Here is a 57,671-nt window from a genome sequence, read left to right as displayed (position 1 = left end):
GACCGGCATACTTAGGTGCAGTACCGTGGGTCGCTTCGAACAGGGCCACACCATCGCCGATGTTGGCACCCGGCGCGATACCGATACCGCCTACCTGAGCGGCCAGCGCGTCGGAGATGTAGTCGCCGTTGAGGTTCATACAGGCGATGACGTCATACTCGGCCGGACGCAGCAGGATCTGCTGCAAGAAGGCATCGGCGATAACATCCTTGATGACGATGGTCTTGCCGGTTTTCGGGTTCTTGAAGGAGCACCAGGGGCCGCCGTCGATCAGCTGGGCGCCGTACTCGTTCTGAGCCAGAGCATAACCCCAATCCTTGAAGGCACCTTCGGTGAACTTCATGATGTTGCCCTTGTGCACCAGGGTCACGGAGTCGCGATCGTTGTCGATGGCATACTCGATAGCGGCACGCACCAGACGCTCGGTACCGGCTTTGGACATCGGCTTGATGCCGATACCACAGGACTCGGGGAAGCGAATTTTCTTCACGCCCATCTCGTTTTGCAGGAAGGCGATCACCTTGTTCGCTTCGGCACTGTCGGCCTTCCACTCGATGCCGGCGTAGATGTCTTCGGCGTTTTCGCGGAAGATCACCATGTCGGTCAGATCAGGACGTTTCACCGGGCTCGGGGTGCCGTCGTAGTAACGCACCGGGCGCAGGCAGATGTAGAGATCCAGCTCCTGACGCAGGGCCACGTTGAGGGAGCGGATACCGCCACCGACCGGAGTAGTCAGCGGGCCCTTGATGGCCACGCAGTATTCGCGAATGAAATCCAAGGTTTCGGCCGGCAGCCAGGCACCTTCGCCATAGACATGAGTCGATTTCTCGCCGGTATAGATCTCCATCCAGGCGATCTTGCGCTCGCCCTTGTAGGCTTTCTCGACCGCAGCATTCACCACATTCAACATGGCAGGGGTTACGTCAACACCGATGCCATCCCCTTCAATAAACGGAATGATCGGATGGTTGGGAACCTGCAGCTTGCCGTTGGCATCGACTGTGATTTTCTGACCCTGGGTCGGGATTACTACTTTGCTTTCCATCGGCATCTCCTAACTTCCGTTTGTTATCAACTTGTTTGTTGCGCGCGGCCATCTTAGCCCATTCATTTTCATAATAAAACGACAAGAAAGCATGTCAGACCAAAGAGGTAGCCACCCGCCAGTGCGCCGTCACCACGCCTTCCCGACACAGCCCCGTTATCCCTCCAGCTCGCTGGCCGCCGCCTGCGGCTGACTCAGGGAACGGTACTGGGAAGGGGTCAAGCCGGTCTTCTGTTTGAACACCCGGCAGAAGTAGTTCACGTCGGTAAACCCGCAGCGATTGGCGACCTCTTCGAGACGGAAGCGATACTTTTTCAGCATGAACTTGGCCCGCTCCAGCCGCACCCAGCTGATGTAGTCCGCTAGCCGCATGTGCCCCTGCTGGCGGAACAGGCGTGAGAGATGGCTGGGGGAGAGATTGAAGCGGGCGGCGATGCATTCGCGACTGATGGGGCGGTGGAAATTTTCCTGAATGTAGATGCAGATGCCGTGAAAAAGATCGGAGCCACGAGGACGACCGCTCTCCGACTCCACCAGCAACTGCCGTGAGTAACTGAGCAGCGCCTGCAGCAGGTGATTGTCCATCGGTGCCCTTATCGGCTCCTGCGCAAGGGTGTTGAGGGAGAGCAGGATATGATCGAGCGCCCGTCCGGCACCGGCCTGAATACTGTGCTTCTGCACATCGAAGAAGCCGGTGTCTCCCTTGTGCTTGCTCACCAGACTGAACCCTATCTGACGCTTGCCGAACAACAGGCTGAGCACGGAACAGTCATTGTCCCAATCCGGCTTGTTCCAGCCGTTGGGGGGAATGTACATCGCCTCCCGCGGCCCCATCTGTACCGACTGCACATCCCCTTCCGGGGACCAGATCTGGTTGAGATAGTGACCACTGAATACCAGCTCGAGACGCGGAAAATTGACCTGATAACTGAAGCAGGGAGGCACCCCTTTGTCAGAGGCAAACAACACCTTCTCAAAGCCTCCCCCCTCACTTAGAAAGCCGTCCAACAGCTGGGTAAAGATGATACTCATGAATGATCCTGATCAAGATGCAGAGAGCAACCGATTGCGGTGCGCTGCCCCTGCCATGCTATAGTCCGCGCCAGACTGAAATTCCCAAAAAATCGTTCTGATACAAGGAGCCATCCATGAGCTACCCGCCGTTTTTTCTAATGTGCAACCCGATCCAGGATTATGTCTGGGGCAGTCGTGACTCCCTGACCACGCTGTTTGGCATCAAAAATCCCGAAGGCAAACCACAAGCTGAACTGTGGATGGGCGCTCACCCCAATGGCTGCTCCGAAGTGACCCTGGCAGGCGAGACCGTGAAGCTTTCCAGCCTGATTGACGCCAACCCCGTCGCCATGCTGGGCGAAGCTACCCAGGCTCGTTTCGGCTCACTCCCCTTCCTGTTCAAGGTGCTCTGCGCCGAGCAAGCCCTCTCCATTCAGGTACATCCGAGCAAGGCACAGGCCGAAGCCGGTTTTGCCAAAGAAGAAGCCGCAGGCATCGATATCAAGGCGAGCAACCGCAACTACAAGGATCCGAACCACAAGCCGGAGCTGGTCTTTGCCCTCACCCGCTATCAGGCGATGAACGGCTTTCGCGCCATCCCGGCCATCCTGGCCCTGTTCGATCGCATGGCGCTGCCCGCACTGGTCGACCTGACCGCGGCGCTTCGCCAGTCACAGGATGAAGCTGGCCTGCAGCACTTCTTCCACCAGTTGCTGATCCTCAGCGGTGATCGCAAGGACGAGGCGCTGGCTGGCCTGCTGGCCTATGCCGCCGCCCATCAGGATGAAGAGACTTTCGCCACCATCAGCAAGCTGGCCAACCAGTACCCGGGGGATGTGGGGCTCTTCTCGCCGTTGCTGCTCAACGTGGTAACACTTGAGCCGGGTCAGGCGATGTTCCTCGACGCCCAGACCCCCCACGCCTACATCCACGGCACTGGCCTCGAGATCATGGCCAACTCCGACAACGTGCTGCGTGCCGGTCTGACCCCCAAATACATGGATGTGCCGGAGCTGCTGGCCTGCACCCGCTGTGTCGCCAAACCGGACGACCAGATCCTGCTCACCCCTCGCATGGAAGGCACAGTACAGCACTTCGACGTGCCGGTACCGGATTTCACCTTCAGCGTATATGGCGCAGGCGAACATGCCCTCACCACCGGCAATGCCGAGATCCTGTTCGCCATCGATGGGCCCATCACCCTCATTGGCCAGGATGGCGAGCGTCTGACACTGACCATAGGGCAATCTGCATTTGTACCCGCCAGCACCAGCGATTATCGCGTGACGGCTGAAGGGCGTTTTGCCCGCGCCAGCAACCGCTGATCCTGGTGGGCCATCGGCTCATCACCCTCTGTTCAAAGGGCCCAGCAGGGCCCTTTTTTTCAGCTCATCTGACCATGTGGAGCCCGGTACGACTCACAAAATCGGTCATTTAACTCAACATCGAAGAATAACACGCTGACTTATAATGATTAATATCATTTAGCCTCCCTGGTCACGCCACCCTGCAGTTATGCGAGCCAGCTCACACCCTTCCCCACACGTCATAAAAATCCAGTTAATGCCATTTTTTTCCTCTGTCCCAGGATATTAATCAACGAAATAATAGAAACCGTTAATTTACAGGCAGCAGGAAAAACTTTTAAGAGCATTTATATATTCCAGATGTAACACAGCTCAGCCACTTATTTCATAAGTGTAAGGGGCGATTTTTTAAATCAGGCTCTGGGTGCCTGTTATTTTTCTGCGCATTTATTTTTCCGCCTGTATGGCCAGATCGTTTTCAAGATCCATTTTATCTGGCTGATATTCCCCCCGTCACCCTCTATATCCAGTGACAGTCGGGGTAATACATGCAGATGGCTCTCTCATCCGGCAGATATTCATTGGCTGGCCCGGCGTTCTGCATTATCTGTTTTTATACGTTCGATACCCTACTTTCATTAACCTGTGGCGACAAATATGAAACTGAAACGTTCCCTGCTCGCGTGTGCCGTACTGGCTGGCCTGGTTGGTATATCCGGTTGTCAAAATGACTCGGATACCGCTGTCGATAACAATAAAGAGACTAACGTCTCCCGTTACGTCAATCCGTTCATCGGCACAGGTAATTTAGGCAACACCTATCCTGGTGCCACTACCCCGCATGGCATGGTGCAGCTGTCGCCCAATAATGGGGCCAATGGCTGGGAATATATCTCCGGCTATTACTACCACGACAACCGCCTCGCCGGGTTTTCCCACACTCACCTCTCGGGCGCCGGAGCTGGAGATCTCAACGATATTCTGGTGATGCCGATCAACTCACGCTCCAATTTCATGCTGAACGAGGGGTCGGCCTCACTGAATCTGGAGGCCTCCCGCTACAGCCACAAGGATGAAGAGGCAACGGCGGGCTACTACAAGGTCAATCTGAAGGATTACGGGATCAAGGCCGAGCTGACCGCCTCGGATCGGGTGGGGGTTCATCGCTACACCTTCCCGCAAGATAAAAAATCGGAAATCGTGGTCAACCTCGGCTTCAAGGTCAACTGGGACTACACCTCCGACTCCTATCTGAAATGGGACAAAACCCACAACCGGATCGAGGGCCATCGCTTCTCTGACGGCTGGGCCCCCAGCCAGAAAGAGTTCTTCGTGATGGAGTTCGACCAGCCCATCAAAAACATCCGCTTCGCCTACTTTGACAAAGACCAGAACCGCTATCTGGACCTGCCGGAAGGCACCACCGAGATCGGCAACGAGACCCGTGGCAAATATCAGTACGCGCGTGCCTATGTGGAATTTGATACCGCGGCGGCGGGCTTGGTCGTCGAGGCCAAGGTAGCCCTCTCCAACGTCGAGATCGGCCGGGATGGCAACGCTGGCGCCTCACTCAACATGACCGAAGTGGCCAATATGTCGTTTGACGATGTCCGTCAGGCTGCGACCCAAAAATGGGAAAAGGAGCTGGGCAAGATCCGGGTCAGTGGGGATGAGGAGTACAAACAGACCTTCTATACCGCGCTCTACCACACCTATCTGGGCCAGACCATTCACTCTGATCTGGACGGGCGCTACCGCCAGGTGCATCAGGGGCGCAACGCCTATCCGGATGGCAACACACCGTGGGGCGAGCGGATCGATACCCTCAAGGAGTCGGTTCGCACCGCCGATGCCAACCGGGATGGCAAAGCGGACTTTACCCGTTACGACACCTTCTCCCTGTGGGACACCTACCGCGCAGTACAACCCCTCTCGTCACTGCTGGAGCCGGATCGCCTCGCCGATGTGGTGCTCTCCATGCTCTCCTACGCCGAGGAGGAGTGGATGGACGATCTGGGCAACCTGCGCAAGGGCAGATTGCCGGAGTGGACCTTCAAGGGTAACGAGACCGGCATGATGATGGGGATGCACTCCACGCCGGTGATCCACGACGTACTCTCCAAAGGCTCGCTGGACAGACGGATGATCGCGCTGGGCTTCAGCGATGCGGAACGTCAGGAGATCAAGGAGCGACTGGTGACCGCCATGATCACCGACGCCCGCGCAGCCACCAGCCAGGGGGTCGCCTGGATCAAGGAGTACGAGCAGCAAGGCTATGTACCTGCCCAGTTGCATGACACACCGCCGGGCAATGACTGGGAATCTCACTCCCCCTTCAAGGATGCCTGGACCTCATCCTACTCGCTGGAGTACTCCATGAATGACTGGGCGATCGCCCAATCGATCAAGGCAGTATTTGGCGAAAGTGACCCCCGCTATCAGGAGTTTGCCGATCGATCCAAGAACTGGCAGGCGCAGTTTGACTTTGGCGGCAAGCAGTACAAGGGGTGGTTCAAGGCCCGCGACTACGCTGGCAACTTCATTGATGCCGGTTGGGTAGACCCGAAAACCGGCCGGGCAGTGGGCAAGGATTGGCGCCCCGACATGTTCAACTGGTCATTCGCCGAGTCCAACGGCTGGCAATACGCCTTCAGCGTTCAACATGACATTCATGGCCTGGTCGATCTGATGACCCGCTTCGACCAGACCCAGAATCCTCAGGCCAAACGGGGCGAACTGTTTGCCAAACGGCTGGACGAGTATTGGAGTACCTATCCGGATCGCAACGCTGGCGACAACCAGTTCCCGGTATTCAACACCGGCAACGTGGGACAGCATGTGCAGGGCAACGAGCCCGATATCCATGTGCCCTACCTCTACAACTACGTAGGACAGCCCTGGAAGGGACAGGCCGCCATCGTGGCAGCCACCAACGTCTGCTACAAGAACACCCCTGACGGCATCTGTGGCAACGATGACTTTGGCACCCTCTCTGCCTGGTTCGTGTTCCGGGCGCTGGGCTTCTTCCCGGTCAATGCCTCCTCCGGCATCTACGAGATTGGCACCCCCATGTTCGAAACCGCCTCGCTCGATGTGGGTGCGGGCAAGCAGTTCACCGTCACGGCCCAGAATGTCAGCCGCGACAACATCTACATCCAGTCTGCTCGCCTCAATGGCAGCGAGTTCAATCGCAGCTACCTCACCCATGAGGAAATCCTCAGTGGCGGCACGCTTGAATTCGTGATGGGCGATAGCCCCAACCAGAATTGGGGCAGCCAGCCGGAAGATCTGCCGCCCGCGCAAGGTATCGGCACCTTCCTGCACGAAGGCAACCTGCCTGCAGGTTCCCGTTAATCACCCGTTCGGGGGAGGGTTCCCTCCCCCATCACCACTCAAAAATGGAATGACCATGTTCAAGTGCAATCTTCTTTCTCTTGCGGTGATTGCCGCGCTGACCGGTGGCATCGCCGGTTGCAACAGTGAGAGCGAGTCTACCGCTATCGAGAAACCGGTAACTCCGGTTGTCGATCTGTCGGTACTGAAATACGTTGACCCCATGATAGGCACCGCCGCATCAGGCCACACTTTCCCCGGTGCCACCCGCCCTGCCGGCATGGTGCAGCTCTCGCCGGATACCTTTATTGGATCCAACACCGATCACGAGAGCGGACTCAACCCCTGGCACTCAGCCTCCGGCTACTGGGACTCTTCCAATTACCTCACGGGCGAGATCGTCGCAACCGATGTTCCGCTCTACGGCTTCTCCCATACCCATCTCTCCGGCACCGGCGCCACCGATCTGGGCGACATTCTGGTACTGCCCTACGCCGAGATGGCCGACGCCCAGATAAACGCCTTTGACAAAACCAATGAGCACGCCAGCGCCGGTTATTACAAAACCAGACTGAGCAAGGGGGAGATTGAGGTTGAGCTGACCACCACCAAACGGGTCGGTTTGCACCGTTACACCTTCGCCAAAGGATCGGATCGGAATGTGAAATTCGATCTGGGCCACACTCTGCTCAACAACAACGGCCAATCGCTGAAAAACAAAGTCGAAGTGGTGGATGAGTACACCCTGCGTGGCCGCAAAACCTCCACTGGCTGGTTCCAGGGACAGAACCATCAGGGCCAGAACATCTTCTTCTACGCCAAATTCAACCAACCTGTGGCCAGGGCCATGCTGGGCGAGCAGGACAAGATACCGACCCGGGAGATGCGCCCCAACAGCGTCTATCAAGGGGATGACCTGACCGCCTACCTCAATTTTGGCCAGGGTGACCAACCGCTCGAGATCCGGGTCGGTATCTCGGCGGTGAGCTGGCAAGGGGCCCAGAAGAATCTGGAGGCGGAAGCCCCCACCTTTGATTTTGCCAAGGTGAAGTCAGATGCCGAATACGCGTGGGCCGAAAAGCTGGCAACACTCAAAACCGAAGGGGGGACGGAGACCGAGAAGACCAATTTCTACACCGCCCTCTACCACATGATGATCGCCCCTATCGAGTTCTACGATGTGGATGGCAAGTATCTTGATATGCAGGGCACCCTGCGCACCCTGCAACCAGGTGATACTCCCAACTACTCCATCTACTCGACCTGGGATACCTTCCGCGCCGTTCACCCCATGTGGACCATCATGGACCCGCCACAGGCGACTCTCTACGCCAAGGATCTGATCCGCAAATCCAACGTGGAGTTCGGCCTGCTGCCCAAGTGGGAAGGCCACGGCTCGGAAACCGGCACCATGATTGGCTACCCCTCGGCGGCCATCCTTGCCGATGCGGTGACCAAGGGGCTGATCGATGCGCAAGAGGCACTGGAAGCCTCGGTCAAATCGGCCCACTACCGGCCTGCCGATTACCCGCAGATCCATGACGACATCCTGAGCTCGCTGATGGCCGGTCAGCTCAGCTATCACGAGAAAGAGCAGTGCGTCCGTTATCCCAACTGGAACTCGGTCTCCTACTCGCTGGAGTTCTCTTTCTACGACTGGACCATCGCCGAGATGGCGAAAGCCGCGGGCGACATGACAACCTATCAAGAGTTCAAGGCACGCTCCTACAACTCGCTCAAACATTGGGATCCCCAGGCTGGCAATGCCGATGGCAAAGGCTTCTTCGTACCGACCGAGCTGAAAAACGGTGACCCGTGCGCCCTGAAATACGCGCCAGCCGATTTCGATCCCTACAAGTCGGATGCCTTCTACTACACCGAGGGCAATGCCTGGCAGTGGCAGTGGTCCTTCATGCAGGATCTCGACAAGCTGACCGAGATCATGGGCGGCCAGCAGGGACTGAACGACAAGCTCGACAACCTGTTCAACGCCGACCCCAACGGGGGCGAAGCACATCAGGACATGACCGGTTACATCGGGCAGTACATTCATGGCAACGAGCCCTCACACCACGTCATCTATCTCTACAATCGCACCGCCCAGCCCTGGAAAGCGCAGGAGTACCTCGACCGGGTCTATAAGGAGTTCTACAAAACCACCCCGGATGGCCTGATCGGCAATGAAGACGTCGGCCAGATGTCGGCCTGGTACATCATGAGTGCCATGGGCTTCTATCAAATCTCCCCGGGCGACCCGACCTACACCATCGGTCGTCCCATCTTTGACAAGGTCACCATCAACCTGCCCGACGGTCAGTTCAACGTGGTAGCGCAGAACAACAGCCCGGACAACCTCTATGTCAAAGAGGTCACCATCAATGGCAAGCCACTCAACCAGTACAACACCTTCGCCCACAGCGAGATCCGTCCCGGTGGTGAGCTGCGTTTTGTGATGACCAACCAGCAACCGACCCCGTAACTCTACAAGCGGCAAGCCACCCGGCTTGCCGCTTTTTCATCTCCGGAATTTGAGGAACAACAATGTTCAAACCCCACAAGCTGGCCATCATGGTGACAGCCCTGCTTGGCCTCTATGGCTGCAACACAAATGATGAGACTACTGACAATGGCCGTCCCGATAATGCCCTGCAGGTGCTGCAATATGTCGATCCGCTGATCGGCACCGATGGGCTGGGCAATGTCAATCCGGCCCCGGTCATGCCGGAAGGGATGATCCAGCCGGGCCCGGACAACTGGAATCCGGCCAACTGGAATGGCAAGGGATCCCCTTCCGACTATCACCACCATCTGGCCAAGCTTTCCGGCTTCAGCAGCACCCATATCTCGGGGGCAGGCAAGGGGGATCTCAATGATTTCGCCTTCTTGCCCTTCATCGGCAGCAATACCGACCCGGTCACCATCAACAAGACGAGCGAACAGTCGGAAGTAGGCTATTACAAAGCGGATCTGGTGGAGACCGGCATCAAGGCCGAACTCACTGCCACCCAGCGGGTCGCCTTCCACCGTTACAGCTATCCGGCGGGTGAAGATCGCAAAGTCCAGCTTGATCTGCAGCACGAGCTGCTGGAGCAGTACGGTAACCACTCCCGCAATATTTACTTCAAGCGGGTGAGCGACAACGCCATTGCCGGAGCCAGAACCAGCAACGAGTGGGGGCAGTGGCAGACGGTCTTTTTCTACGCCGAGTTTTCCGAGCCGTTTGTGGATCAGATCCTCTATGTCGATGGCAAATTGAGCAACGACACCGAGGTGGGGTTGGCCGATTACATCGGGTATGGCGAAACCAGACCCCGGGTACGGGATGTGGTGACCCAGCTCAACTTTGCCAAAGGGGAACGGCCCATCACCATGAAGATGGCCATCTCGGGCACCGGCATTGAGGGGGCCATGGCCAACCTGCGCGCCGATGAACATGACTACCGCTTCGATCAGGTGGTGCAGGAGAACAAGCAGGCATGGGCGAAAGTGCTCAATAAGTTCACCCTGGAGGGTGGCAGCGATGCCGACAAGACGATGTTTTATACCTCGCTCTATCGCACCTACATCGCCCCCTTCGTCTATCAGGATGTGGATGGTCAATATCGCGGAATGGATGGCAAGGTGCATCAGGCCAAGCCGGGCTTTACCAACTATTCGGTCTACTCCATGTGGGACACCTTCCGCGCCGCCCACCCATTGAAGACCATCATCGAAAAAGAGCGATCCATCGACTATGTGCACGATCTGCTCAACAAATATAAAACCGGCGGCATCATGCCCAAATGGGAGCTGCACTCCGACTATACCGGCGAGATGGTCGGCTACCCGGCGGTCTCCATCATCGCCGACGTCATCGTCAAATACCCGGATGCATTCACACAGGAAGAGATAAAGCTGGCGCTGCAGGCGGCCAATGTCTCCGCCAACTTTGACCTCGCGCTGACCAAAAGCTGGGTGCCCTATCAGGATCCCTGGAACGGCGACAAGCGCTTCACCGTGATGACCCGTCACGGCCAGTATGCCGAGCAGCACGGCTATGTCCCCGCCAACGTCAAACTCAAGCCGGAAGAGGGCGGCATGGCGCAGGACAAGTACGATGAACTGGTCAACGAGTCCGTCTCGTACGGTGTCGAGAATGCCTACTATGACTGGTGTATCGCCCAGCTGGCCCGACTGGCTGGCGACAAATCTGCCGAGAACCGCTATCTGGCCCGGGCGACTACCTGGCGCGCCTATTTTGACTACAACCCGGCGCAATATGGCAAATATGGCGCGACCGGCTTTATGCGCCCCAAAAATTACGATGGCAGCTGGGTCAACAATTACCCCTCCTGCGCCATCGATGAAAACGGCAATCCCGTTACACCACCACAAAACTGTGACACCAACGACAGCAGCCGTTATGACATCTTCTGGCCCTATCGGGCCGAGCACAGGGGGCAGGACTTTACCGAAGGCAACACCTGGCAGTGGAGCTGGTTTGTTCCCCACGATATCGAGGGGCTCAAAGAGGTGATGGGGGGCGAGGAGGGATTCCGGAAGAATCTGGATGCCCTCTTCACCGCCAACTCCAACGCCGATACCTCGCAAGGGGATATGACCGGCTATATCGGCCAGTTCGTGATGGGTAACGAGCCGGATCACCATGTCCCCTACCTCTATAACTGGACCAGAGAGCCGTGGAAAACCCAGGAGTATGTGGATCAGGCGGTACGCAGCTTCTTCCACCCGACCACCACAGGGCTGATTGGCAATGAGGATGTGGGGCAAATGTCCGCTTGGTACATCATGAGTGCGCTGGGCTTCTATCAGGTCACGCCGGGGCTCCCGGTCTACACCATAGGTCGGCCACTGTTTGACAAGGTGACCATGGATATCGATGGCGGAAAATTCACCGTGATCGCCGAAAACAATGGTCCCCAAAATATCTATGTGGAATCGGTCACCATCAATGGCAAACCGTTAGGGGAAAATCTGACGTTCAGCCACAGCGATATTCGGGCTGGTGGTGAACTGAAATTTATCATGACGGCGCAAAAACCGATCCGCTCAGATAATAAATAACCATCATGCATTATCAATATATGTTCAGGCCCACAGCTTCCTTTGGGCCTCTTTTTTTTGTCGACTCACCAAGCACCTCAAAAAATATGAGATGTTGCATCAGATGATGCGCAGATCACAAACAGACTGCCTTGCCACAAAAATCTAGTGAATGACACTTTTTTACTCTGTCGATGAAACAGATGGCATGGGAATAATAGTGCTCGCCGGGATCAATGCCATCGAGCACCAATATTGCTCAGGGATCGCTCCGGTCTCATAAAAATAGATCATGACTGCTCACCCTCTACCCGATGGAGCCGCTCAATATGTTCAAGAAAAATATTCTGGCCATTGCCCTGACCAGCACAGTAGCCATGTTATCCGGCTGCGATTCAGATAACAGCAGCGACAATAACGACGATCAAAAGCCAACGCCAACCAATGTGTTGCAATATGTGAACCCATTCGTTGGCACTGGCTTTAACGGTCACACCTTTCCCGGCCCTGTGGTACCGGAGGGCATGGTGCAACTCTCGCCGGATACCGAGTTGATAGGCTGGCACTCCTCCTCCGGCTATCACTTTGACAAAGATACCCTGTTCGGATTTTCCCACACCCACCTCTCAGGCACCGGCATGGGGGGGCTGGGGGATATTCTGTTCCTGCCCTTTACCGAAGATAAATCCAAATACATCGAGCAAAGCGATGATTACCGCAAAGCCATCTCGGTCAAAATGGACAAAAAATCCGAGCAGGCCGAGCCTGGCTACTATGCGGTGCGCATCGCCGAGAATGGCATCAAGGCCGAGCTGACCGCCTCCGAGCGGGTGGGCTTTCACCGCTACACCTATCCGCAGGGGCAACCCCAACGGCTGAAGATCGATTTGAACTCGATCCTCAACAGCGACTGGGGATCGAGTTCGCTGCGCAACAAACTCACCGTCAGCGAAGATGGCTACACCATCACCGGCGAGCGAGATGCGACTCACTTCTCCGGCTGGGCGAAAAACCAGAAGATCTTCTTCCATGCGACCTTCGACAAGAAGATCAAAGGGGTCTACATCCTCGCTGGTGGTGTGCCGGTAGAGGGCTTGAGCGCCGAGCATAAGGCCAAATCCAAAGCGGATGTCACCGCTTACGTCGAATTTGAAGAGGGCGGCTCAGCCCAACTGAACGCCAAAGTTGCCCTATCGGCGGTCGATGCCACCGGCGCATGGAACAACTACCAGGCCGAAGGGGATGTTTCGTTTGACGAGGCCCGCGCCAACGCCCGCGAGAAGTGGGCCAACGCCCTCAATTTCACCATCGAGGGGGGCAGCAAGGAGCAAAACGAGATCTTCTACACCGCCCTCTACCACACCAAGATCGCCCCCATCGTCCATCAGGATGTGGATGGCAACTACCGCGGCATGGGCAAAGGGGCGCAGGCCAAGGGGGAAGGCAGCTACTCCATCCACTATGGCCAGGCAAGCGAAGATCAGCCCAACTTCTCGGTCTACTCACTGTGGGACACCCAGCGAGCGCTGCACCCGCTTAAAACCATCACCGAACCCACCCGCGCCGTGCAGTATGCCAAGAACCTGCTCCAGAAGTATCTGGAGAGCGGCCTGCTGCCCAAGTGGGAGCATCTGGGGGATGAGACAGGCACCATGGTGGGCTATCCGGCGGTGGTGGTGATTGCCGACGCCATCACCAAATACCCCGATGCCTTCACTGCGCAGGAGAAAAATCTGGCGCTCACGGCCGCCATCGACTCCTCCACCTATACCAACTACCCCATGCTGGCGACCGAGTGGGACAAGGCAGTGCTGGACAAGACCCTGACCAACCACATCGATTACATCGAAAAGAACGGCTTTGCCCCGGCAGTGCAGCGGATCGACGGTCAGCCCGTCTTCGCTGACTACACCCTCGAGTCGGTCTCCTACGGTCTGGAGAACGCCTTCTATGACTGGGCCATCGCCCGGATCGCCAAGGCGGCCGGCAACCCGGCGGCCGAAGCGCGCTATCTGGCCCGTTCTAACGGCTATCAGCGCTACTTCGACCACAATGCGGCCGAATACGCCCAGTACGGGGTGACCGGTTTCATGCGTCCGGTGATGATCGATGGCGCCTTCATGACGCCGTTTGATCCCTATGGCACCGAACATGAGACCGGCAACTATACCGAGGGCAACGCCTGGCAGTGGACCTGGTTTGTGCCCCATGACATCAAGGGTCTGAAAACCGCGATGGGCGGAGAAGAGGCCTTCAAGCAGAATCTGGACGCCACCTTTGCTGCCGAGAGTCAGGGGTCGGAGACCGCTGACATGACCGGGATGATGGGTCAGGTGGCCTTCGGCAATGAACCCTCCCACCATATTCCCTACCTCTACAACTGGACATCGGAGCCCTGGAAAACTCAGGAGACGGTCGACTACATCCTCGACACCATGTACTCGAACACCCCGGCAGGCATCATAGGCAACGAGGATGTGGGCTCCATGTCTGCCTGGTATGTGATGTCAGCACTTGGCTTCTATCAGGTGAATGCGGCAGACCCCGTTTACACTATTGGCCGCCCGCTATTTGCCAAAGCGACCATCCCGGTCAAGGGGGGAACCTTCACCATCATCGCCGATAACAACAGCGCCAAGAACCGCTATGTCCAGTCGGTCACCATCAATGGCAAACCGCTCAAGGATGGTCTCTTCTTCGAGCACAAGGAGTTTGTACCGGGGGGCAACCTCCACTTCGTGATGGGCGATACCCCGCCACAAAAGTAACGATCGATAGCATTGAAGTGACATTCAGCACGCAATCCGAAAATGTCACTTTGTGATACCCGACGGCCCACGCCAGATGGATTGATAAAATCCAATCAGCGCTGGGCCATTTTATTTTCCAGTGGGAAACCCAGGTTCAGCCATTAACCCGTTTTTCTCAAATATGCCTTAAATCGGGCAATAAACCGCAAAAAATGGCTGTAAATCCCATTACAAGGGTTTTTCTGTCATACCTTGACCGCTGTCACATCCTGCCATTAATTAAACAAAAACCACTATTGAGTTAAAGATCAACACTTTGCGAGCTGGATCACACCAGCAAAACCATGCAACAAAAATCCAGTTATTGCTACATTCATCGCCTGTCCAACCCTACCCGTGAGGGCAATAATGAGCCCAATTCGCAACGCATGACTTAGCCCTTACAGGGAAGGAGAGTGAGATGTTACCCACCATGACCAACGGCAGACTCATCTGCCTGGAGTTGAAGGCCACCAGCAAGGAGGCTCTGTTCGACGAGATGGCACAGATGCTGGCGCGCGATGGCGCCGTGTCTGATCAACAGCAATTCGTCAAGGATATCTGGGCCCGCGAGCAGCTGGACTGCACCGGCTTCGAGCAGGGTGTCGCCCTGCCCCACGCCAAGAGCAAGGCGGTCAGCCGTCCGGCCATAGCCATCGGTGTCAGCCGTCAGGGTATCGAGTACGGCGCCGAAGATGGCAAACCGACCCAGCTTATCTTCATGATCGCCTCCCCGGATGGCGGCGCCAACCACCACATCGAAGTGCTGGCCGAGCTCTCCACCCGTCTGCTGGAACCGGGCTTTATCGAGCAGATGAAAGCCGCCACCACCGTCGAGCAAGCGCTGACCCTGCTCAAGCAAGGCCCGAAAGTGCAAAAACCGGCCCCAGCCGCCAAACCGGCTGCCACTGCACCGGCTGAACCCGAAGAGCGCACCTTCAAGGATCGCCTCAATACCATGAAGCAGCACCTGCTGTTTGGTACTTCCCACATGATCCCCTTCATCGTGGCGGGCGGTGTGCTGCTGTCACTGTCGGTGATGATGAGCGGCAAGGGCGCCGTGCCGGAAGCGGGCTTCCTCAAAGACATGGCAACCATGGGGATCGCCGGTCTGACCCTGTTTACCGCCGTGCTGGGTGGCTATATCGCCTACTCGCTGGCTGACAAGCCGGGCCTGGCCCCGGGCATGATCGGCTCCTGGATTGCCGTTCAGCACTATCAAACCGGTTTCCTCGGCGCCATTCTGGTGGGCTTTATCGCCGGTTTCGTGGTCAATCAGCTCAAACGGATCAAGCTGCCTGACTCCATGACCTCCCTCGGTTCCATCTTCATCTATCCGCTGATCGGTACCTTTCTGGTGTGCGGCATCGTGATGTGGGGGATCGGTGCCCCGATCGCCGCCATGATGGAAGGGATGAACCACTGGCTCTCCAGCATGGCGGGCTCAGGTAAAGTGATGCTGGGTGCCATTCTGGGTGGTATGACCGCCTTCGATATGGGCGGCCCGGTCAACAAGGTTGCTACCCTGTTTGCCCAGACTCAGGTCAACACCCAGCCCTGGCTGATGGGCGGCGTCGGCATCGCCATCTGTGTGCCGCCGCTGGGTATGGCGCTGGCGACCTTCATGTCTCCGAAGCGTTACAAGAAAGAGGAGCGTGAATCCGGCAAAGCGGCCGCCATCATGGGCATGATCGGTATCAGCGAAGGTGCAATCCCGTTTGCCGCCGCGGACCCCATGCGTGTCATCCCAGCCATCGTCGCAGGCGGTATCGTCGGCAACATCACCGGCTTTATGATGCACAGTATCAACCACGCCCCTTGGGGTGGCTGGATTGTCCTGCCGGTTGTTGAAGGCAAGATGGGCTACATCTTGGGTACCATCCTCGGCGCCCTGACCACCGCCATCATCGTCAACCTGCTGAAGAAGCCGGTGAGCGAAGAAGATGACGTCACTACCACCCAAACCAGCTTCGAAGTCATTGAAGCGGAAGGAGAAGCAGACGTACTGGCCATCACTGCCTGCCCGTCTGGCGTGGCCCACACCTTCCTCGCCGCCAAGAGCCTGCAGAAGGCCGCCGCCAAGCAGGGGATCAAGCTCAAGGTCGAGACCCAGGGCGCCAACGGCATCATCAACCGCATCACCGCCAAGGATGTCGCCAGCGCCCGCTGCGTCATCTTCGCCCACGATGTGGCCATCAAGAACCGCGAGCGCTTCACCAATATCGAGGTCATCGATGTGAAAACCAAAGAGGCGATCCACAATCCGGAAGCACTGCTGGCCCGCACGCTGGGCAACAAGGCAAACGCCGCCTGATAGCCGTCAGACTCCACCTATCACAAGGGGCCCTTCACGGGCCCCTTTTCGTTGCCTGCCGAGCAATCGCATATCATCCCACCGACCAAGCCACTGATTTAAAACATATTAACCAGTCACATCACGGATCTTGGCGAGCCGTCACAGAACGGTGACGTGTAAAAAAACAGCAATTGAAGCGCTGGTCAGATCTCATGTCAAATGGCTCCGCCTACTAAACTGGAGCATCACAAAAATGATAAAAATCAATAAATTGGTTCTGGCTGTTACCCTCACCCTCACTGCCACCCCCTTGCTGGCCGCCCACTGGGAATGCGGCCAGCACGTGCGCTTTGGCCTCCCCTCCGAATCGGATCAGAAGCTCTGCCGTGAAGGGTATGCGGTCGGCTACAACTACGACTACAAGGTGGCGGACTGGGTCTCCTACCGGATGACCGCCCAGAGCGCACAGGGCACAGTGCCGCGCAAGGATGCCTTCGCCGAGGACAGGGAGATCCCGGTTGCCTACCGCGCCACCCTCTCCGACTACAAGGGCTCGGGCTACGACCGTGGCCATCAGGCCCCGGCGGGGGACATGAAATCGAACAAGAACACCATGAAAGAGAGCTTCCTGCTGAGCAACATGACACCGCAGATCGGGGTGCTCAACCAGAAGGCGTGGCGCGTGCTGGAGGACAAGGTGAACAAGTGGGCGGTCTCCCGCAAGGATGTGCAGGTGATCACCGGCCCCATCTTTACCGGCTCTGAAGAGTCCATCGGTCAGGGTGTGGCGATCCCGAGCGCCTACTACAAGATCGTGATGGACCCGGCCAGACTGCAGGCCATCGCCTTTATCATGCCGCAGCAAGAGGTGCCCATCAGCCAGATCGCCGACTACCGGGTCTCGGTACGTGAGGTGGAGGAGCAGACCCAGCTCAACTTCTTCAGCGATATGCCCGAAGAGCAGCAAGAGACGCTGGAAGCCCGCATCTCCCCGATGTGGAACTGACTGCGAACACTCGCCAACAGATGGATTGACACCCCATCTCTCTTGCATCGCGATAGAGGGAGGGGCCAACGCCCCTCCCAGCAGGGGGAGTCACGCTCCCCCTGTCCCTTTTCAGATGGCAGCTGACCCGTTGCGGCCACTTTTGCGGCCACAGGAGTGGCATCACCCGACGACCCGCCCCGACTCACAGTTTGCCGCACCGTTAACTGGTATATTGCCCTCTCTTTGGCACTAACAGACTGAATTGACGCACATTTGCCTTATCCCATCGGCCCACACGCTGGCGCACCACGGTGCAATTCAGCCCGACAGAGGACCTTTTGATGAAACAGACCCTTCTTGCCCTCACCCTCGGCGGCCTGCTGGCGCTCTCGCCCCTCGCCCTGCAAGCGGCCGAGAGCTCGATGCAGATGGAGCATGACCTCAATACCCTGGTCAGCAAGCGCCAGGCGGTGGACATGCTGCTCGGCGAAGCACTGCAGATCTACAAGTCGCCAGCCAAGATCTCCCACGCCGGTTTTACCGCCAAGATGCCGAGCAATATGGAGCTGGTGACCGAGCGGCTGCTGGCCGCCTACCAGCTTGAACCCTACCGCACCGACCTGCTCATCTCGGCAGCCAACGTCCAGATCTACAACGGCAACCTGAGCCGCGCCATCACCTTGCTGGAGCAGGCGCAGGCCGTCGCCCCCGATGATCTCGACATCAACAGCTATCTCGCCATCTGGCAGCTGGTGAAGGGTAACAAGGAGGCCTCCCGCAGCTATCTGGCGAAAGTGGCTGATCGCAACAGTGGCCGCGCCGCCGATCTGGAGGAGATCATCGCCCGGGTGCAGCGGATCACCGCCGCCCCGCTGCAGACCGAACTGACCGGGGATCAGGTCAAGGCCAGCAGGGAGGGCAAACGCGCCATCGTCACCCTGGGCTACGCCCTCAATCCCGACGGCAGCATGGACAAGATCCTGCTGGGCCGTCTGCAAACCACTCTGGCGCTGGCCAAGGCCGACCCGGAAGCGCTGATCATCCTGACTGGCGGCATGCCCCAGAACCGCCAGACCGAGGGCAAGCTGATGGCCGACTGGCTGGCCAACCACGGCATCGCTCGCAGCCGCCTGATTGAAGAGAACTACGCCACCAGCACGGTGGATAACGCCCTCTACAGCGCCTATGCCCTCGCCCGCCACCAGATTGACTATGCGGTGCTGGTGAGCTCCGCCAGCCATGTACGCCGCGGTCAGACGGTGCTGGAAATCGCCTGCGACCAGATTGGCCCGGCCAACATCAAGGTGGCGAGCGTCAGCTACCCCGACAAACCCCTCGAGGAGCTGGCCACCCCGAGCGAGAGCGAGCTGCTCGGCATCTACCGCGACGCCCTGCGCACCTACGGCATGTGGAGCTACCGCTCCGCCCCGCTGATCGAGCGTTGATCGGCCATCAACACGAAAAAGAGAGGGAGGCGCGATGCCTCCCTCTCTTTTTATTGACCGATGGTTGGCCAAGCCGCGCCCGTTAGCTGACGATAAAGCCCTGCGAGGGGGCCGCTTTGGGATCATCACCGAAGCGGTTTGGCCCCTGCTGGCCGTTGCAAACCATAAAGTAGATAAGCACCAGGGTGCCGATAATTGGGATAAGCCCGAGCAGCAGCCACCAAGCGCTGCGGTCGGTATCGTGCAGACGACGGGCCGCCACCGCCAGCGATGGCAGCAGCACCGCCAGCGAATAGATGGAGCTGATCAACTCATTGTCGCCGCCAATCAGCTTGTCCACCATGCCGAGCAACAGCATGACGATGACGTTGCACAGCACGAACATCCAGTATTCGGTGCGACGGGCCCGCCCGCTGAATACCGCATATTGCTTGAGGACCGAGATATACCAGTTCATTGCGCCTCCAGACTGTTTTCAAAAACAAGTAGTTGCAGATCCGAACCGAGCTTAGCGCGATCAGTGTCCGGCGTCGATCACCAGCAGCTCCAGATCCTGGCGACTGACCCGCTTGCTGTCCACCTTCACATAGAGCGAACGTTCCTTCCGTGCCAGCAGTACATCGTTCACCCCGTCGCAGGCTCGGAGTTTCTGCTCCAGTGCAGGGCTCGCCTCCACCCCTTCCGGTAACAGGATGCGCAGACTGCTCACATAGGGGGGCTCCTGCATGGTGAGGCTGACCCCGAGCCAGACAAGGGCCAGCGCAGAGCAGCCGCCAAACACCAGGGCGCCACCACCCAGACTGTAGAGCAGGCCCCCCAGGCTGCCACCGATAGCCACTCCGATAAACTGGCTGGTGGAGTAGATCCCCATGGCCGTACCCTTGTAACCCGGTGGCGACTCCTTGCTGATCAGGGATGGCAGCAACGCCTCCATCACGTTGAAGCCGATGAAGAAGAGCTGCAGGCCGGCGAGCAGGCCCCACAGCTGCAGGCCAGCCTGCCACAGCACCACTTCGGCGCTGAGCATCACCAGCACGCAGATCTGGAACACCAACTTCATCTTTCTGCGCGTCTCGGCATAGATGATGAAGGGTACAACGCTGACGAAGGCAATCAGCATGGTGACCAGATAAGCCTGCCACTGGCTGTCCCGAGGCAGACCCGCTTGCTCCAGCAGCGGCGGCAACGCCACGAAGCTCGACATCAACAGGGTATGCACGCACAAAATGCCGAGATTGAGTTTGAGCAGGCGCGGATTGGTCAGCACAGTGCGCATCCCGCCCCTGACCATGCCGGACTCGCGATTGAGCAGATGAGTTGTCGGTGTCGGCACCAGCCAGAGGGTGACGGCAATGCCCCCCAGCGCCAGCAGGGCGATGAGCCAGAACAGGCCGGAGAGTCCCAGCGCATGAGTGATGAGGGGGCCGGTCACCATGGCGATGGCGAAGGTGATGCCAAAGCTCACCCCGATGAAGGCCATCGCCTTGGTGCGGTTCTGCTCGCGGGTGAGATCCGACAAGAGCGCCATCACGGCGGCCGAGATGGCGCCGCTGCCCTGCAGGGCGCGGCCGGCGATGACGCCCCAGATGGAGTGGGTCAGCGCCGCGATCACGCTGCCGAGGGCAAACATCAGCAGGCCGCCGACGATGAGGGGCTTGCGGCCCACCTTGTCGGAGAGCAGACCGAACGGGATCTGGAACAGCGCCTGGGTCATGCCGTAGATGCCGATGGCCAGGCCGATGAGCGCCTCGGAGGCCCCCGCCAGCGACATGCCGTAGGTGGTCAGCACCGGCAGCACCATAAACATGCCGAGCATGCGCAACGAGAAGACGGAGCCGAGCGCCCAGGTGGCACGGCGCTCGCCCCTCGTCATGGTGAAATCATTCATGATGGCCTCGATAGGTCAGGGAAAAGGAAGACTCAAGGGGTGGCCGACACGCGCCATGCCACACCCGACAGAGGGGAAAAGTACCCGATGGGCGGCCCCATAATAACAGAGCCGGGGAGGTTCCCGGCTCTGGATCTCATGCAATCGGAAGCAACGCACACTATCGGAGCAACATGCTCACCAGCGCCACAGGCTCGGCCTCTGGCTGGAAGTCTACCGACATCATGACACTCAGACAGGTAATGGTGACGATGGAAAACATAAACAGCTTGCGCGCCCAGAGAACATCATCAACCAGCTGTTTGTAACCCGACAGCGCCATCCCCAGCCACCAGACACTCACCGCAGTGGCCACCACCAGATACTTGTAGCCGGCGTAACCGCCGAGGAACAGCATCAGGGTCGGCACCATAAAGGCCAGGATGTAGAGGGTAATGTGGTGCTTGGCCACCGAAATTCCCTTCACCACCGGCAACACCGGAATGTTGGCCGCCTGATAATCCTTGAAGCGGAAAATGGCGATCGCATAGGAGTGCGGCATCTGCCACAGGCTGAAGATCGCCAGCAGGATCAAGGCCCCCGAGTCGAACTGGCCGCTCACCGCACAGTAGCCGATGACCGGCGGCGCGGCGCCGGAGAGGCTGCCCACCAGGGTGCCGTAGACCGAGTGACGCTTCATGTAGAGGCTGTAGACCCCCACATAGACAATGAAGCCCAGCACCGCCAGCAGAGCAGCCAACGGATTGGCCGCCCAATAGAGCAGTGCAATGCCCGCCATGCCAAGCGCGGTGGCGTACCAGAGCGATACGCCGGGGGCGATCAGCCCCTTCACCAGAGCACGGTTCTTAGTGCGCTCCATGATGCAGTCGATATCCCGGTCGATGTAGTTGTTGAACACGCAACCGGAGGCCACCACCAGCGAAACACCCACCATGGTCAGCATGAACAGGGGCAGGTCCAGGCTTCCTTTTGAAGCCAGCAGAAATCCCCCGATCACCGAGATGAGGTTGCCGAAGATGATGCCCGGCTTGGTCACTTGCAGGTATTGCTTCATCATTGCCAGCCTGCTCAGTGGACCATCATGTTGATGTTGAGGTTGTACATGATCCACAGGGAACCCACGACCACGATGGCAATGATGAGCACGGTAAAGACCAGTGCCACCAGGTTCCAGCGCTCCTCGGACGAGGTGTTCATGTGCAGGAAGTAGACCAGATGGACAAAGATCTGCACCACCGCCATGCCAACCACGGTGGCCAGCACGGTGGTGTGGGAGGCGGAGCCGTCTATCACCATCCAGAACGGTACGGCAGTCAGGATCAGTGACAGCACGAAACCGATCAGGTAGCTCTTGGCGCTGCCGTGGCTGGCGCCGTGATTATCAACGGAATGACTCATTTACATTGCCCCCATCAGATAGACCACGGTAAAGACGCAGATCCACACCACGTCGAGGAAGTGCCAGAACAGGCTCAGGCACATCAGGCGGGAGCGGTTGCGATCGGTCAGCCCCTTCTTGGCCACCAGCACCATCATCACGATGATCCAGATAAGGCCGCTGGTGACGTGGATACCGTGGGTACCGACCAGGGTGAAGAAGGCGGAGAGGAAGGCGCTGCGATCCGGGCCGTAACCTTCTGCGATCAGGTGATGGAACTCGTAGATCTCCATCGCGATAAAACCGGCACCCAGCACAAAGGTCACCAGCAACCAGCCATTGACGGTAGACATCCGGTTCTTGTTCATCGCCAACATGGCAAAACCGAAGGTGATGGAGCTCAACAGCAGCAGCATGGTTTCGGCAAATACGAACGGCAGTTCGAAGATATCCTTGCCGCTCGGACCGCCGGCAGTGCCGTTGACCAGGACCGCATAGGTTGCAAACAGACATGCAAACAGAATGCAGTCACTCATCAGGTAGATCCAGAAACCAAACACCTTGTTGGCACCGGCATCATGGTGCTCATGGTCATGGGCACTCTCGTGAGTGTGATGTAGAACGTCGGTCGCCATAGCGTCACGCCCCCTTGTTAATGTTGGCAAAATGCTGACCTTCGGGTGCCCATACCCTCCGGGCACCGTAAACGTGGATGTGATATGAAACGCCAGTGGTCATAGCACTAAGCCCCCTTGTTGATGTTGGCAAAATGCTGATCTTCGATGCGCGTGATCTCGTCAACCTGGACGTAGTAGTCCACGTCATCGTTGAAGCTGTGGATGATCCAACTGCCAATCATGGCGGCAAAGGCAAGGATGGCCATCCACCAGATATGCCAGATCATGGCAAAGCCAAAGATGGCGCTGAAGCCCGCGATGATCACCCCTGCCCCGGTGTTCTTGGGCATGTGGATCGGCGCATACTGCTTGGGCTGCTGATAGGCTGAACCGTTTTGCTTGGCATCCCAGAAGGCATCCAGACCGGTGATCTTCGGCTCGATGGCGAAGTTGTAGAAGGGCGGCGGTGAAGAAGTCGCCCACTCCAGCGTCCGGCCACCCCAGGGGTCACCACTCACATCACGGTTCTGCTCGCGGTCACGGATGCTGACCACCAGCTGGATCACCTGGCACAAGACACCAAGGGCAATCAGGCCGGCACCACATGCTGCTACCACCAGCCAGGGGTGGAAGGCCGGATCCAGCTGTTGGCTGATGCGGCGGGTCATCCCCATGAAGCCCAGTACGTAAAGCGGCATGAAGGCAACAAAGAAGCCGATAATCCAGCACCAGAAAGCACGCTTGCCCCAGGTTTCGTTCAGGGTGAAGCCGAACGCCTTGGGGAACCAGTAGGTGATACCGGCAAAGCAGCCAAATACCACGGCACCAATGATGACGTTATGGAAGTGAGCGATGAGGAACAGGCTGTTGTGCAACACGAAGTTGGCCGCCGGCACCGAGAGCAGTACCCCTGTCATGCCACCTATGGTGAAGGTGATGATGAAACCGACGGTCCACAGCATGGGTGAGGTGAACTCGATGCGACCACGGTACATGGTGAACAACCAGTTGAAGATCTTCACCCCGGTCGGGATGGAGATGATCATGGTGGTGATGCCGAAGAAGGCATTCACGTTTGCGCCCGAGCCCATGGTGAAGAAGTGGTGCAACCAGACAATGAAGGAGAGCACGGTAATGGCAATGGTCGCCCATACCAGCGAGGTGTAGCCGAACAGCTTCTTCTTGCTGAAGGTGGCCACCACTTCGGAGAAGATCCCGAATACCGGCAACACCAGGATATAAACCTCGGGGTGGCCCCAGGCCCAGATCAGGTTGATGTACATCATCATGTTGCCACCCATGTCATTGGTAAAGAAATGGGTACCCAGATAGCGGTCTGCGGTGAGCAGGGCGATGGTAACGGTCAGGATCGGGAAGGAGGCGATGATCAGTACGTTGGAGCACAAAGCCGTCCAGGTGAACACCGGCAGACGCATCATGGTCATGCCAGGAGCGCGCATCTTGATGATGGTGGCGAAGAAGTTGACGCCAGTCAGCAAGGTACCCAGACCCGAGATCTGCAGACTCCAGATCCAGTAATCAACCCCGACCCCCGGGCTGTACTCCAGCCCGGAGAGGGGCGGATAGGCCAGCCAGCCGGTCTGGGCGAATTCACCGACCCCGAGGGAGACGTTGATCAGCACCACGGCGGCGGCGGTGAACCAGAAGCTGATGTTGTTGAGGAAGGGAAAAGCCACATCACGGGCACCGATCTGGAGCGGCACGACGATATTCATCAGACCGATCACCAGTGGCATGGCCACGAAGAAGATCATGATGACACCGTGGGCGGTGAAGATCTGGTCGTAGTGATGCGGCGGTAAAATGCCGTCACCACCAGCCGAAGCCATCACCTGCTGGGTACGCATCATCACCGCATCGGCGAAGCCGCGCAGCATCATGACCATACCCAGGATCAGATACATGACCCCAAGACGCTTGTGGTCGACCGAGGTAAGCCACTCTTTCCACAGATATTGCCACTTGCCGAAATAGGTGATCAGGCCGGCAACGGCCAGCCCCCCCAAAATGATACCGGCTACCGTCACCATGATGATGGGTTCATGGAACGGAATGGCATCGAGTGTTAATTTTCCAAACATCGGTTATTCCTCGGATCCTGCTTGCACAGCCTTGTTATCCAACGGCGCGTTCATATGTCCGGCATGCTCCTTCTGCCCGTCATGCGCCATAGCGGCATGGTCCATCTGCATATGTGCCATGTCATCGTGATTCATGGCGGCGCCATGCTCTGAGGGGGCTTTATGGGTCATCCCCTTGTGCTCGCCATGCCCCATGTCACCCATAAACTTGTTGATCAGCTTGACGAAAAGGGCCGGATCGGCACTTGAGAAATACTCCACCGGGTGGTTTTCGCTCTTCTTGGCCAGCGCATTGAACTCATCCATGGTGGTCAGCATCTTGGGAGAGGCCCTGACTTTGGCAACCCAGGCATCAAAACCGGCCTGCTCCTGCGTGGCAATCGCCTTGAACTTCATGCCCGAGAAACCGGCTCCGCTATAACTGCTGGAGATACCGTCATACGCGCCTGCTTCATTGGCAATGAGATGCAACTTGGTCTGCATACCTGCCATGGCATAAATTTGCCCGCCCAGCTTGGGAATGAAGAAAGAGTTCATGACTGTGTCTGAAGTCACCCGAAAATTGACGGGGGTATTGACCGGGAATGCTAATTCATTGACCGAGGCAATCCCTAATTCTGGGTAGACAAACAGCCATTTCCAGTCGAGGGAAATGACATCAATCTGGATCGGCTTCACCGTAGAATCCAACGGTTTGTAAGGATCCAGTTCGTGGGACGTTTTCCAGGTAATGGTTGCCAGGATGACGATGATAATAATTGGCACGGTCCACACAACCGCTTCAATTTTATTGGAGTGAGACCAATCCGGAGTATATTTAGCGTTGGTATTTGATGCCCTGTATTTGCGGGCAAAGACCACCGCCATAATAATTACAGGGATCACCACAATTAACATCAGCCCCAAGGCGGTTAATATCAGTGATTTCTGCTCCAGACCAATCTGCCCTTTGGGGTTCATCAAGGCCATGTCGCAGCCGGTCAGCAAGCTGGCCGATGCGAGCAACAGCAAAGCACCCAAGCCCCTCTTTAATTCAAAAGGTCTCATGCAGTGTCCTTATGGTCGCAGGCTAAAGTTGTAAAAACGGGCAACATTGTGATCAGAACCAGAACATGTAAACAACATGAAAAATTAATCCCGAGATTGTGCAAAACTTGGCGAACGCATGTGAAAATTGTTAATCAACCATCCAAGTCACTATAAATAGTGCTTTTCCCTATAATTAATCAACAGAACTGCCATCTCAAATTACAGTTGAACTCTGCACACTAAACTACCAACAAACCCCACATAGTATATGGATATATGAGGCTAAAATTTCGCCCTCCAGCATGAATAATAAACAGCTGCTGGCTACGATGATAAATGACCAATTAAATACATCTGCATTTACATAGTTAAATGCACCCACAGATAGCTGCCCTATATTTCTGCTGCATTTATTTTTAAAATCGGCTAACCAGAACAAGTCTGTCACTTGGCCCCTTGTTTGAATAATTTGTTTAATAAGTTATTATCAAACTATATAGACGCCATGCGAATATGGCGGTAGGTTGCGTCCTCTTGCTGCTGGTCAGCTACCCATTCCACTCTGTGCTTTTCCATTTTTCATACAGCAGGTATTGCCATGAGTATTACACGCAGAGATTTTCTCAACGGCGTTGCCATCACCATTGCGGCAGGCGTCGCCCCCATCAATCTGCTCAAGGCTGCCGAAGGCGGCAGCACGCTGGCGGATAAAACCCTGGCCTACCCGCCCGCCCTCACCGGCCTGCGCGGCAACCACCCGGGCTCTTTCGAACCGGCCCACAGCATCGCCCGTGACGGCAAGCAGTATGATTTTGCCAATATTCCCCTCGAGGGAGAGTACGATCTGGTGATCGTCGGCGCCGGGATCAGCGGTCTGGCCGCCGCCTGCTTCTATCAGCAACTGCTCGGCGCGGATAAAAAGATCCTGCTGCTCGACAACCACGATGACTTCGGCGGCCACGCCAAGCGCAACGAGTTCACCACTCCCGATGGCCTGCGTCTGGGTTACGGCGGCAGTGAGTCCCTGCAATCACCGCGTTCGGTCTACAGCCCGGTGGCGCTCGGTCTGCTCAAGGCGCTGGAGGTCAACATCGACGAGCTGGCCGCCGGTTTCCAGCAGACCTTCTATCCGGATCTGGGGCTCAGCCGCGGTGTCTATTTCGACGAAAAGCACTTTGGCGTCAACAAGATAGTAAGCGGGGATCCGGGCCACAACGTGGCGGATGACATCCCCCGCGATCGCCTGAACGGCCGGCCGCTGGCAGAATTTATCGGTGACTTCCCCCTCGATGATGCCGACAAGGCCGCCCTGTTGGCCCTGCACGAATCGAAGATCGACTACCTGAGCGGCATGACCCGCGAGCAGCAGGATGAGTGGGTAACCCGCAACAGCTACACCACCTTCCTGCGCGATAAAGTGGGCCTCAGCGAGCGGGCAATCACCTACTTCCAGCAGCGCACCAACGATTTCCAGGCGGTCGGCATCGACGCCACCGCCTGCGCCGATGCGCGCCTCTGCGCCTTGCCGGGTTTCGACGGCCTCAATCTGACGCCGCTTGATGCCGAGGAGCAGGCGGAGCTGGACGATCCCTACATCTTCCACTTCCCCGATGGCAACGCCGGTCTCACCCGCCTGATGGTGCGCAAGCTCATTCCGCAGGTGGCGCCGGGTCACACCATGCAGGATGTTGTGCTGGCCAAGTTTGACTACAGCAAGCTCGACCTGCCTGAGCACAAGGTGCAACTGCGCCTTGGCAGCACGGCGTTGCAGGCCAAAAACGTGCGCCTCGCCGACGGCAAGCTGGCGGTGGATGTCACCTACATCAAGGAGGGGAAACTGCACCGGGTGCGGGCCAAGCAGTCGATCATGGCTGGCTACAACATGATGATCCCCTACATGGTGCCCGAGATGCCGGAGCCCCAGAAGGAGGCGCTGCGCCAGAATGCCAAGGCGCCGCTGGTCTACACCAAGGTGGTGATCAAGAACTGGCAAGCCTTCGTCAAGCTGGGGGTACACGAGGTCTACTCCCCCGCCGCACCCTACAGCCGGGTCAAGCTCGACTATCCGGTCAGCATGGGTGGCTACGAGCATCCCAAGAGCCCGGATCAGCCGATGTGCCTGCACATGGTCTATGTGCCGACCCTGCCGGGCAGCGGTCTGTCGGCCCGCGAACAGTCCCGCAAGGGGCGCGCCATGATCCTCGGCATGCCGTTCGAGCAGCATGAACAGATGATCCGCGAGCAGTTGCAGGGGATGCTGGGCAGCGCCGGTTTCAACCATGAGCAGGACATCCTCGCCATCACGGTCAACCGCTGGTCTCACGGTTACTCCTATGTCACCAACACCCTGTTTGATGACGAAGCGCAGTGCGAAAAATGGATTGAACTGGGTCGCCAGCCGATCGGCAACATCACCATCGCCAACTCGGATGCAGGCTGGAGCCCCTACGCCCACGCTGCCATCGACGAAGCGTGGCGCGCCGTCAACGAGCTGGTTGCCATGAGCAAGGGAGGTGCCCAATGAACCGCGCCCTGTCACTGACCGCCAGCGCCCTGTTGCTGGCCCTGCCGACCCTTGCCGCCAACGCAGCCCCCGCCATGTCGGCGGGGGAATACGTGGCCAAGCTCGGCGATTGCGCTGCCTGTCACACCAGCGAGACCAGCAAGCCGCTGGCGGGCGGCAAAGGGTTCCCGACCCCCATCGGCACCGTTTTTGCCACCAACATCACCCCCGACAAGACCCACGGTATCGGCAACTACAGCCTGCCGGAGTTCATCAAGGTGATGCGCGAAGGGGTAGCCCGCGATGGTCATCGCCTCTATCCGGCCATGCCCTACACCGCCTACGCCAAGATGAGCGATAAGGATCTCGAAGATCTCTATCACTACCTGATGAAGGAGGTGCAGCCGCTGGCCATCGCCAACAAGGAGAGCGACATCCCCTGGCCGCTCAACATGCGCTGGCCGCTGATGGGCTGGAACTGGGTCTATCACGATGACAGCCGCTTCACCCCGGTCGCAGGCAAGAGCGAAGAGTGGAACCGCGGCGCCTATCTGGTGCAGGGTGCCGGCCACTGCGGCAGCTGCCACACTCCGCGCGGACTTGGCATGCAGGAGAAAGCGCTGACCGAGGCGGATCCCGTCTACCTGAGCGGTGCGGCGCTGGATGGCTGGTATGCCCCCGATATTCGCGGCAGCCGTTACAGCAAGCAGGCGCTGATCGACCTGCTGAAAACCGGCCGCAGCCAGCATGAAGCGGTCGCGGGCCCCATGGGGGAAGTGATCACTCACAGCAGCCAGTATTTCAGCGACGCCGATCTAGCCAGCATCGCCACCTATCTGACCGATTTGAAAGATGAACCGGTGGCGGAGAAAGGGGCCCGCGCCTACGCCAGTGCCAGCGGCAAGGCGGACTACGCCATGTACTGCTCCACCTGTCACGGGGTCAACGGCCAGGGCAATGACCACGTCATCCCCTCGCTGGTCAACAACCGCACCGTGCTGGCGAGTGATCCGTCGAGCCTGATCAACGTGCTGCTGCACGGTGCCGAGACCCCGGTCACCCACGGCCATCTGGGTTACCACATGCCGGGCTATGGCTGGACCATGGATGACGAGCGGATCGCCGAGCTGGTCAACACCCTGCGCGCCTCCTGGGGCAATGAAGGCACCGCCGTCAAGGCGGCGGCGGTCAAGGCCCAGCGCGAGCTGCACGGCAAGGAGTAAGGGCTGTCAGCTCTCTCTTGACCAAGTGCCATAAGAAAACGGGCCTCCACTGGAGGCCCGTTTGCTATTGATGAACCAGGTTCCGGTGCTTATCCCTTGCGGGATTTGGGCCCCGGCAGTGGCGCCGTTGGCTGGCGGTAATCGCCGTAGGGGAAGATATTGCGAAACCGCTGGGCCACCGGCTCGGGGATGGAGCGGGAGAAGATCAGCCTGACGCCATCGCCATCACGCTGCCCCACAATGCGACCGCGCACCGTGTCATGGCGCAAGATCTGCTTGGCATGCTCAATAAAGGCGGGTGACACCTTGCCCTGCTTGACCACCACCTTGCCGGGGGCAAGGCGGATCTCGAACAGGGCGCCACGCCCCAGCTTCATCAACCACCAGATCAGCGCAATCGCCACTATCAAGGAAATCCAGGCCATCTTCATCCCTCCCAAGCTCTTGATATAAGGCAGTATAAGCGGCCGTGCGCTCCGATTGTTTGGCGCCGATCACAGCCCCCGCGTCAGCGCAATAGCGCCCCTTTGCTCAGCAATCCTTGCCCCAGCCCACCAGCGTCTCGCGATAGAGCGCCAGCAAGGCTTCATCGCGCACCGCCACCCCGACCTGCTGCGGACGATAGGCTGCCCAGTCATCGTGGGAGTGGCGCTTGCCATCGAACTTTTGCAGGGTGTGGCCGATGGCCGGGCCGCTGGTGATCACCCGCACCGGCCCTTCCCGCAGGGTAAAGAGGGTCGGATCAATCACATAGGCGATAGCGGACGGATCGTGAACGTGGCAACCGGAGAGCCCCAACTTCTCGGAGTAGAAGCGCAGGTAGAAGCGGCTGACATCCCACAGGAAGCAGCCCGGCTCCCCCGCCTTGTCTCTGAGTTCATCCAGATAGGCGCTGCTGAAGAAGCTCTGCTGGGTCACGTCCAGCCCGATGATCACCACAGGCCAGTCGGCGGTAAAGACCCGGTCGGCGGCATCGGGATCGTCGTGGATATTGGCCTCAGCATAGGGGGTGACGTTGCCACGATGGCCGTTGACGCCAAAGGCGCCGCCCATCACTACTACCTGTTTCACCAGCGAGACAATCTCGGGGGCCTGTTGTAGCGCCAGCGCCAGATTGGTCAGTGGGCCGATAGTGACTAGGGTGATCTCCCCCGGCGCGGCTTTCACCGCCTCGACAATATATTGCCAAGCGGGGCGAGGATCCGGAGCGATAGTCATCTCCCCCGCCTCCATGTCGCCAAAGCCGCTCGGGCCGTGGACTATGGTGGTGGGGCCGACCGGCTCGCGCAGCAGCGGGGCTGCAGCGCCTTTGGCCACATCCGCCTTCATGCCGTACTTCTGCTTGAGCCAGAGGGCGTTGCGGGTGCCATTGTCGATGGTGGCGTTACCAAAAACTGTGGTGATGGCAAGCAGCTCGATGGCGGGGTGGGCCTCGGCAAACAGGATGGCCATGGCATCGTCGATACCCGGATCGGTATCCAGAATGATTTTATGGGTCATGAGAAATTCCTACGGTGACAAACCCTGCGACAAAAGGGAGAGTCTACCCGGCTGACGGCCCCGTATCCCGGCATGGGATCACAGAGCGAGCCTTTGCTCCCGGCAGCAGGGGCGCTGCTGGCGACAATCTGCACAAAAAACGGCGCGGCCCTGTTGCCTGCGCCGCGCCCTTTATCGTTGTTCGTTATCTGCTATCTGGCAGTGATCTGCCTGACTACGCCCCTCAGTGCTTGCGGTGCCAGCGCGGTGAGGTCGCCTTCTCCCCCCAGGGGGTGACGCAGGGGAGCAGAGCCCCTTCAATCACCATCTCGCTGCCTGCCAGCGCTTCGGCGATCTTCTGGTGCAGCACCCGCAGTACCTTGCCCTCGTGCTCGGCCAGAGAGTGGCCCGCGGCAAAGAATTCCGGCTGATATTGCAGTGCCAGCTTCTGGGCGAATTCGTAGGTGTTGAAGCAATCCGGCATCCGCTCAACCACATCTTCAAGCCGGGCCAACAAGCTGTTCAGTTCCCTGGTCATAGTGCTCTCTCCGTGTAGGTTAATAGCCAAAAACTACCCCTTATTGGATAAGTCACCAACGAGCAAACCACAAAAGTGTGGGGAGACACACAGTTCTCTCTTGCGCCTGGCTCGTGGTGAACGGCAGACAGCTTGCCAGCTTTACATTCCGGTAACAAACAACTAGATTTAGACCGACTAATCAGTCGGTCATTTTTCATGCGGAGAACAACATGGGTGCGGCGCAGCTTCAACACACTCCTGAGGATATCCTCGCCATTAAATTGTCCCTGCCGGATCAGCTGGCACGGCTCAAGCGGGCGAGTCTGGCTCACCCCATGCCTACCCTGACCGAGCGCCGTGCGCAGCTGACCAAACTCAAGCAGGCGTTGCTCGCCCACAAGAGGCAACTGTGCGAAGCGCTGGCAGCAGATTATGGCCAGCGCAGCCACTACGACAGCCTGATCGCCGATGTGCTGCCCTGCATCATGCAGATCAACTACACCCAGAAGCGGCTCAAACGCTGGATGCAGCCCCACCGCCGTCACACCGGCCTGCTGCTGGCGCCCGCCAAAGTAGAGGTGCACTTCCAGCCGCTCGGGGTGGTCGGCATCATAGTGCCGTGGAACTTTCCGGTGATGCTGAGCCTCGGCCCGCTCATCACTGCCATCGCGGCGGGCAACCGGGCGATGCTGAAACTCTCCGAGTTCACCCCTCATACCAATGCCGTGCTGCGCACCATGCTCACCAGCGTGTTTGACGAAAACGAGATCGCCATCATCGAGGGAGATGCCCAGATGGCGGCGGCGTTCAGCTCACTGCCGTTCGATCACCTGCTCTTTACCGGCTCCACCATGGTAGGCAAGCTGGTGATGGCCGCCGCCGCGCCCCAGCTCACCCCCCTCACCCTTGAGCTGGGTGGCAAGAGCCCCTGTCTCATCGCCCCCGACATGCCGGTCGCCACCGCGGTCGAGCGGATGATCTTCGGCAAGAGCCTCAACGCCGGACAAATCTGCGTCGCCCCCGACTATGTGCTGCTGCCCCGCAGCGAGGTGGATAACTTTATCGCCGCCTATCGCCGCCACTTCAGCAAGCTCTACCCGCAGGGGCTCAATAGTGCCGACTACGGCGCCATCATCAACGACCGCCAGTATCAACGTCTCGTCAGCTGGCTGGATGAAGCCGAGCAGGCGGGTGCCCAGCTCCACCCCTGTGGCAGCCCGGCCCGCGACGACCAGCGCCGCCTGCTGGTGCCCCACCTGCTGACCGGGGTACCAAGTCAGTGTCAGGTGATGCAGCAGGAGATCTTCGGGCCGCTGCTACCGCTTATCCCCTACGACACTCTGGAGGAGGCGCTCGCCTATGTTGCTGAGCGGCCCCGCCCGCTGGCCCTCTATCTGATGAGCTTCGACCCCGAGCTGCAGGCGCGAGTGACCCGGGAGACCCACTCCGGCGGCATGGCGATCAACGAGAGCCTGTTTCAGGTGGCGGCCGACGATGTGCCGTTTGGCGGCATCGGCGCCTCCGGCATGGGCCACTACCACGGCCACGAGGGGTTCCTCACCTTCTCCAAGGCAAAAACCGTGCTGACCCGCGGCAAGTTCACCACCGGCTCCCTGATCCATCCCCCCTACCACAGCTGGATCCAGAAGCTGATGATGGCCTTCTTCCTGCGCTGATGGAGATGACCATGAACCAGGCTATCCCGCAGCCACAAAACATGACCGACAAGCGCCGCCAGATCCTGGATGCCGCCCTCGCCCTCTGCGCCGAAGATGGCCTGCAGGGGGCCGCCACCGCCCGTATCGCCAAAGCGGCCGGGGTGGCCAACGGTACTCTGTTCCACCACTTTCCGAGCAAGGAGGCGCTGATCCTCGCCCTCTATCAGGATGTGAAAACCCGGATGGGGAGCGCCATCCATGAAGCAGACCCCACCCTGCCGCTGTACGACCAGACCCGCCACTACTGGCAGCTGGCGATGGAGTGGATGCAGGCTAACCCCAATGAGCTCAAATTTGTGCTCGGCTTCTTTCACTCCCCGCTGCTGGCCAGACCGGCTCGCAGCCAGATCCTGAACGATGCCCTGCGCTTTCTGCCTGCCCTGCTGGCAAAGGGGCAGGCCAGCGGCGAGCTGATGCAGGCCCCCGCGCCACTGTTGCTGGAGGTGTGTCAGGGCCAGTTCCTCGCCTGCGCATCACTGTTTGTCGATCAACCGGAGCTGGGAGAGGACGACTACTGGCAAGCCAGTGCGTTCGCCCTCTTCTGGTCAGCCATCTCAGGAGCCAATCCCCATGCAAACACGGATGTTTGAACCTGCGGCCGCCCTTGGCCGCCGCCTCTGGATCACCACTCTGCTCTGGGTGGTGGGTCGTACCCTCTGCCGCGCCGCCCGCACCGATGAGGCGGTACGCCGCGAATTGGCGCCGTTGCCGGACGGGCTGGCTATTCGCCTCGAAGTGGGCGGCATCGGCTACGCCATGAACATGCACAAGCAGGGTGGGCGCTGGTATCCCGGTGCGCCAGCCGCTCCTCATGCCACCATCCATCCGCTGCGGGTACGCTTCAAACACCCCAATATCGCCTTTCGCGCCCTGAGTTTTCGGCTCGGGGTCAATCAGGCATTTGGCGAAAACCGGCTGCTGGTGGAGGGAGACCTGACCGTTGCCATGCATCTGGTGCGGGGGCTTGAGCAGTTGCAGTCCCTGATCCTGCCCGCCTTTATCGCGCGGCCGCTGCTGCGCCACTATCCCGCCCCGACCAACAAGATCGGCCGGGCCTGCAACATCTATCTGGGTCTGGTGACCGGCTAACGCGCAAGGAGCCTTGAAATGAGCCGCTATTACGATTTCTTCTGCCCGGTCAAACTGCTGGCCGGTGAACAGGCGCTGGAGCAGCTGGCCAGCGAGCTGGCCAGTCTGGGTGCCTGTCGCCCGCTGCTGCTGACCGACAAGGGGGTCAATGCCACCGGCCTTGCCACCCTGCTGGCCAATGTGCTGGCCGAGGGGGAGCTGCCGGTCGCCGCCATCTGGGACGAGATCCCGGCCGACTCTTCCACCGCCGTGGTGGAGCGGATCGCCAAACGCTATCGCGAGCTCGACTGCGACAGTCTGGTGGCGCTGGGGGGCGGCTCGGTCATCGACACCGCCAAGGCAGTCAACATTCTCACTTCCATGGGGGGGGATCATCTGCTCGACTACTCGGGCGCCGGTTGCCTTACCCGTCCCCTCAAGCCGCTGGCGGTGGTGCCCACCACGGCGGGCACAGGCTCAGAAGTGACGCTGGTGGCGGTGATAAAGGATGAGGCGAGCGGGCGCAAGGTGCCCTTCACCTCCCCCTTCCTGCTGCCCCAGCTGGCGGTGCTCGACCCGCGCCTGACCCAGGGACTGCCCCTCAATATCACCGCCGCTACCGCCATGGACGCCATGACCCACGCCATCGAGGCCTTTATCGGCACAGCGAAAAACCCAGTGAGCGATGCGCTGGCCCTGATGGCGGTGGAGAAGATCGCCAGCGCCCTGCCGCAAATCATCCACGACCCGCAAAACAAACAGCTGCGGCTGCAACTGGCGGAAGGCTCCACGCTGGCTGGCATGGCTTTTTCCAACTCCATGGTGGGGCTGGTGCACGCCCTCGGCCACAGTCTGGGAGCCCGCTGCCATCTGCCACACGGGCTGTGCATGAACCTCTTTTTGCCGACCGTGCTCGACTACAACCGCCCCGAGGTGGATAGCGAGTTGGCCCGGCTGCTGTTGCCGCTGGTGGGGGCAGAGCGCTTTGCTGCCACCCCGGCCCATCAGCGGGCGGAGGCGACCATCACAGCCATTCGCACCCTGCGCGACACCTTGTGGCAAGCGGTCAAGCTGCCGCGCACCATGAGCGAGGCAGGGGTAAGCGATCGCTCGCTACTGACCGAGATCCGCGATCTGGCGATCAACGACGGTGCCCTGCTGTTCAATCGCAAAGATGCCGACCGTGAGCAGTTACTCACCCTGCTGGAGCGAGCATGGGCCTAGTGGCTAATCGGCCGCAACCTCACAAATAAACTGGAATGGCGCATCAGGATGGTGCGCCAACAATGAAAAGAGTTGATCAAAATCCTCTTGGTTCTTTTTGCTCGCGCGATTGTGGCTATACCAAATAGCCCCCGTATCTCCCATCCACAATGAGATTCTCTTGGCCAACAACAGCCGAATTTTTCTATTTTTACCTGCCGTTTCAAACTGAGCCTTGAGTTCAGGGTTAGATGCATCAGAAATCGCAATCTGCCGCTGATCCGGGCTGTTCTGACTTTGAGCCAACACCTTCCGGGTAACTTTCAACATTACCGTGTCCATTTTTACCTCTTCCGAACTTGCTGATTATTGCCACATCGATTCGTGCCAAGATAAAAGCCAGAGAGCAAGAGCTGGCTCAATAATCCTGATAACAATCGATACATCATCCACTATCTGTTCTATACCTTGGCTAACAGTTATGTTGTGCCGAGAGACCCAACTTTATGCCAGAGGTGCCCACCATGAGCGACATCATCCATCAGGCCAACCAGCAGCAGTTCATCTGTATGGTGGAGGGGAAAGAGTCGAGACTGCGCTACCGGCGGCTCGATGCCAAGACCATCGACGCCTACAGCACCTTCGTGCCGCCCGAGCTGCGAGTACAGGGGATTGCCGATCAGCTGGCGCGCGCCTTCTTCAACTGGACTCAGGCGGAGGGGCTCACTATAGTGCCGAGCTGCCGCTACATTGATGTCTGGTTACGCCGCAATGCCAACAACTGAACCTCTGAACACCGTCCTCGAACAGCAATTCCAAGCCAAAACAGAAGCCCTGCTGCAGGCCGATCCGCAGCGGATGGCCTGCCTGCAAGCCGCGGCCGAGCTCAATCTGCCCGACTGGGCGCTGGGGGCCGGTTTTATCCGCAACCTCATCTGGGATCACCTTCACCACAAGGCGGTGCCCACCCCGCTCAACGACATCGACCTTATCTATCTCGATAAAAGCGATCCGCAAGGGCTGGCCGAGACGGCGCATGAAGCCTGGCTGGCAAAGCGGCTGCCGGATCAGCAGTGGGAAGTGCGCAATCAGGCCCGCATGCACACTCGTCAGCTGGTAACGCCGTTTGCCAGCAGCCTTGAGGCGCTCAGCCACTGGGTCGAAGTGCCCACCTGCATCGGCGTGCGCCTGAATCAGGATGGCGAGTTCGAGTGGCTCGCCCCCTACGGCTTTGCCATTAACTGGTCGCTGCAAGTGAGTGCCAACCCCAGATGTCGCCAAGACAAACAGATTTTTACCCAGCGCATCAAGGAGAAACGCTGGCAGGCTATCTGGCCTGACCTTCAGGTAAACTGGCCATAACCTGATTGCAATCTTTCGATAACCTTGGGCACACTAGGGGAAAAGCTGGTTGTAACTCAATGGGTTAAATAATGCGCGACTTCTTCTCTCTCGAACGCTGGCTACCGGGCCTCGCCGCCCTGCTGCATTACCAGCGCGCCTGGTTGATGCCAGATCTTCGCGCCGGACTCTCGGTGGCGGCCGTGGCGCTGCCCGTCGCCATTGCCTATGCAGAACTCGCCGGAGTGGGCGCCATCGTCGGTCTCTACTCCTGCATCCTGCCCATGCTGGTCTACGCCCTGTTTGGCACCTCCCGCCAGCTGATTGTCGGCCCCGATGCCGCCACCTGTGCGGTCATCGCCGCCGTGGTGACACCGCTAGCCGCAGGCGACCCCACCCGTCACTGGCAACTGGTGATGACCATGACCGCCATGACCGGCTTCTGGTGCCTGATTGCCAGCCGCTTCAAGCTGGGAGTGCTGGCGGACTTTCTCTCCCGCCCGATCCTGATGGGGCTGCTCAATGGTGTGGCCATCACCATCATGGTGGGCCAGCTCTCCAAGATCTTCGGCTTCACCTTCAGCGAACGTTACCTCATCGAGCGGATCGCCAGCGGGGCCACCTATATCACCCAGACCCATCTGCCGACCCTGGCCATGAGTCTGGTAGCCCTGCTCACCTTGCTGCTGGCCAAGCGCTACAAACCGGCATGGCCCTCCTCCATGGTGGCCATGGTGGTGACCGCTGCGCTGGTGTGGGGCTTTAATCTCGGCCAGTTTGATATCGCCACCCTGGGGACGGTGGGCTCCGGCCTGCCCGCGTTCCAGATGCCGGAATTTCCCCCCGGTCTGATGCGGGAGCTGGTGCTGCCTGCCCTTAACCTGGCCATGGTGAGCTTCGTCTCCATGATGCTGACCGCCCGCAGCTTTGCCGCCAAAAACGGTTACGAAATCGACGCAGACAAAGAGTTTCGGGCCCTCGGTATGGCGAACCTCGCCTCCGCGGTCTCCCAGGGTTTTGCCATCAGCGGGGCGGATTCGCGCACCGCGGTCAACGACGCCAACGGCGGCAAGAGCCAGCTGGTCTCCATCATCGCCGCGGCGGTGATCGCCCTCATCACCTTCTATCTGACGGCGCCGCTCAAATATATTCCCACCGCCGCCCTCGGGGTGGTGCTGGTGATGGCCTCCCTGTCGCTCACCGATTTTCGCGGTCTCTGGGCGCTGCGTAACTCCGATCGCTCCGCCTTCTGGCTGGCGCTGATCACCTTTATCAGCGTGCTCACCATGGGAGTGATCCCCGGGATCACCCTCGCCGTGTTGCTGGGGCTGTTCCAGTTCCTGCGTAATGTGATGCGTCCCACCGATCAACTGCTCGGCATGGATGACGAGGGGGTGGTGCGCACCCTGGGAGACAACGAGCAGGCCAAGGCGATCCCGGGTATTCTGGTCTATCGCTTCAACTCGCCGCTCACCTACTTCAATGCCCCCTATTTCAAGCGGCGGGTGCTGGCCCTGCTGGTGCAGGATCCCCGAGCCCCCAAGTGTCTGGTGATCGATGCGGTCGCCTGCTTCACCCATCAGGACATCAGCGTGATGAGCATGGTGGGAGAGCTGCACAAGGAGCTGAAACGGCGTGGCATCCATATGGTGATGGCGGGTCGCCACGGCCAGATGACCCACTGGCTAAAGCAGGCAGGCGTGCGGGTGGGCGATGAGGGGATCATCCTCTGCCCCGATATGTATCAGGCGCTGCGCCTGACCCGCTGCTATCGCGAGCCGGTGTTCAAGGATGATGCGGTGGTGGAGAGCACCACAGATGCCATCCGCTCCAACTGGCCGCAGGATGATGCCCTGCCCGACTCGGCGCGCCTCACCCTGCCAAGCGAACAGGAGGCGGGCGCCACGCCTGCCTGATCCCTTGGCCTGCTCCCCTGGCCGGTGCAATCCTGCACAAGGATTGCACCGGCCTTGGCCTTGGTGTTAAATGCGCCCCCAGAGGGCACTCCCCCGTGCCCTCCCAGCTGTTGGACATGCCATGCAATCTCAATCCCACGCAGGCCCGGGCACCCTCTTTGCGCTGACCTGGCCGCTCTTTATCGATCTCGCCCTGCACTTTCTGACCGGTGCCCTCAACACCTTCATGGTGGGTCACGTCTCCTATCAGGGAGTGGCGGCGCTGGCGGTCGGCAATCAGGTGTTCGATCTCGCCATCACATTGTTCAGCTTCGTCAGCATCGGTACCAGCGTGGTGATCACCCAGTATCTGGGGGCGGGCGATCGGGAGAAGAGTCGAGTGGTGATCCACACCGCTATCGGCTTCAACCTGCTGATCGGTCTGGTGGCCGCCATCGGTGTGATGGCGGGGGCCAGCACCATGCTGGCGCTGATGAACCTGCCTGCCAATCTGATGAGCGACGGGACGCTTTACTTGCAGATCATCGGTCTCTGCCTGTTGCCGGAGGCCGCAGCCCTCTGTCTGGCGGCGACCCTGCGCGCTCACGGCCACACCCGTCAGGCGATGTATGTGACCCTCATCGTCAACCTCATCACCTTCGTCGGCAACCTGCTGCTGCTCTACGGCTGGTTCGGCCTGCCCCAGCTTGGCGTCGCCGGTGTCGCCATCAGCACGGTCGCGGGCCGCCTGATCGGCGTGGTGCTGCTGGTGTGGCTGGTGGCCCGCAAGACCGGCATTCGACTGGTGGTGCGGGATATCGTCCACCCCAGCCGGGAGATGCTGGGCAAGGTGCTCCATATCGGCCTGCCGGCGGCAGGGGAGAACCTCTCCTGGATGCTGCAGTTTATGGTAGTGACAGCCTTTGTCGGACTGCTGGGGGACAAGGCGCTGGCGACCCAATCCTACTTCTTCCAGATCTGCCTGTTTATCCTGCTGTTTGGCCTCTCCATCGGCCTTGGCAACGAGATCATCATCGGCCATCTGGCGGGGGCCAGACAGTTCGATCGCGCCTATCAGCAGCTGCTCAAAAGCCTCAAGCTGGGGCTGGCGGTCACCTGCGTCATCGCCGTGGCGGCGGCCCTCAACGGCCGCACCATCATCAGCCTCTTTACCGATGATGCCGACATCATTACCCAGGTGGCGCAACTGTTTCTTATCAGCCTTATCCTCGAGCCCGGCCGCACCTTCAATCTGGTGGTGATCAACGCCCTGCGGGCCACCGGGGATGCCCGTTTCCCCCTCTACATGGCGTTGCTCTCCATGTGGGGAATTGCCGTGCCACTCTCCTATTTCCTCGGTATCATGCAGGGTTATGGACTGGTCGGTATCTGGCTGGCGCTGGCCTGCGACGAGTGGGTGCGCGGTCTGGCCATGTTCTGGCGCTGGCGCAGTCGTCGCTGGCAAAACAAAATTCTTGTTGAAACAAAAGCGGAATCACAATGAAGAAGATAGGACTCTTGCTGGCTGCCATCCTGCTCAGCCCCCTGGCCATGGCGCAAACTGCCCCTGCCGCTCCCAAGGCTCAAGCCACCCAGACCTGGTATGTGGCCCCCATCGCCATCGATGAAACCAGCGACGCCCAGAAGGCGCTGACCAAGGACTTCATGGCCCAGATGATCAAGACCATCAAGATCAACGAGTACCAGACCGGCAAGGCCGTAGGCAACACCAAAAAGCCCAAGTGGCTGATCCGCACCAAGCTGATCCCCGCCAGCAACGAGCCGCTGGTCGGCAAGAAGCACGCACAGGGTCTCACCTACGGCAAGGGCAATCCGACCCAGGAGATCGTCGGCGAGCTGTTGATGAACGGCACCCTGGTGGCCCACATCGGCCAGGGCTGGCGCGAGCCTATCGTCCCGGGCACGCCGGTGGCTGACAAACTCTCCATCGCCAACTATCGCTACGCCATCGGGGATCAGGCCAAGTCGGCGGATCTGGAGGAGCTGGCGGCCCAGATTGGCTTTGAAGCGGGCAAGGTGATACACCGCGACGGCAAGCCGCTGCCCGAGAAGAAAAAGAAAAAAGAGCAGGCGGACGAAGAGAAAGAGTAACGTTGCCTGCATCCATAAAAAGGGGCCACTCGGCCCCTTTTTTGATCCTGCGCCCTCACGCCAACACTGCCCCTGTTGTGACTTGTCGCACAGTTTGGCTCACCATTCAGATTGATAAATCACTTATCTTGTTTTGATTCAACAAGTTATAAATATCCCGCCGAATACTCCAAATCATTGCCCCCAAATCCGATCAGGATCACATTTATCCCCGGCACTAAGGGGTAGCTTTGGTCTTACAGGCACAATCAAACGAAACCAAGGAGGCTCCATTACATGTTCCCAGAGTACAGAGAACTCATCTCGAAACTGAAGAGCAGTGATGTCCATTTCCAGAAGAAGTTTGACTTGCACAACGACCTGGATGCGGAGATTAGAAAGTTGGAAAAGCATCACGCCAGCGACTATAGCGCCGAGGTGAGAGATCTGAAAAAACAGAAACTCAAACTGAAAGAGGAGATATACGACATCCTCAAACAACATCCACAATAGATGCCTCGAAGAATATGCGGATAAGCAATTTATCCCCCAGCCCGGCCCACGCGCCGGGCTTTTTGTTGTTTCAGTCAATTAGTTGACACCCGAGCCTACCGATCTTGCCGGTAGTTTGTTACATTTTTCCCTTGGAATTCAGGGAATAACGGTGATGATAACATGAGCAGAAAACGATCTTTTTATCATCTCTTGCTGCTTTGCCTGTTCGCATTGAGCCCCCCCCTGCAAGCTCAGGAGCCTGAACTGGAGCTGTGGCACTCCCAGCAAGCCGGTTACGTGATCGACGACGTGATCGCCCGCTTCAATCAGGAGGGGAACCACAGAGTACGGGTCACCCAGATTGAGCCGGGCAAGATCAAGGCGGATCTCCTGCTGGCAGCTCAGGCCAGGGGGCTGCCCGACCTGATGCTGATCCCCTCCGATTTTATCGGCCTCTATCGCCAGATGACCCTCGCTCCCCTCCCGGCCGAGTGGTTTTCCCCCGCGCTGATGGCCAGCGCCTTGCGTTATGTCACCCAGGATCGGCAACGCTGGGGCATACCTATGATGCAGGGCAACCATCTGATGCTGTTTTACAACAAGGCGCTGGTCTCGACTCCGATGACCCAATGGCAGCAACTGACTGCTATCACCCCGGCCCTCAAGGCCAAGGGGGTCTACCCCGTCAGCTGGCCCTATCACGATATGTACTATTTCGCCGCCTTTTTACACACCTTTGGCGGCTCGCCGGTGACCGAAGGGCGCATCACCCTCGACAGCCCGGCCATGGTGCAGGCGCTGGAGGCCTACCGCACCGTCGCCAGCGAACAGTGGGTCGATCCCGAGTGCGACTATGACACCGCCCTCGCCCGCTTCAATGAGGGCAAGAGCGCCTACCTCATCAATGGGGACTGGGCCTTCAATGATCTGGTGAAGAACATGGGGGATAAGCTGGGCGTCGCCCTGCTGCCCCGCTGGCAAAGCCATCCCATGCACTCCATGAGCGGCGCCTACGTGATGGGAGCCTCCCGCTGGGCGATGGATGATGAGGATCGGAAACCCGTCATCAAGGCACTGATGGCCTTTATCCAGCGTCAGGATATTCAGCAGTTCATCTATCATCAGGGGGCGCTGCTGCCGGTCAATCAGCAGGCTTTTACCGCCATCAGCCGCCGTCCCACGCCTCAGGAAAAAGTGCTGCTGGAACAGTTCACCCTCAGTACCCCCATGCCCTCCGACAGCGCCATGTCCATCGCCTGGCAAGCGATGGAGAAAGGGTTCGAGCGCTTTAAAGAGGGGATCCGTGCCGCCGACACCGCCCACTATATGCAGCAGCTGGCCGATCAGCAGTACCGGCAGGTCAAAACACCATGAAACATCGCACCTTTCGGCTCGGCCCGACCCTCATCATCATCCTGTTCACCGTCGCCCTGCTGCCGGCACTGCTGGCCAGCACTGTGCTGCTGATCCGCCAGCACCAGATCATCGCCCAGAGCGAGCAGTCGCAGCTGGAGCGAGCCCTCACCAGCATGACCCGCGAAGCCCGCTTTCGCAGCGAGCTGATCGGCACCCAGCTCAATCAGCTCAGCCAGGATCGGGTACTCCACCAGGCCCTCGACAACTTTCTCTTCTCCAGCCATGCCCGGCTGGCGCTGGCCACCTTTGTCAAATCCAACAGCCTGCTCACCTCGGCCTACCTCATCGATGACAAGGGGTTGGTGGTGGAGTACATCAATGGCCAGGCCTCCCACCTCGAGTCGAGCGACCTAATGCCGCAGCTGATGGCCTGGGGCAAGACCCGCGAGGCGAAACAGGGCAAGCATCTGCTGCTGCCCGTCGATGATCCCGTGCTGGTCGACGACATGGAGCAAAACCGCAGCGGCGGGCTGGCGCTGGTAGCCCCCATCTATCGCAACCACCAGCGCGCTGGGGTGATGCAGACCCCTTCCGGCTTCGTGATGGCCATTCTCCCCTGGCGGCAGATGGCCCAGTTGCTGGAACCCTATCTCAAGGGGAGCGAATATCTGGTGATCTCCCAGGGCGAGAACCGTCTCTACGAAGGGGCTCACCAGAACGCCAACGCCATGGATGACAGGGAGCCAAGCAAGATGGCGCAGCCCCTGGCCATTGGCTGGCCCCAGCTGGAGCAGGAGATCACCCCCACCATCACCCTCTACAGCTACAGCAATGACAGGGTCAGCGAGCTCAATAAATCCCAGCAGTTGCTGACCGTCAGCATCGCCGTCATGTTGCTGCTGGTGGCCATCGGCTGCGTCTGGCTCACCCGCTGGCTCACCCGACCGCTGCGCTCGCTGGCCGCGTTGGTGCGCAGCTATGGCAAGGGCAATTACCAGCAACGGCAGGCGCCGCTGCGCTTTGTGGAGTACGACGAGGTGCGCCAGTTGCTGCAGGAGATGGCCAGCACCATCTCGGATCAGGTGCGGGCGCTCTATCAGCAAAATGAACAGCTGCAGCAGGCCAATAGCGAGAAAGAGGCCTTCAACCAGCGGCTGCTCGGCTTCAACGACGAACTGGAGCAAGAGGTTGCCTCGCAAACGACCGCCCTGCGCTCGGCCCTGAGCCGGGAGGAGCGCAGCCGCCATATCCTGCAATCCTGGCTGCAGTTCGGTCTGCACCAGCAGCTGGATATCGATATTGCCGAGCTGGCCAGCTCCGCCCTGCTGCAACTCTCGCAGCTCTATCCTGGCCACCGCTGGGGACTGGTGATCCGCCGCGATGGCCAGCCTCACTACTCCCTGACCCAGGGGGTCGATGCCCCCTTGCGGGATGCCCTGCAGGAGAAACTGGCTCAACTGATGGATGAGGAGGTCAAACACTCCGAATGCCAGTGGGATAACGCACTCTGGAAGATCATGACCCTGCCCGGCAGCCAAAGCGGCGTGCTGTTTGGCTATCTGATGGTGAGCGCAGAAGGGTTGGAGTCCGAAGACAGGGCCATCTTGCGGCTGTTTGCCAAGCAGTTGGCGGTGGGCATCGAGGGGCGCCTCTTCACCGACGAGCTGGCGCGGGTCGCCCGCACCGACAACCTCACCGGGCTACCCAACCGGCAGGCGTTCGAAGAGGCCTTCCACCACTATCAAGCAGTGCTGGCGCGCCATCCGGAGCGTCACCTCGCCCTCTTCATGCTCGATCTCAACGGCCTCAAGCGTACCAACGACCAGTATGGGCACGAGGCAGGCGACGCCCTGCTAATCCAGATGGCTCGCCAGCTGCGCACTCTCTGCCGTCAGAATGAGAAGATTTTCCGCATCGGCGGCGACGAGTTCGTGCTGCTGGCGGAGGCGGATCACCTCGCCAGCCAGCAGCTGGCAGGCAGGTTGGAGGCAAGCCAGCAACACGCCATCGTGCAGCATGGGGAGCATAGCTTCCCGCTGCGTTTTGCCATCGGCTGGAGCAGCAGCGACCAGACCCCGCTGGCGGAGCTGAGCCGGGTGGCTGACGACGCCATGTATGCCAATAAGGCGCGCTTCTATCAGGGACAGCGATAAAAAGCAAAGGTCTGTGGCGTTGGCGAGCCTTTCGCCAACGCCCTGATCAGCTCGCAAAAATGGCGCGCAACGCTAGACGCGGCGCGGACCATGACTAAGATAGGGGCTCTTGATGTCTCGATTTGGAAGGGAGTAGGAAATGGAGTTAGTACTTGGCCCGCTGGAAGCCCGCGTCATCGGCTGTCTGATTGAAAAAGAGATCTGCACCCCGGATCAATATCCCCTCTCCCTTAATGCACTGGTCAACGCTTGCAACCAGAAGAGCAACCGCGAGCCGGTGCTGGAGCTCTCCGAGCTAGATATCCGCGCCGTGGTGGACGAGCTGATCCGCAAGCGGCTGGTGGTCAACACTGCAGGCTTCAACGCCCGGGTGCCCCGCTATCAGCACAGATTCTGTAACACCGAATTTGGCGAGCTGAAATTCAGTGCCCAGGAGCTCGGCATCGTCTGCGAACTGCTGCTGCGCGGCCCGCAAACCCCGGGGGAGCTGCGCTCGCGTACCAACCGCCTCTGCAGCTTCGATGATGTCACCGAGGTGGATGCGGTGCTGACCCAGCTCATCGAGCGTGGCCCCTACGTGGTCAAGCTGCCGCGCGAGCCGGGCAAGCGCGAATCCCGCTACGCTCACCTGTTTAGCGGCGAAGTGGATATTCAGGCGATGATGGATGCCGCCCCCGCCGCGGCCTATGCCTCCCCTGCCGCCGACCGCCTGAGCGAGCTGGAGCAGGAGGTGAACGAGCTCAAGAGCCGTCTCGCCGCAATGGAAGCTCGGCTGGCAGCACTGGATGGTCAGGGCTGATCGCCTTTACCATCGCCAATCTCTATCAGGGAGCCGGGGCAGATGTCCCCGGCTCCCTGCGTTTTTTATCGTGAGGAAGTGCCCGTGATCACCCTGATTAAAGAGTCTGACCACCAGAAGATGCCCTGGAAAAACCAGCAGGGCACTACCAGCCAGATCCTCATCTCCCCCAAGGGGAGCAGCCTTGCCAAACTCGATTTTGACTATCGACTGAGCTCGGCCCCCATCAAGAGCGCGGGTCCCTTCTCCCCCTTTCCCGGCTATCAGCGCATTTTGCTGCCGGTGAGCGGGGCAGGCTTTGTGCTCAACGGCCACCCCTACGCCACCTTCGAGGCTGCGCACTTTAGCGGCGATGAGGAGACCCACTGCGAGTTGCTGAAAAAAGAGGTGACCGATCTGGGGCTTATCTACCATCCGGATCGCATCAGCGCCAACGTGCGGGTGCTGAACCTCCCCTTCCCGCTGACCCTTACCCTCGAGCCAGAGAAGACCTACCTCTGTCACCTGCTGAGCGGCCAACTGGCCGTGCAGGATAAAGAGGTGGCCATCAACGAGACGCTGGTGGTGACCGGTGAAGAGAGCATTCACTTTGAATGCCAGAAGAAGACCGCCATCGCCTTCTTTACCCTGCAGGCCAAATAGCGCAAAAGTCGGCGGTGTGCAGTCATGCCACGCCACACACAAACAGCAGAGATGAAAAAGCCGGGAAATCCCGGCTTTTCTATTGAGGCAACCGGCTCGTGCCGGTCAGCACCTTAGTTGACCTTGAAGGAGCCCTTCATCATGGCGAAGTGGCCGGGGAAGGAGCAGAAGAAGGTGAGATCCTTGCCCGCCAGACCGTCGGTCTTGAAAGTGACGCTGCTGCTCTCGCCGCCGCCGATCAGCTTGGTGTGAGCCAGCACACGAGGATCATCCTTGGGCAGATAACCGTTCTCGGCCCCGGCGCTCATCCCGGCAGTTGCCACGGTCTGATAGTCGGCGGTGCTGGCCAGCACCCAGTTGTGACCCATGGCGGTCACAGGCAGCTTGCCGGTGTGGTTCAAGGTGACCGTCACCTCCTTGCAGGTGGCCGGCACGCTCATCTCTTTGAGGTTGTACTGCATGGCATCATTGCCTTCGATGACCAGTGCACACTCATCCGCCAGCACGGGGGCAGCCAGGGTACTCAGAAACAGCAGGGTAATCGCCTTTTTCATCATCTTCTCCTTTGATTGGCAATGGATGGCAACGACTTGGCGGATGCGGTTAACGCTTCGCAAAGATGCCGTCTAAATCGACCTTCATTTTACTCAATTGTCTTCAATCGGCTATGGCTTTTGGCCAAAGCTGCGGGCCAGGTCACCAGACGGTGCTCTACTCGCCACTATCTCCCTCACGGATGGACGATACGGCGCTCGGCTGTCACAGGTTCAAAACTGTTTAATTTTTTCTGCCCTTTTCCCTCCGATTGGCCCTATCAGGGCTCGCTCGGCGGGCGCCCCTTGGCTAAGCTAGCGCCCCGATATGAACCTTCTCCAGATGAGAGCGCCGGATGATTGCGATAACCCCCGTGGCGGCCCTGCGCGGCCTGCTGCTGACCCTGCTGCTGGCGCTGGCCGGCTGCCAGCCCACCCCGCCTGCCCAGACCCGTATTCAGGGCAAGACCATGGGCACCTACTATGTGGTGACCCTGAGCGATAGCTATCCCGGTGGGGAGCCCGCCCTCAAAAGCGATGTTGAGAGCCTGCTGGCCCGGATGAACAAGGAGATCTCCACCTACGATCCGGGCTCGCTCATCTCCCGTTTCAATCAAGGGCCCGCCAACACCCCGTTTGCCATCCCGCCCGCCATGGCCATCATAGTCCAGCAGGGGATGGATGCCGGTAAACTGACCGACGGCAAGCTGGATGTGACCGTGGGGCCTCTGGTCAATCTGTGGGGCTTTGGCCCGGACAAACGGCCGGTCAAGCGGCCCGATGAGGCGGCCATCGCCGCCGCCCGCCACAAGGTGGGCATCGACAAGCTGACCCTGACCCCGCAGGGGGATCACCTCCTGCTCGAAAAAACGATCCCGGATCTCTATCTCGACCTCTCCACTCTCGGCGAGGGGGCCGCCTCTGACGAGATTGCCGCCCTGCTCGAAGGCAAGGGGGTACACAACTACCTGATCGAAGTGGCCGGTGCGGTGCGCAGCAAGGGCAACAACAGCAAGGGCTCGCCATGGAAAGTGGCCATCGTCGACCCCTCCGATCAGCCGGGGGCCTTCTCCGATATCGTCATCCCCAACGGCATGGCGCTCAGCACCGCGGGCAGCTATCGCAACTACTACGAACTGGATGGCCAGCGTTACTCCCATATCATCGACCCCGCCACTGGCCAGCCGGTCACCCACAAGCTGGTCTCCGCCAGCGTCATCACCCCGACCGCGCTGGAGGCCGATGCTCTCGATACCGCGCTGATGGTGATGGGGCCTGAAGCGGGGATGGCATTTGCCAAACAGCACCAGCTGGCGGTCTATCTCATCATCAAGACCGAACAGGGGTTCAAGGCTGAGTACACGCCGCAATTTGCTCCCTATCTGGCAGAGAAAAAACGGTGAGTTCAAGGCCCTGGCAACAGGGCCTTTTTCTTTCACTCATCGCGGGCAAAAGGCGGACAAACGGAGATGGTTCGCAATCGACAACTTGGCCAATTGCCTCTTCGGGCGCTTTGGTGGCACACTTTCCCTCATCAGCCCGCAGCGCCTCGACCCAGACAGATGCAGACACCTGAACAAGAACCAGAAAAAAAGAGCCCAGCCAAGCCACAACGCATTCTGATGGTCAATGAGCAGCGCTCGTTTCAGGTGATGATGAAGGCGATGCTGCTCAATCTGGGTATCAGCAACATCACCTACTCCAATACCGCCGAAGATGCGCGGCGCCGCTGCCAGAAGGGCAGTTTCGACATCTATCTCATCGATTACGATCTCGGGGTTGGCGAGAATGGCCGCCAGCTGCTCGAGAGCCTGCGCGACAAAGACCTGATCCCGCCCCAGAGCGTGGTGATCATGGTGAGCGGCGACAGCTCCCGCGCCATGGTACTGAGCGCACTGGAAGCCGAGCCCGACGAATACCTGATGAAGCCCTTCTCTCAGGAGCAGTTCTCGTTTCGCTTGAAGCGTGCCCTCGCCCGGCGCAATGCGCTGGCCAGCGTCTTTACTGCGCTGGCCGATGACAATCTGGCAGCCCTCATTACCGCCTGTGCCGAGCGGGCCGATGCGGTGCCCCGTTTTGCCAACTACTGCCGCTGCCTGCAGGCCGATACCCACCTCAAGCTGGGTCAGGCGCAGGAGGCGCGCTCTTTAATGCGCCAGCTGCTGGCCGGGCAGGAGAACAGCTGGGCCCGCCTGACGCTGGGCAAGGCGTGCAACACCCTGGGGCTCCACGAAGAGGCGGTCAGCCATCTGCAGGCGACCCTCAAAAATACCCCGCTGATGGTGGAGGCTCACCTCTGGCTGGCAGAATCCCTGCTGGCCCTTGGCAATGACGAGCAGGCGCAGCAGGAGCTCAGACGGGCGGTGGATATCTCCCCCCAGTCGGTGCAACTCTCCCGACGACTGGCGGAGGTTTGCCTGCAGCGCCACGACTACGCCCAGGCCAAGGATGTGCTGATGTCGCTGATCGACCTGTCGCGCAACTCCATCCATCGCACGCCCCATTATCTGGGGGCCTATATCCAGACCCTGACCCTCTACGCCCTCAACAGCAACGACAGCTACCACATCGCCAACCTGCAAAAGCAGGTCAATTCGGCCCTGTCGCGCATCCGCGATTCGCTGATGATGTCGGAGTTCAACTACCCGGTGTTCGAGCAGATCTGTCAGGCCAGGGTGCAGATTGCGCTGGGCGAGCTGCTCAAGGGCAAGAAGATGCTCTATCGCGCCAATCAGAACTGGCTCGATGAGCCGGCCACCATGCCCCCCGCCCTGCTTGGCGAGACCATCCTCGCCCTCTATCAGCTCGGCGAGTTTGAATATGCAGAGAGCCTGCAGGGGCTGCTGGCAGAGGACGAAGATCGGCTGCTCACCACCTGCATTCAGGCAACCCGCGATGACAAGACGGTGCTGGAGCGGCGTCAGCGCTACCAGCAGCTCAACGAGCTGGGGATTAAAGCCTATCAGAGCGGCGAACTGGAGCAGGCCCTCGGCCATTTTCGCGAGGCCCTGCGCCGCGCCCCCGCCAATACCGGTGCGGCTCTCAACAAGATCCAGGTGCTGCTGCAACTGATGCAGAAAAACCGCAAGAGTCCGGAATTTGGTGCCGAGTGCAAAGACACCCTGGACGTGCTCGACGGCATCCCCCTCAACCCGGCCCAGCAGGAGCGTTTTCGCAAGCTGCGTCAGGAGTTCAACCAGTTCAGCTAAGACGCCGCCGCGCCCCCTTTTCCCCGCCTATGCTGAAACCAGTTCGGCAATGCGAGGGAAACGAAGATGGCGATGTGTCGTTATCTGGTGGCCGATGGCCGCCACTGCAGTGAAGAGGCTGGCGAGCACGATCTCTGCCACTGGCATGATCCCCACCATACCCATCAGGAAGCCCACACCGCCGAGGCGCTTGAACAGTACGTTCGCGCAGGCGGACTCTGCCACGGCCTGCAGCTGTCACGGGCTAATCTGGCGGGCCTCAATCTGGTCAACAAGGAGTCCGATCAGGGATTTTTGCTGGAGCAGTGCAACCTCTATCGCGCCAACCTGCGCGGTGGTCACCTCTACGGCCTGCGCATGAAGGGCGGTAGCCTGATGAAGGCCGATCTCAGTGATGCCAACCTCCAGTGCGCCACCCTCGATGACGTCAACCTGCTCGGCATCCGCTGGCACAACACCCGGCTCGACAACATGCAGACCGGCAAACGGGTGATGCAGGATCGCAAGGGGCGCCGCGAACGGGATCCCAAACAGGCGCGCATCTGGTTCAAGGAGGCGGAAGAGACCTACCGGGATCTGCGCAAAGCCTCCGAGGCACAGGGGATCTTCACCATGTCCGGCAACTATATCCAGCAGGAGCTCACCATGCGCCGCCTGCAACTGCCGTTCTGGTCGACCCAGCGTTTTACCTCCTGGGTGGTCGATCTCTTCTGCGGCTATGGCGAGGCCCCGATGCGGGTGGTGCTCTTCTCGTTGCTGCTCATCTTTATCTGCAGCATCTTTTACTTCTTCTGCGGACTGCATTTTCAGGGCGAGCACCTCATCTACCAGCCCGGTGCCCCGCTCGAACAAAATGCCATCTTCCTGCTCGAATGCCTCTACTACAGCGTGGTCACCTTCACCACGTTGGGGTACGGCGACTTCACTCCGGTCGGCCTCTCCAGGATCTTTGCCGCCTTTGAAGCCTTTACCGGCAGCTTCACGCTGGCGCTGTTTGTGGTGGTTTTCGTCAAAAAGATGACCCGCTGACACCTCTGCCCACCCCGCGGTGCCTGCCACTGATGCAGGCCCGCGGCCAAACTTGCATCCACCGCCGATTCCTAGTCCAATAGCCACTTATAAAAATGACATGAGCATCCCGGACATGAAGATCATCTCTTTCAATATCAACGGCCTGCGCGCCCGTCTGCACCAACTGCAAGCTATCATCGACAAGCACCAGCCCGATGTGATCGGCCTGCAGGAGATCAAGGTGCACGATGAAGCCTTCCCGCTGGCCGATGTGGAGGCCATGGGCTATCACGTGGAGTTTCACGGCCAGAAGGCCCACTACGGGGTCGCCATCATGAGCAAGCAGAAGCCGGTCAAGGTGGAGAAAGGCTTCCCCACCGATGACGAAGAGGCCCAGCGCCGGATGATCATGGCCACCTTCGAGCGCGAAGACGGCTCTCTCATCAAGGTGATGAACGGCTACTTCCCGCAGGGTGAAAGCCAGGATCACGAGACCAAGTTCCCGGCCAAGCAGAAGTTCTACGAGGACCTGCAGCACTACCTCGAGACCAACCACACCCCGGACGACCAGCTGGTGCTGATCGGGGATATGAATATCTCCCCCACCGATCTCGACATCGGCATCGGCGAGGCAAACCGCAAGCGCTGGCTGCGGGATGGCAAATGCTCCTTCCTGCCCATCGAGCGCGAATGGATGGAGCGACTGAAAGGGTTCGGCCTCACCGACACCTTCCGCGCCGCCAACCCCACCGAGTGCGAGCGTTTCTCCTGGTTTGACTACCGCTCCAAGGGCTTTGACGAGAACCGCGGCCTGCGCATCGACCTCATCATGGCCTCCGACGCCCTCAAGGACAGCGTGACCGAGACCGGTATCGACTACGAGCTGCGCGGCATCGAGAAACCCTCCGACCACGCCCCCATCTGGGCCTGCTTCGCCTGATGCGGCGCAAGATTAACCGATGAGCCGCGACGAATTCGTAAACTGTGAAGCGGCTCGCGGTTGCCTGCGATAAAAGGGCGTAAAAAACCCATCCAGACAAGGTGCCTTATGGCACCTTATTTTTTGCAGCAAGGAGTGGCTGGCATGATACGGTTGCGAAGAGCCTTGGCCCGGGATGAACATCCCCGAAGCCCCCCGCCCAAATCGGAAAAGTCAGACTTTTTTCGTCAATCGGCAACCCTAATTGCCACTTTGAGAAGGTTGTGTTCAAGGTTGCCGCCCTATCATCTCCCATTCCAATCATAAATAAGTTGTTTTTTTAATCATGAAGTTAATGATGTGTATGGAGAAACATGCTGAAAGCAGCAGCCGAAATCGATCCAACAGGAGTGTGATGATGAAGGTGCCCAATGCCGGAAGAGAGGTTTACAAACGCAGCTTGCTGACCCTGGCGCTGATCAGCGGTCTGAGTGCCTGTGGCGGCGAGACGACCCAGACGGCCCAGACCATGCCCGCCGTACCTGTGGTGGTCGCCGAGGTCAAGCTGACCGATGTGCCGCTCACCACCGAGATGGTGGGAGAGACCGCCGGTTTTCGCGAGATCGATGTGCGCTCCCGGGTCAGTGGCATCCTGCTCAAGCGCACTTATGTGGAAGGCCAGCCGGTTACCGCCGGTCAGGAGCTGTTTTTGATTGACCCTGAGCCCTACAAGGTGGCGCTGGAGCAGGCCAAAGGGACTTTGGCTCAGGAGCAGGCCCGTCTAAACAAGGCCCGTGCCGATCGGGATCGCATCATTCCCCTCTTCAAGCGTCAGGTGGTCAGTCGCAAGGACTATGACGACACCATCGCCAACTATGAAGCGGCCATCGCCAGTCATCAGGCCGCTCAGGCCAAGGTGAAAGAGGCGGAGCTCAACCTCAGCTACACCCAGGTGACCGCCCCCATCAACGGCATGGCGAGCAAGAGCTCCCAGTCCGAGGGGAGCCTTATCTCCACCAGCGGCGACAACGGCCTGCTCACTACCATCACCCAGTTTGATCCGCTCTACGTCAACTTCTCCTACTCGGAGCAGGATCGCCTCAACTTCGAAAACTCGGTAAAGAAAGGGGTGATTGAAGCGAAGGATGCCACCACCTGGCGCACCCATATTCGTCTGGCCGATGGCTCCCTCTATCCGGAGGCGGGCAAGCTCAACTTCTCCGACAACCGGGTCGATCCCCAGACCGGCACCATCCGTGCCCGTGCCATCTTCGACAACAAGGACGGCGTACTGCTGCCCGGCCAGTTTGTCCGCATGACCATCGATCTGGGCACCCGCAAAAACGCCATCGTGGTGCCGCCCCGCGCCATCGTCCAGTCCCAGGCTGACCGCATGGTGATGGTGGTCGATGCCGACAACAAGGTGGTGCCCCGTCCGGTGACCCTGGGCGCGGCAGTCGACTCCGGCGTGCTGATCGAGAGCGGCCTGCAGGCAGGTGAGCGCTATATCGTCGAAGGCTTGATGAAGGCCCGCCCCGGCGCCGTGGTGAAACCTGTCTCTGCCGACGAGATGAAGGCGATCACCGGCAAGGTGGTCAGCCAGTCTGCGGCCAAGTAAGGAGCCCGTATGTTTTCCAAGTTCTTCATAGAACGCCCCATCTTCGCCAGCGTGATTTCGATCATCATCGTGCTGGGCGGTTTGGCGGCGATGCGGGCGCTCCCCATCGAGCAATATCCCCAGATCACCCCGCCGGTGGTCTCGGTCACGGCGTTTTATCCGGGCGCAACCCCGGAGGTGATCTCCCAGACCGTGGCAGCGCCGCTGGAGCAGCAGATCAACGGCGTCGAGCGGATGATCTACATGCAGTCGGGGTCGGCCTCCAACGGCCAGATGAACCTCAACGTCTACTTCGAGATCGGCACCGATCCGGATCAGGCCACCATCAACGTCAACAACCGGGTCTCGGCCGCCATGGCCCAGCTGCCGGAAGAGGTGAAAAAGCAGGGAGTGACTGTCAAGAAGAAATCGACCTCCATCCTGCAGGTGGTCACCCTCCAGTCACCGAACGGCTCGTTTGATACCACCTATCTGTCGAACTACGCCCTGCTCAACATCATCGACGAGCTCAAGCGGATTCCCGGCATCGGTGATACCACTCTGTTTGGCGGTACAGACTATGCGATGCGCATCTGGCTGCGGCCGGATCGACTGGCACAGCTCGAGCTCACCCCGAGCGACGTGATCGGCGCCATTCGCGAGCAGAACACCCAGTTCGCGGCGGGCAAGATCGGTGCCCAACCCACCACGGCTCCCATCGACTTCACCTACACAGTGCAGACCAAGGGGCGCCTTGAGGATGTGAAGGAGTTCCAGAACATCATCGTCCGCTCCATGCCCGATGGCTCCAAGATCCGGGTCCGCGATGTCGCTCGGGTCGAGCTGGGGGGCAAGGATTATGATCTGGTCGCCCGCGCCAACGGCAAACCGGCCATCGGTATCGCTACCTATCTGCAGCCCGGTGCCAACGCCGTCGCGGTCGCCGATGCGGTACACGCCACCATGGAGCGACTCAAGGAGCGCTTCCCGCAGGATATCGAGTACCAGATTCCGTACGACACCACCGAGTTCGTGAAGATCTCCATCGAAGAGGTGGTACACACCCTGTTCGAGGCAATCGTACTGGTATTCGTGGTGGTCTACCTGTTCCTGCAAAACTTCCGCGCCACCCTGATCCCCTGTATCGCGGTGCCGGTGTCGCTCATCGGGACCTTCGCCGGCATGTTGGTGCTCGGTTTCTCCATCAACCTGCTGACCCTGTTCGGCATGGTGCTCGCCATCGGTATCGTGGTGGATGACGCCATCGTGGTGCTCGAAAACGTCGAGCGGATCATGAGCGAGAAGAAGTGCTCCGCCAAAGAGGCGGCCATCCTCGCCATGCAGGAGGTCTCCGGTCCGGTGGTCGCCATCGTGCTGGTGCTCTGCGCCGTGTTCCTGCCGGTCGCCTTTATGGGCGGCATGACGGGGGTGATGTACAAACAGTTCGCCATCACGGTAGCGGTCTCGGTCGCCATCTCCGGTCTGGTGGCACTGACTCTCTCCCCGGCCCTCTGTGCCGTGTTGCTGAAAGAGGGACACCACAAACCGGCCCGCTTCTTCGTCTGGTTCAACGAAAAATTTGACCAGCTGACCCGCGGCTATGTGCGGGGTGTAGCCTTCCTGAACCGTCGGGTGGGGGTCGCCTTTGCCATCATCGCCGTGCTGATCCTCTCCATCTACGGCCTCTTCCTGAAAGTGCCGGGCGAACTGGTACCGAACGAAGATCAGGGCTACCTCATCTCCGCCGTCATGCTGCCGGATGCCGCCGCCATGAGCCGGACCCAGGCGGTGGCGGATCAGTTCGACAAGATCGCCATGGCCAACCCCCATGTGAAGGATGTGATCACCTTCTCGGGCTTTGACATTCTCTCCAATGCCATCATCAGCAACAGCGGCATGACCTTCATTACCCTGAAGGACTGGAGCGAGCGTCAGGGGGCCGGGCAGGACTCCTTCTCGCTGGCCAAGACCTTCCAGGGCTTGAGCCTGATGGGGCTGGCGGATGGCTTTGTCGCCTCCTTCAACCCGCCTCCCATTCAGGGGATGTCCACCACAGGTGGCCTTGAGGCCTATCTGCAAAACCGTGGCACCGGCAACGCCCAGGCCTTCTCAGGCGAAGTACAGCGCTTCCTCGAAGCAGCCAAGGCGCGCCCGGAGTTTGCCAGCGTCACCAGCACCTACCGCGCCAACGTGCCGCAGGTCTATCTCGACCTGGATCGCGAAAAGGCCAAGGCGCTGGGGCTGCCGATCAACGCGGTGTTTGACACCATGCAGGCCACCTTCGGCCAGGTCTATGTCAACGACTTCAACCAGTTCGGCCGTACCTACCGGGTGCAGTTGCAGTCCGAGGCAGACTACCGCGCCAAGAAGAGCGACATCCGCAACGTCTATGTCCGCTCCGACAAGGGGGAGATGATCCCGCTCAGCAGTCTGGTGACGGTGCGTGATGCCACCGGCCCCGAACTGGTCGAACGCTTCAACATCTTCCAGGCCGCCAAGATCATGGCCCAGCCCGCCCCAGGCTACAGCTCGGGTCAGGCCATCGCCGCGCTGGAAGAGGTCGCCAATGAGGCTCTTGGCAACGACGCCAAGCTGGAGTGGACCGGCTCCGCCTATCAGGAGAAAGCGGCCGCAGGCAGTGCAGGCATGGCCTTTGGTTTCGGTATCGTGATGATCTTCCTCATTTTGGCCGCCCAGTATGAACGCTGGAGCCTGCCGTTTGCGGTGATCACCGCGGTACCGTTCGCCCTGTTCGGTGCCCTGCTCGCCACCTGGCTGGTGGGGCTGACCAACAACGTCTACTTCCAGATCGGGCTGGTGACCCTGGTCGGCCTTGCCGCCAAGAACGCCATCCTGATCGTGGAGTTCGCGGTGATGAAGCACGAAGAGGGGATGAGCCTCATCGAGTCGGCACTGGAGGCGGCGCGCCTGCGTTTCCGTCCCATTGTGATGACCTCGCTCGCCTTCATCCTCGGCTGTGTGCCGTTGGTCACCTCCAGCGGCGCCGGTGCGGCAAGCCGTCACGCCCTCGGCTGGCCGGTCATCGGCGGCATGCTGGCGGCCACCTTTATCGCCATCTTCTTTATCCCGCTCTTCTTCCGCCTCATCATGAAAGGGTCGGAAAAACGCGCCAAGCCGTAACGCTCTCCACGGGCGTTCCACCGATAACAAACTGCCCCCGCCCGTGCGGGGGTATTTTTTTGTCTGCGGTGTGCTTCAATGACACACATCGAGACTTTTTTGCACAGGATCCGGATATGCTGGCTCAGCTCTGGCTCGCGACGACCTTGACGACCACTACCCTCTCCGCCTGTGGTCATCACGATTATCCCCCCTGGAACTGGCTGAGCGATGGCAAGATCATCGGCGTTTGTGCCGAAGTAGTCAGTACCCTCTATCAACGGTTGGGTTTCAATGTGGATCTCTCCTATGTGGGCCCCTGGGCCCGCTGTCAGCAGAAAGTGGCGAAAGGAGAGGTCGACATCAATATCTGTGCGCTGCGCAACGAAGAGAGAGCACACTACTCCCGCTTTACCCGAACGCCCATGGCCATCAATGACATGGCGGTGTTCGTGCGCCAACCCGGCAGCCGCTTGCTGCAGCGACGGGAGGATCTGACCGGACTGCGGGGAGCCATGATGA

General features: G+C 59.2%; 45 protein-coding genes (2 of these 45 cut by a window edge). 31 read left to right on the top strand and 14 right to left on the bottom strand.

What is annotated here, in order from left to right; translation table 11 throughout:
* Together icd and G5533_RS03940 are read right to left on the bottom strand one after the other, a co-directional pair.
* Positions 1-1,045, bottom strand: partial view of an NADP-dependent isocitrate dehydrogenase gene (gene icd / locus G5533_RS03945; RefSeq protein WP_005347179.1) — the 5' portion only. Its footprint begins 209 nt before the window's first position; 1,045 of the gene's 1,254 nt are visible here — the first part of the coding sequence; the start codon lies at positions 1,043-1,045; the stop codon falls past the left edge of the window.
* 156 nt (positions 1,046-1,201) lie between these two features.
* Positions 1,202-2,077, bottom strand: a complete 876-nt coding sequence (locus tag G5533_RS03940) for an AraC family transcriptional regulator (protein ID WP_005347181.1) — start codon at positions 2,075-2,077, stop codon at positions 1,202-1,204.
* Between the two features lie 116 nt (positions 2,078-2,193).
* On the opposite strand from G5533_RS03940, the gene manA reads away from it, so the two are divergent.
* The 8 genes from manA (at position 2,194) to G5533_RS03900 (ending at position 19,260) form a co-directional block, all read left to right on the top strand.
* Entirely contained in the window at positions 2,194-3,384 is a 1,191-nt protein-coding gene (manA, locus tag G5533_RS03935) for a mannose-6-phosphate isomerase, class I (RefSeq protein WP_201991827.1), read from the top strand.
* 639 nt (positions 3,385-4,023) lie between these two features.
* On the top strand, positions 4,024-6,720 hold the full coding sequence (locus G5533_RS03930; RefSeq protein WP_421309557.1) for a GH92 family glycosyl hydrolase: 2,697 nt from the start codon (positions 4,024-4,026) through the stop codon (positions 6,718-6,720).
* Between the two features lie 55 nt (positions 6,721-6,775).
* A complete protein-coding gene (locus G5533_RS03925; protein WP_421309558.1) occupies positions 6,776-9,178 on the top strand; it encodes a GH92 family glycosyl hydrolase in 2,403 nt (800 codons plus the stop codon).
* Between the two features lie 62 nt (positions 9,179-9,240).
* The gene (locus G5533_RS03920) at positions 9,241-11,763 is read left to right on the top strand and encodes a GH92 family glycosyl hydrolase (protein WP_421211819.1); all 2,523 of its coding nucleotides are present in this window, start codon (positions 9,241-9,243) and stop codon (positions 11,761-11,763) included.
* A 308-nt stretch (positions 11,764-12,071) separates the two neighbouring features.
* On the top strand, positions 12,072-14,510 hold the full coding sequence (locus G5533_RS03915) for a GH92 family glycosyl hydrolase (RefSeq protein ID WP_266135106.1): 2,439 nt from the start codon (positions 12,072-12,074) through the stop codon (positions 14,508-14,510).
* 442 nt (positions 14,511-14,952) lie between these two features.
* Positions 14,953-16,845, top strand: coding sequence for a PTS fructose transporter subunit EIIC (locus G5533_RS03910; protein WP_441254524.1), 1,893 nt, complete (start codon positions 14,953-14,955; stop codon positions 16,843-16,845).
* Between the two features lie 235 nt (positions 16,846-17,080).
* Positions 17,081-17,833: a DNA/RNA non-specific endonuclease gene (locus tag G5533_RS03905; RefSeq protein WP_441254522.1), complete on the top strand. Its 753-nt coding sequence runs from the start codon at positions 17,081-17,083 to the stop codon at positions 17,831-17,833.
* 323 nt (positions 17,834-18,156) lie between these two features.
* Entirely contained in the window at positions 18,157-19,260 is a 1,104-nt protein-coding gene (locus tag G5533_RS03900; protein ID WP_421254917.1) for an ElyC/SanA/YdcF family protein, read from the top strand.
* Between the two features lie 82 nt (positions 19,261-19,342).
* Here G5533_RS03900 and G5533_RS03895 read toward each other — a convergent pair whose 3' ends face one another.
* From G5533_RS03895 to cyoA, 7 genes are all read right to left on the bottom strand, one after another.
* On the bottom strand, positions 19,343-19,717 hold the full coding sequence (locus G5533_RS03895) for a DUF805 domain-containing protein (RefSeq protein ID WP_005337730.1): 375 nt from the start codon (positions 19,715-19,717) through the stop codon (positions 19,343-19,345).
* Between the two features lie 60 nt (positions 19,718-19,777).
* Positions 19,778-21,148, bottom strand: coding sequence for an MFS transporter (locus G5533_RS03890; RefSeq protein ID WP_266135111.1), 1,371 nt, complete (start codon positions 21,146-21,148; stop codon positions 19,778-19,780).
* A 160-nt stretch (positions 21,149-21,308) separates the two neighbouring features.
* Positions 21,309-22,205, bottom strand: a complete 897-nt coding sequence (gene cyoE / locus G5533_RS03885) for a heme o synthase (RefSeq protein ID WP_421254918.1) — start codon at positions 22,203-22,205, stop codon at positions 21,309-21,311.
* Between the two features lie 11 nt (positions 22,206-22,216).
* Positions 22,217-22,546, bottom strand: coding sequence for a cytochrome o ubiquinol oxidase subunit IV (locus tag G5533_RS03880; RefSeq protein WP_216953247.1), 330 nt, complete (start codon positions 22,544-22,546; stop codon positions 22,217-22,219).
* Positions 22,547-23,161, bottom strand: a complete 615-nt coding sequence (locus tag G5533_RS03875; RefSeq protein WP_421254919.1) for a cytochrome o ubiquinol oxidase subunit III — start codon at positions 23,159-23,161, stop codon at positions 22,547-22,549.
* A 107-nt stretch (positions 23,162-23,268) separates the two neighbouring features.
* A complete protein-coding gene (gene cyoB, locus G5533_RS03870; RefSeq protein WP_441254521.1) occupies positions 23,269-25,245 on the bottom strand; it encodes a cytochrome o ubiquinol oxidase subunit I in 1,977 nt (658 codons plus the stop codon).
* A 3-nt stretch (positions 25,246-25,248) separates the two neighbouring features.
* Positions 25,249-26,292, bottom strand: a complete 1,044-nt coding sequence (gene cyoA, locus G5533_RS03865) for a cytochrome o ubiquinol oxidase subunit II (RefSeq protein ID WP_441254520.1) — start codon at positions 26,290-26,292, stop codon at positions 25,249-25,251.
* Positions 26,293-26,872: 580 nt separating this feature from the next.
* Between cyoA and G5533_RS03860 the strand changes: the two genes are divergently transcribed.
* Together G5533_RS03860 and G5533_RS03855 are read left to right on the top strand one after the other, a co-directional pair.
* Positions 26,873-28,798 carry an NAD(P)-binding protein gene (locus tag G5533_RS03860; protein ID WP_115521097.1) on the top strand — a complete coding sequence of 642 codons (1,926 nt, stop codon included), beginning with the start codon at positions 26,873-26,875 and terminating at the stop codon, positions 28,796-28,798.
* The gene (locus G5533_RS03855) at positions 28,795-30,000 is read left to right on the top strand and encodes a c-type cytochrome (protein ID WP_441254519.1); all 1,206 of its coding nucleotides are present in this window, start codon (positions 28,795-28,797) and stop codon (positions 29,998-30,000) included. Before G5533_RS03860 ends, G5533_RS03855 begins: the two co-directional genes overlap by 4 nt.
* Positions 30,001-30,089: 89 nt before the next feature.
* Here the strand turns inward: G5533_RS03855 and G5533_RS03850 are convergent, their stop codons facing one another.
* The 3 genes from G5533_RS03850 to G5533_RS03840 all read right to left on the bottom strand — a co-directional run bounded on the left by G5533_RS03850 (position 30,090) and on the right by G5533_RS03840 (position 32,017).
* A complete protein-coding gene (locus tag G5533_RS03850; protein WP_180349400.1) occupies positions 30,090-30,425 on the bottom strand; it encodes a DUF3634 family protein in 336 nt (111 codons plus the stop codon).
* 106 nt (positions 30,426-30,531) lie between these two features.
* Positions 30,532-31,500, bottom strand: coding sequence for a nucleoside hydrolase (locus G5533_RS03845; RefSeq protein WP_441254518.1), 969 nt, complete (start codon positions 31,498-31,500; stop codon positions 30,532-30,534).
* Between the two features lie 223 nt (positions 31,501-31,723).
* On the bottom strand, positions 31,724-32,017 hold the full coding sequence (locus tag G5533_RS03840) for a hypothetical protein (RefSeq protein ID WP_005353197.1): 294 nt from the start codon (positions 32,015-32,017) through the stop codon (positions 31,724-31,726).
* Between the two features lie 212 nt (positions 32,018-32,229).
* Here G5533_RS03840 and G5533_RS03835 point away from each other — a divergent pair, with 212 nt between their 5' ends.
* From G5533_RS03835 to G5533_RS03820, 4 genes are read left to right on the top strand one after another with little or no spacing between them, the layout of a single operon-like run.
* The gene (locus G5533_RS03835) at positions 32,230-33,675 is read left to right on the top strand and encodes a coniferyl aldehyde dehydrogenase (protein ID WP_441254517.1); all 1,446 of its coding nucleotides are present in this window, start codon (positions 32,230-32,232) and stop codon (positions 33,673-33,675) included.
* 11 nt (positions 33,676-33,686) lie between these two features.
* On the top strand, positions 33,687-34,307 hold the full coding sequence (locus G5533_RS03830) for a TetR/AcrR family transcriptional regulator (RefSeq protein ID WP_064337669.1): 621 nt from the start codon (positions 33,687-33,689) through the stop codon (positions 34,305-34,307).
* Positions 34,288-34,806 (top strand): hypothetical protein, encoded by a 519-nt coding sequence (locus tag G5533_RS03825; protein WP_040094758.1) that lies wholly within the window; start codon positions 34,288-34,290, stop codon positions 34,804-34,806. The genes G5533_RS03830 and G5533_RS03825 overlap by 20 nt, the downstream gene beginning before the upstream one ends.
* An 18-nt stretch (positions 34,807-34,824) precedes the next feature.
* Entirely contained in the window at positions 34,825-36,009 is a 1,185-nt protein-coding gene (locus tag G5533_RS03820; protein ID WP_216961867.1) for an iron-containing alcohol dehydrogenase, read from the top strand.
* 3 nt (positions 36,010-36,012) lie between these two features.
* Here the strand turns inward: G5533_RS03820 and G5533_RS03815 are convergent, their stop codons facing one another.
* On the bottom strand, positions 36,013-36,318 hold the full coding sequence (locus tag G5533_RS03815; protein WP_129503659.1) for a hypothetical protein: 306 nt from the start codon (positions 36,316-36,318) through the stop codon (positions 36,013-36,015).
* A 194-nt stretch (positions 36,319-36,512) separates the two neighbouring features.
* Here G5533_RS03815 and G5533_RS03810 point away from each other — a divergent pair, with 194 nt between their 5' ends.
* The 10 genes from G5533_RS03810 (at position 36,513) to G5533_RS03765 (ending at position 46,760) form a co-directional block, all read left to right on the top strand.
* Positions 36,513-36,773: a GNAT family N-acetyltransferase gene (locus tag G5533_RS03810; RefSeq protein ID WP_005337747.1), complete on the top strand. Its 261-nt coding sequence runs from the start codon at positions 36,513-36,515 to the stop codon at positions 36,771-36,773.
* Entirely contained in the window at positions 36,760-37,350 is a 591-nt protein-coding gene (locus G5533_RS03805; RefSeq protein ID WP_216961864.1) for a nucleotidyltransferase family protein, read from the top strand. Before G5533_RS03810 ends, G5533_RS03805 begins: the two co-directional genes overlap by 14 nt.
* A 71-nt stretch (positions 37,351-37,421) precedes the next feature.
* Positions 37,422-39,245 carry a SulP family inorganic anion transporter gene (locus G5533_RS03800; protein ID WP_204483110.1) on the top strand — a complete coding sequence of 608 codons (1,824 nt, stop codon included), beginning with the start codon at positions 37,422-37,424 and terminating at the stop codon, positions 39,243-39,245.
* A 121-nt stretch (positions 39,246-39,366) separates the two neighbouring features.
* Positions 39,367-40,728 carry an MATE family efflux transporter gene (locus G5533_RS03795; protein WP_013723595.1) on the top strand — a complete coding sequence of 454 codons (1,362 nt, stop codon included), beginning with the start codon at positions 39,367-39,369 and terminating at the stop codon, positions 40,726-40,728.
* Positions 40,725-41,336 carry a hypothetical protein gene (locus G5533_RS03790; RefSeq protein ID WP_204483108.1) on the top strand — a complete coding sequence of 204 codons (612 nt, stop codon included), beginning with the start codon at positions 40,725-40,727 and terminating at the stop codon, positions 41,334-41,336. Before G5533_RS03795 ends, G5533_RS03790 begins: the two co-directional genes overlap by 4 nt.
* A gap of 276 nt (positions 41,337-41,612) precedes the next feature.
* Entirely contained in the window at positions 41,613-41,828 is a 216-nt protein-coding gene (locus G5533_RS03785) for a YdcH family protein (protein ID WP_005337763.1), read from the top strand.
* 162 nt (positions 41,829-41,990) lie between these two features.
* Complete coding sequence (locus tag G5533_RS03780) at positions 41,991-43,184, top strand: sugar ABC transporter substrate-binding protein (protein ID WP_441254516.1); 1,194 nt, start codon at positions 41,991-41,993, stop codon at positions 43,182-43,184.
* Complete coding sequence (locus G5533_RS03775; RefSeq protein ID WP_441254514.1) at positions 43,181-45,319, top strand: diguanylate cyclase domain-containing protein; 2,139 nt, start codon at positions 43,181-43,183, stop codon at positions 45,317-45,319. Before G5533_RS03780 ends, G5533_RS03775 begins: the two co-directional genes overlap by 4 nt.
* Positions 45,320-45,458: 139 nt before the next feature.
* Complete coding sequence (locus G5533_RS03770; RefSeq protein WP_064336484.1) at positions 45,459-46,118, top strand: YceH family protein; 660 nt, start codon at positions 45,459-45,461, stop codon at positions 46,116-46,118.
* A gap of 84 nt (positions 46,119-46,202) precedes the next feature.
* On the top strand, positions 46,203-46,760 hold the full coding sequence (locus G5533_RS03765; RefSeq protein WP_236320420.1) for a HutD family protein: 558 nt from the start codon (positions 46,203-46,205) through the stop codon (positions 46,758-46,760).
* 113 nt (positions 46,761-46,873) lie between these two features.
* Here G5533_RS03765 and azu read toward each other — a convergent pair whose 3' ends face one another.
* Entirely contained in the window at positions 46,874-47,314 is a 441-nt protein-coding gene (gene azu, locus G5533_RS03760) for an azurin (RefSeq protein ID WP_005337768.1), read from the bottom strand.
* A gap of 335 nt (positions 47,315-47,649) precedes the next feature.
* Between azu and G5533_RS03755 the strand changes: the two genes are divergently transcribed.
* The 7 genes from G5533_RS03755 to G5533_RS03725 form a co-directional block, all read left to right on the top strand.
* On the top strand, positions 47,650-48,696 hold the full coding sequence (locus G5533_RS03755; protein ID WP_441254511.1) for an FAD:protein FMN transferase: 1,047 nt from the start codon (positions 47,650-47,652) through the stop codon (positions 48,694-48,696).
* 159 nt (positions 48,697-48,855) lie between these two features.
* Entirely contained in the window at positions 48,856-50,502 is a 1,647-nt protein-coding gene (locus G5533_RS03750) for a tetratricopeptide repeat-containing response regulator (RefSeq protein WP_245130843.1), read from the top strand.
* A gap of 66 nt (positions 50,503-50,568) precedes the next feature.
* Positions 50,569-51,531 carry an ion channel gene (locus G5533_RS03745; protein WP_005353221.1) on the top strand — a complete coding sequence of 321 codons (963 nt, stop codon included), beginning with the start codon at positions 50,569-50,571 and terminating at the stop codon, positions 51,529-51,531.
* 115 nt (positions 51,532-51,646) lie between these two features.
* Positions 51,647-52,453 (top strand): exodeoxyribonuclease III, encoded by an 807-nt coding sequence (gene xthA / locus G5533_RS03740; protein ID WP_005353222.1) that lies wholly within the window; start codon positions 51,647-51,649, stop codon positions 52,451-52,453.
* Positions 52,454-52,850: 397 nt separating this feature from the next.
* A complete protein-coding gene (locus G5533_RS03735) occupies positions 52,851-54,050 on the top strand; it encodes an efflux RND transporter periplasmic adaptor subunit (protein ID WP_005353223.1) in 1,200 nt (399 codons plus the stop codon).
* Positions 54,051-54,059: 9 nt separating this feature from the next.
* A complete protein-coding gene (locus G5533_RS03730; protein WP_201945915.1) occupies positions 54,060-57,170 on the top strand; it encodes an efflux RND transporter permease subunit in 3,111 nt (1,036 codons plus the stop codon).
* 116 nt (positions 57,171-57,286) lie between these two features.
* Positions 57,287-57,671 carry the 5' portion of a substrate-binding periplasmic protein gene (locus G5533_RS03725; protein ID WP_058055876.1) on the top strand. 368 nt of this gene lie beyond the right edge of the window, so 385 of the gene's 753 nt are visible here — the first part of the coding sequence; its start codon is at positions 57,287-57,289; its stop codon lies beyond the right edge, outside the window.

This window comes from Aeromonas sp. A600620, from assembly GCF_029479985.1.
Classification (GTDB): domain Bacteria; phylum Pseudomonadota; class Gammaproteobacteria; order Enterobacterales; family Aeromonadaceae; genus Aeromonas; species Aeromonas veronii_A.
This window is presented reverse-complemented; position numbering and strand designations above follow the sequence as displayed.

Coding starts and splice junctions, on each gene's coding strand:
- G5533_RS03940 (WP_005347181.1), bottom strand. CDS start 2,077: ATGAGTATCATCTTTACCCAGCTGTTGGACGGCTTTCTAAGTGAGGGG.
- manA (WP_201991827.1), top strand. CDS start 2,194: ATGAGCTACCCGCCGTTTTTTCTAATGTGCAACCCGATCCAGGATTAT.
- G5533_RS03930 (WP_421309557.1), top strand. CDS start 4,024: ATGAAACTGAAACGTTCCCTGCTCGCGTGTGCCGTACTGGCTGGCCTG.
- G5533_RS03925 (WP_421309558.1), top strand. CDS start 6,776: ATGTTCAAGTGCAATCTTCTTTCTCTTGCGGTGATTGCCGCGCTGACC.
- G5533_RS03920 (WP_421211819.1), top strand. CDS start 9,241: ATGTTCAAACCCCACAAGCTGGCCATCATGGTGACAGCCCTGCTTGGC.
- G5533_RS03915 (WP_266135106.1), top strand. CDS start 12,072: ATGTTCAAGAAAAATATTCTGGCCATTGCCCTGACCAGCACAGTAGCC.
- G5533_RS03910 (WP_441254524.1), top strand. CDS start 14,953: ATGTTACCCACCATGACCAACGGCAGACTCATCTGCCTGGAGTTGAAG.
- G5533_RS03905 (WP_441254522.1), top strand. CDS start 17,081: ATGATAAAAATCAATAAATTGGTTCTGGCTGTTACCCTCACCCTCACT.
- G5533_RS03900 (WP_421254917.1), top strand. CDS start 18,157: ATGAAACAGACCCTTCTTGCCCTCACCCTCGGCGGCCTGCTGGCGCTC.
- G5533_RS03895 (WP_005337730.1), bottom strand. CDS start 19,717: ATGAACTGGTATATCTCGGTCCTCAAGCAATATGCGGTATTCAGCGGG.
- G5533_RS03890 (WP_266135111.1), bottom strand. CDS start 21,148: ATGAATGATTTCACCATGACGAGGGGCGAGCGCCGTGCCACCTGGGCG.
- cyoE (WP_421254918.1), bottom strand. CDS start 22,205: ATGATGAAGCAATACCTGCAAGTGACCAAGCCGGGCATCATCTTCGGC.
- G5533_RS03880 (WP_216953247.1), bottom strand. CDS start 22,546: ATGAGTCATTCCGTTGATAATCACGGCGCCAGCCACGGCAGCGCCAAG.
- G5533_RS03875 (WP_421254919.1), bottom strand. CDS start 23,161: ATGGCGACCGACGTTCTACATCACACTCACGAGAGTGCCCATGACCAT.
- cyoB (WP_441254521.1), bottom strand. CDS start 25,245: ATGTTTGGAAAATTAACACTCGATGCCATTCCGTTCCATGAACCCATC.
- cyoA (WP_441254520.1), bottom strand. CDS start 26,292: ATGAGACCTTTTGAATTAAAGAGGGGCTTGGGTGCTTTGCTGTTGCTC.
- G5533_RS03860 (WP_115521097.1), top strand. CDS start 26,873: ATGAGTATTACACGCAGAGATTTTCTCAACGGCGTTGCCATCACCATT.
- G5533_RS03855 (WP_441254519.1), top strand. CDS start 28,795: ATGAACCGCGCCCTGTCACTGACCGCCAGCGCCCTGTTGCTGGCCCTG.
- G5533_RS03850 (WP_180349400.1), bottom strand. CDS start 30,425: ATGGCCTGGATTTCCTTGATAGTGGCGATTGCGCTGATCTGGTGGTTG.
- G5533_RS03845 (WP_441254518.1), bottom strand. CDS start 31,500: ATGACCCATAAAATCATTCTGGATACCGATCCGGGTATCGACGATGCC.
- G5533_RS03840 (WP_005353197.1), bottom strand. CDS start 32,017: ATGACCAGGGAACTGAACAGCTTGTTGGCCCGGCTTGAAGATGTGGTT.
- G5533_RS03835 (WP_441254517.1), top strand. CDS start 32,230: ATGGGTGCGGCGCAGCTTCAACACACTCCTGAGGATATCCTCGCCATT.
- G5533_RS03830 (WP_064337669.1), top strand. CDS start 33,687: ATGAACCAGGCTATCCCGCAGCCACAAAACATGACCGACAAGCGCCGC.
- G5533_RS03825 (WP_040094758.1), top strand. CDS start 34,288: ATGCAAACACGGATGTTTGAACCTGCGGCCGCCCTTGGCCGCCGCCTC.
- G5533_RS03820 (WP_216961867.1), top strand. CDS start 34,825: ATGAGCCGCTATTACGATTTCTTCTGCCCGGTCAAACTGCTGGCCGGT.
- G5533_RS03815 (WP_129503659.1), bottom strand. CDS start 36,318: ATGTTGAAAGTTACCCGGAAGGTGTTGGCTCAAAGTCAGAACAGCCCG.
- G5533_RS03810 (WP_005337747.1), top strand. CDS start 36,513: ATGAGCGACATCATCCATCAGGCCAACCAGCAGCAGTTCATCTGTATG.
- G5533_RS03805 (WP_216961864.1), top strand. CDS start 36,760: ATGCCAACAACTGAACCTCTGAACACCGTCCTCGAACAGCAATTCCAA.
- G5533_RS03800 (WP_204483110.1), top strand. CDS start 37,422: ATGCGCGACTTCTTCTCTCTCGAACGCTGGCTACCGGGCCTCGCCGCC.
- G5533_RS03795 (WP_013723595.1), top strand. CDS start 39,367: ATGCAATCTCAATCCCACGCAGGCCCGGGCACCCTCTTTGCGCTGACC.
- G5533_RS03790 (WP_204483108.1), top strand. CDS start 40,725: ATGAAGAAGATAGGACTCTTGCTGGCTGCCATCCTGCTCAGCCCCCTG.
- G5533_RS03785 (WP_005337763.1), top strand. CDS start 41,613: ATGTTCCCAGAGTACAGAGAACTCATCTCGAAACTGAAGAGCAGTGAT.
- G5533_RS03780 (WP_441254516.1), top strand. CDS start 41,991: ATGAGCAGAAAACGATCTTTTTATCATCTCTTGCTGCTTTGCCTGTTC.
- G5533_RS03775 (WP_441254514.1), top strand. CDS start 43,181: ATGAAACATCGCACCTTTCGGCTCGGCCCGACCCTCATCATCATCCTG.
- G5533_RS03770 (WP_064336484.1), top strand. CDS start 45,459: ATGGAGTTAGTACTTGGCCCGCTGGAAGCCCGCGTCATCGGCTGTCTG.
- azu (WP_005337768.1), bottom strand. CDS start 47,314: ATGAAAAAGGCGATTACCCTGCTGTTTCTGAGTACCCTGGCTGCCCCC.
- G5533_RS03755 (WP_441254511.1), top strand. CDS start 47,650: ATGATTGCGATAACCCCCGTGGCGGCCCTGCGCGGCCTGCTGCTGACC.
- G5533_RS03750 (WP_245130843.1), top strand. CDS start 48,856: ATGCAGACACCTGAACAAGAACCAGAAAAAAAGAGCCCAGCCAAGCCA.
- G5533_RS03745 (WP_005353221.1), top strand. CDS start 50,569: ATGGCGATGTGTCGTTATCTGGTGGCCGATGGCCGCCACTGCAGTGAA.
- xthA (WP_005353222.1), top strand. CDS start 51,647: ATGAAGATCATCTCTTTCAATATCAACGGCCTGCGCGCCCGTCTGCAC.
- G5533_RS03735 (WP_005353223.1), top strand. CDS start 52,851: ATGAAGGTGCCCAATGCCGGAAGAGAGGTTTACAAACGCAGCTTGCTG.
- G5533_RS03730 (WP_201945915.1), top strand. CDS start 54,060: ATGTTTTCCAAGTTCTTCATAGAACGCCCCATCTTCGCCAGCGTGATT.